The organism is Cupriavidus sp. GW823-FHT07A04, from assembly GCF_058794615.1.
Window position 1 is genome coordinate 1 of record NZ_JBXAHA010000033.1, and the last position, 51,532, is coordinate 51,532.

Here is a 51,532-nt window from a genome sequence, read left to right on the forward strand (position 1 = left end):
CAACAACATCTACTAAGCCGCGGGCCACGCCCCAAGCTGAATTCGCAATCCACTGAATACCCCGGAGAACTGCCATGACTACCACCCTCGCCATCAAGGACCTGTCCGTCACCGAAGAACTCGACGCTCACGCCATGCGCGCCGTGCGCGGCGGCTTCGTGCCCTTCATGCCCGTCTTCAGCGCGGTCAAGATCGACTCGACCTTCAATGCCCAGCAGCTGATTGGGCAGACGCAAAACGTCGTCAATATGAACGGCAATAACACGGCCTTTGCCGACGACATCAAGTCCCACGTGAGCTCAACGCAGAACGCAGAGAACAACATCTATCGTTGAAGCCACCGCCGCCCTCCCGGCGTGCCGGGCAGGGCGGCCCTTTTCTTGCCGCAGGGCCTCTATTTACAGGTTGGATCGCGCCGCTAGCGGATACACAATGCATGCATGGCGTGTTGATGGCGCGGCTCCTTTGCATCCGGGCCGTGACTGACCCGGCGCAGCTGGCGCTGGCGATGTGGCTGACGGGGGCCGGTGCCCGCCGTGGCCTCCTCACCCCGCCGACGCTCGCAGGAGGCGATCGTGCCAGACCATTCCACCCCGTTCATCGTGCATGGTGCGCGCGCCGCGTTGCGGCGATGCCTGATGGCAGGCGCCTGCCTGCTGGTGCTGGCCGCTTGCGCCGACTTTCGTCCGCCGGTGTACCAGCGGCCCGAAACGCCGGCCAAGCCGGACTGGGCGCGCCAGGGATCGATCACGGTTTCGCCGGCGGACACGATCGTGCCGAACTGGTGGCAGGCATTCCGGGATCCGTACCTCGACGGACTGGTCGACAAGGCGATTGCGGGGAACTACGACATCAAGGTGCTGGCCGCACGCATCAAGGTAGCGGGCGCGCAGATTGCCGAGGTCAAGGCCGGCGCGCTACCCGTCTTCGACGTGGGGGCAGGGGCAAGCTTCGAGAAGAGCACAGGCACGTCGCTCGTCAAGACCTACAACCTCGGCACCCAGGTCAACTGGGACATCGATATATGGGGCAAGGTGGAGAAGGGTGTGCAGGCCCAGACCGCCGAATTCAACGCAACCGAAGCGGATTGGCGTGCCGGCTACCTCACCCTGGTCTCGGATGTGTCCACCACCTACTTCCAGATACTGCAGTTCGACGAACAGATCGATCAGCAGAGCAAGACACTAGCGAGGAACAAGCAGATCCTCGCCACCTACCAGGCCATGTTCCAGAACGGCCTGATTCCGAAGATCCGCGTGATGCAGCAGCAGGCCGAGATCAACCGGCTCACCAAGGACCTGCTGGAACTGCGCCGCTCGCGCGACATTTCCGAGAACGCACTGGCCACGCTGGTGGGCGTGCCGGCTGGCGTGTTCAAGGTGCCGGCCGGGCGACTGCAGGAGCGCGTGCAGCTGCCGGCGGTGCCGGCGGGGCTGCCGTCGCAATTGCTCTCGCGGCGCCCTGACATCGTGGCGGCGGAGTATCGCGTGCTCGAGTCCGTCAACCTGGTCGGCCAGGCGCGCCTGGCGCAACTGCCCAGCGTCAGCCTGACGGGCCGCGGCGGCACGGCGAGCTTCGCGCTGAGCGACCTGCTGAAGTCCTTCACCTTCGGCTTCATGCCGAGCATCAATCTGCCCATGCTGGACCCGGGCGTGCGTGCCCGGGTGAAGACCAGCGAGGCGCAGACCAAGGTCGCCGAGAGCGAATACGGCCGCACCGTGATTACGGCATTCGAGGAAGTGGAGAACGCGCTGGTCAATGTCGACGCACACAAGAAGCAGCGCGTCGAACTGCAGCAGCAGGTTGCGCAACTGCGTGTGGTGTCGGCGCAGATCGAGGCCCAGTTGAAGGAAGGCGTGGTGTCCCAGCTCGATGTATTCGAGACCGAGCGATCGCTGCTGAGCGCGCAGCAGGAATTGTTGGCCAACCACCAACAGATCCTGGCCGACACTGTCACCCTCTACAAGGCACTAGGGGGCGGGTGGCCAAGCACCGAGGTGAGCAACGCGCCGAAGGAGGCGTCGCAGCAGGTCTCGAAGTAGGGGCCTGCAACCCGTTGCGCACGAGGAGCCGGGCACGCCCGGCAAGGCGCGAAGTACGCCACCGGCGGACGTTTGACTACGGGCAAGCGTGGCCTACTATGTCCTTAGTCAACACGTTCACGACGCAGCGGGCCACACCGGCTCGCACCGTCGCCATGAAACATGGCTTGCCGCTGGCGCACGCGTCGTGGCACGCGCTGTTGGTGGTATCGAAACATGGCTCCAGACGAAGCTCTGATTGTCGAGATGCGGGCAAAGGTGGGGCAGGCGTTCGATATCGTGCTCGAGCCCATCTCCAACCCTGAGCTCGGCGAGATCCGCATCGACGAGAGCCTGTTCGCCGTGGGGCGCGCGGAAGCGCCTTTCGCGGCATACCCGCCCGATGTAGCCGCGGTGCTCTCGCGCCGTCATGCGCGCATTTTTTCCGAGCATGGCGCGGCCTATATCGCTGACCTGGGCAGCAAGAACGGCACCACCGTCAATGGCGCGGCTGTGGCACAGCAGCCGGCCAGGCTACGCGACGGCGATGAACTGCGCTTCGGCGCTGCGCTGTCCTACCTGGTGCGGCTACGCGCGCGCGCGCCGGTCCAGGCGGCAAGCCAGGCGCCGATGGTGCTGACGCTCGTGCCCGAGCGCGACGATCTTGGGCTGCAGCCGATCGAGGTGGCTGGCTTTCCCTTCCTGATCAGCAAGGCGGATGCGTCGTTCTCCCGTTACAAGGAGAGGTATCCCCACCAGGTCAACTATGTCTCGCGCCGCCATGCGCACATCTTCCTGAAAGGGAACGATCCATTTGTCGAAGACCTCGGCAGTACCAACGGGACCTTCGTCAACGGCAAGCGGGTAGATGAGCACGCGGTCGCCCTGGGCGAGAGAGACCTCCTTGCGTTCGGTGGCAATCATTTTGTCTATCGGGTTGGCATATGCAACGGGGCCGCCGCCGACGCAACCCTCACCAGTTCGATCCTGCCGCCGCCCGATGCCGCTGAAGTGCCTGCCCAGGACCCGGCGGCTCCTGTCTCGGCCCCGTCGGCACCGGCACCCGCCGCAGCGCCAGCACCCGCCACGCCGGCGCATGATTCCGACAAGACCACGTTTGTCGCCGCGGCTGGCTCCTTCCTGGATATTTTCTGCGTCGACTATGCCGCCCAGCAGGAGGATGAGGTCAATCAGGAGGCATTGCCCCAGCCGGAAGGCGTTGGGGGTGCGACGGACACGCCGCGTGGGCAGGGCAAGTTCGCGCTGGTCATGGGCAGGCTCGGCAGCAGCTTCGGCGCTTCGGAGCGCGCTGGCCTGAAGCGCGCGGCGCGCTGGGGCGGTGCCGTCGCCGTGGCGGTCGTGGCGTTGCTGCTCTTCCTGTACTTGCGCGGCGCGTCCGAGCGCGAGATGAGGTCCTTGATGGCCGGCGGCGACTATGCCCGCGCCGCTGCCGTGGCCGACGCGTATCTGGAGCGCCACCCGGATCATGCGCAGTTCCGCGCGATGGGTACCGAGGCGCTGCTGCGCGACCAGGTGCCGGGATGGATTGGCAAGCTGCAGGCGCGCGACTTCAATGGCGCCGAAACGGCGCTGGCGCGTATGAAGACGCTCGGCGCGCACAATGCCGACGCGCGCGGCGTGCTGGATGAACTCGACTGGATCGGCCGGCTGAACCGCTTCGTGGCCGGCCGGGGCGGCGTGGACGCGCCGATCCGCATCTTCACCGATGAAGCCAGCATGCGTGCGCTGCTCAAGCACTGGAATGACGACACGCCAGCGCACCAGCGCGCGCTGGACCGCATTGCCGCCTATGTGCCGCAATTCAGGGAGCCATATGCCGACGCACTCAGCAATGTGCGCAAGCTGCAGAGCGACGACTCGGTCTATCTGGCCGCCATCGACCGCTTGAACGCTTCGCTGGCCAGCGGGTTGGCGAGTGACCATCCTGAAGCGCTGCAGGCCGTGCTGGCGGACTACGCGGAGAAGTATCCAAGGCTCGCGGGCATGGATCGCATCAAGGAAGACCTGCGGCAGTACATTGCGCTGGACGGCGCGGCGCGCGCAGCCACGCTTGGCCCGCTGATGGCCCAGATGGCCAAGGCCAGCTTTTCCACGCCGCCCTTCCAGGCGCGCTTTCGCGAATTGGCAGCCAGCCGCCTGCCGGCGCCGGAGCTGGTGCGGCAGTACGCCGAGGTGGACAAGGCTTGGCGTGCAGGGGACAGCGCCAAGGCGTTCGCCGGGCTGCAAGCGATAAAGACGGGGCCGTGGGCCGAGGCCGCGGCCAAGGACCTTGCGCGCAAGCAGGCCGTCGCCGCGCAGTTCGTCGAGCTGCAGAAGGCGCGCGGCGGCAAGGACAATGAGGACGCCTTGCTGTCGTTCTACGCCATGCTCGATCCCACCGAGGATGCCTACTTCCTGAAGGCGGTCGAGCCCGATGTGGCGGCGATACACGATGCGGCGATCCGGCGTGCGCAGGAACTGATGAACGCCGCGCTTGCGTCGTGGCGCCAGTATCGCCGCGATGGCGCCATCGGCGGCGAGCAGCGGCTGGAGTCCGACATCTCCGCCAAGTTCCGCGCGCAGGCACGCCTGCTGTCCAATGCCAGCGCGCAAGCGCGCCAGGGCATGCGCATCTACGCGCAGTTGAAGGTTGGCGATACGGCGCAATGGAGCCAGGTCCGGGAGGATATCGATTCGGAGACCGAGCTGCAGCGGCGTTCCCTGCAGGAATTGCGCATGGTGCTGAGCCCTGCGCTGCTCAAGTCCAAGCTGGCATTGATTGGAGGGGAGGGTGATGAAGGACGACAGCCGAGACAATCGCCTTAAGCCGCTGTCCGAGGCGCTTGAGGACCACAGCGCCGAGGGCATCGCCATTCTCAGCGCGGAGCCCTGGAAGCTGATGCAGATCTCCGTGCTGGTCATGGTGTCGCTGGTCGTGTGCGCGCTGGTCTGGTCGTTCGTGGGCCACGCGGATGTGATCGTGTCCGCGGACGGCACCCTCGCCCCGGAGTCCGAAGTGCGGCGGTTCTATGCGCCGGTGGACGGGGAGCTGGCGGATCTTTATGTGGCCGAGGGCCAGCCGGTGAACAAGGACGACGTGCTGGCGCGTCTGAATGCACGTGGCGCGATCGAGGCCGCCACCAATGCGCTGGAAGCGCAGCTCAAGCTGCAGGATTCCGAGCGCGAGTGGAAGCAGTTTCCCGACAAGAAGCTGTTGATGCAGCGCAAGGCGGCAGCGTTGAAGCAGCAGATCGATGTGGCGGAGCGCCTGCACGAGAATCGTACGGCGGAGGGCACGACCCGGCTCGCGGAACAACAGCGGGCACAATTGCAGCAGGCGCGCAGCAACCTGGACAGCGCGCGTCGGACGCGTGAATTCGCGCGCCAGGAGCAGGACCGCTATGCCCGCCTGTTTGCGCTGCCGGGTGGCGGCGGGGTCTCGCAGTCACAGGTGGAGAGCAAGCGGATTGCGGCTGTTGAGGCGGAGAACGCACTGCAGATTGCCCAGTCGCGGCTGGCCGAGCTGGATTCCAAGCTGAGCCAGGAATTCAACCAAGCCACCGTGCAGCTCGAAGGCAGCAGCCAGGAGCTGACCAACCTGCGCATCCAGTACGACGCCGCGCTGCGCGAGATAGCCAATACGGAAGACAAGCTGCGCCTGCAGGTGCAGACCGCGCGGCTGGTTGCCGAGGCCGCGGCGCGCATCCGTTTCGAGAATATCGACAAGGACAACTTCCTGCTGATCCTGGCGCCCGTGGCGGGCGTGATCACCGATGTCAGCTCCACGCAGCGCGGTGACAAGGTCCTGGCCAATGCGCCATTGGGCGGCATCGCGCCCAAGAACGCGCGCCCCGTGCTCAAGATCGAGATTGCCGAGCGCGATCGTGCCTTCCTGCGCGAGGGCTTGCCCGTCAAGCTGAAATTCAACGCCTTTCCCTACCAGCGCTATGGCTTGATTGCCGGCACGCTCGAGTACATCTCGCCAGCGACCAAGCTGGCGGGGCCGAACAAGCAGCCGGTGTACGAGGGGCGCGTGCGGCTGGCGCAAGACTACTACACGGTGGCAGACAGCAAGTACCCGCTGCGCTACGGCATGACCGCCACGGCGGAAATCGTGGTGCGCGAGCGGCGCCTGATCGACCTGGGGCTGGATCCGTTCCGGCAGGTGGCGGGCTGAAGCCAGCGGATAGCGGCAACGCCTGGAAAGTGGTTGGAGACGCATCGGCGGCCCGCACCTGCGTGCGGGCGGATTTTGGCAAATGGGAAACAATCAAGGAGCTGACGAGATGACAGCGATTGTGCGGGTCGACGATGAAGTCATCGGGGTCGAGGAATTCATCCGGGTCTTGAAGCTCACGGGCCAGTTCGAAGGGCTGATCGAGCAGATCGTCAGGGACAAGCTCACGGTGCACGCGGCGAAGAAGCAGGGCATTACCGTGGCGCCGGAGGAAATCCAGGAGCGCGCCGACCAGTTCCGGCGTGTGCAGGGCTTGCACCGCGCGACGCAGATGAACCATTATCTCGATGTGCTCGGTGTGAGCCTGGATGAGTTCGAGGCGTTCGTGACCGATAGCCTCTTCCAGGAAAAGATGCTTGCCGAGGTGGCCAGCGACAAGGCGGTCGAGGCCTACTTCAAGCTGCACTCGCCGAAGTTCGACAGCATCGAGGTGAGCCATATTGTGGTGGACGCCGAGGGCAAGGCAAAGGAGCTGATCTCCTATCTGCGGGACGATCCCGACAGCTTTGCCGAGATGGCGCGAGAGCACTCCATCGCGGACACGAAGGAGCAGGGCGGCGCGATCGGCAAGGTACTGCGCGGCTCGCTGAAGACGGATATTGAAGCCAAGGTGTTCAACGCCGCCACCGGCGACCTGCTCGGTCCGTTCCCGTCCCAGGACCGCTCCTTCTTCGAGATCTTCATGGTGAGCGCCAAGCATCCTGCCACGCTCGATGCCGATGTGGCGGCGGAGGTGCGCCGGCTCCTGCGTGAAGACTGGCTGATGGCCAGGGCGCAGGAACACGTCATCGAAGCGCGCTAGCCGCTGGCGCTCAGACGCATATGGAAGCCAGTCCCGAACTGCATCCGCTCGCCGACTTCCTGGCCGGCGTGGAAATACTCTCGCCGTTCTCGCGCGAGGAAATGGAGCGGCTGGCGGAGCATGCGCAAGCGCTTTCGTACGGCTTTGGCGAGACCATCTGCAACGCGGGCGAGGCGGCAGACGGGCTTTTCATCATCAAGTCGGGGTCCGTGCGCATCTTCAACGAAGACAATGGCAAGGAAGTCAGCCTCGGCGTGCGCAAGGCGCGCGAGGTGTTCGCCGACATTGCCATGCTGCGCGAGTACCGGCATGAATCCTCGGTGCGCTCGTCCGCCAAGACCGAGCTGCTCTTTATTCCGCGCAGCGTGACCGAGCCCATGATTGCGCAAAATCCGGCGGCGATGGCTTTTGTCGCCAGCTATGTGGCGATCAGTTCGGCCGGCGGCTTTGTCGCCCGCTTGTTCGACCTGCGCGGCAAGCTCGACAAGAGTGAGCTGGAGGAGGCCGTGCGCAGCGTGGGGGTGAAGCGCGTTTCCGCCGGCAAGGAGATCCTGAAGCAGGATGCACGGGAGGATCGCCGCCTGTACGTGGTGCGCCAGGGCGAAGTGCGCATTGTGCGGACCGAGGAGGGCGTCGAGTATCCATTGGCGACCTTGCGCCAGGGCGATATCTTTGGCGAGCGTGCCTGCGTGATGCGACAAGAACAGATTGCGTCGGCCATCGCCGGCACGGATGCGCGGCTGCTGGTGATTCCGGAAAAGACCGTGCAGCTGATCCTGGAGCGCAATCCCAAGCTGCGCGAGGTGCTGGAAGAGCGCATACGCTTTATCGACAGGGAACTGCACCGGCAAAAGAGGATGGCCGAGCGGCGCAAGCATCCGGTGATGCTCGACCTGCGCTCGAAGCCGGAGTTTGGCGAACGCGTTATCCGCCGTTTCGCCCTGGTCGAGCAGGCCGAGGAGATGGATTGCGGCGCTGCCTGCCTGGCGATGATCTGCCGCCATCACGGCATCCCCATGACGCTCGGCAAGCTGCGCGAGCTGGCCAACGTGACCACGCAGGGCGCCACGCTGGACAGCCTGGCCCGCGCCGGCGAGTCGCTCGGCTTTACCACCCGCGGCGTGCAGTGCACGCATGATTCCCTGCTGGGTTTCGAGCTGCCGTTCATCGTGCACTGGGAGGGCTACCACTACGTGGTGGTCTACGGCGTCTCGAAGCGCTGGGTGTGGGTGGCGGACCCGGCCCTCGGCTTTCGCAAGATGGGCGTGGAGGAGTTCGAGCGCGGGTGGAGCGGCACCTGCCTGCTTTTCACCTCCGGCGAAAGCATGGCGCAACTGGCGGTGGCACGCTCGCCCTGGCTGCGCTTCATCGGCTACCTGGCGCCGTACAAACGGATCCTTGCGCACCTGTTCATGGCGACCTTCGTGATCCAGGTGCTGGGCGTGGTGCCGCCCCTGATCATCCAGAACATCCTTGACGGGGTGGTCGTGCACCAGAACATGGGTCTGCTGAACCTGCTGATACTTGGGTTGATCGTTTCCAGCGTGTTTTCGCAACTGATGAGTTCGGTGCGGGCGTATCTCGCCAATTTCATGGTGCGCAATATGGACTTTGCCATGATGTCGCACTTCTTCAAGCACACCTTGTCGCTGCCGTTTTCCTTCTTTGCCAAGCGCAAGACGGGCGACATCTTCGCGCGCTTCCAGGAGAACCAGACTATCCGCGCCTTCCTGACCGAGTCGACGGTGACGACGGCGCTCAACCTGCTGATGGTGTTTATCTACTTCACCATCATGTTTCTCTACAACGTCAAGATGACACTGGTGCTGATCGCCTTCGTGGTCCCGATCGCGATCCTGACGATCGTGGCAACGCCAAAGGTCAAGGCTTTCGCGCGCGAGGTGTTCACCACCACGACCGATGCGCGGTCCTACCTGATGGAAGCGCTGGGCGGGGTGGAAACGGTCAAGGGCATGGGAATCGAGCGCCCGGTGCGCCTGAAGTGGGAGAAGAAGTACGCCAAGGCGCTGGAGGTCCAGTACAGGGCGCAGGCATTCCATATCCTGGTTGGGCTGGCCAGCCAGTTGCTCAATGCCGCGACCACCATCGCGGTGCTATGGGTGGGCGCCAACCTGGTGCTGCAGCGCGAGCTGACCGTTGGCCAGCTCATTGCCTTCAACGCCTTCATGGGCAGCGTGCTGGCGCCTTTGATGGGGCTGGTGGCATTGTGGGGCCAGCTCAACGATGCCGGCGTGGCGATGGAGCGCCTGGGCGACGTGCTGGACCTCGATCCGGAGCAAAAGCCGCAGGATCTGGCGTCGCGCGTGATGCTGCCGGACCTGCAAGGCGAGATCAACCTGGAAGGCGTCTATTTCCGCTACGGCGGCGCCGAAACGCCCTACGTGCTGGAGAACATCAGCTTCAGCATCAAGCCCGGCGAATTGCTGGCCATCGTGGGACGCAGCGGATCGGGCAAGACCACGCTGGCCAAGATGCTGGTGGGATTCTACGTGCCCACGGACGGCAAGATCACCGTGGACGGCTACGACCTCGGCGTGATCGACAAAGAGTATTACCGCGCGCAGATCGGCTACGTGATGCAGAGCAACCTGCTGTTCTCGGGCACCATCGCCGAGAACATCGCCTGCGGCGACGACAGCCCGGATCGTCGCCATATCGAGGAAGTCGCCAAGATGGCCGATGCCCACGCGTTCATCAGCAAGCTGCCGCTGGGTTACGAGCAGGTGGTGGGCGAGCGCGGCGTGGGTTTGTCTGGCGGTCAGATCCAGCGCCTGTGCATTGCCCGCGCGCTTTATCACGATCCGCGCCTGCTGGTCTTCGACGAGGCAACTTCTGCGCTGGACACGCAATCGGAGAGCAATATCCTTGGCAACATGCAGGAGATCCTGCAGGGCCGCACGGCCGTGATCATCGCGCACCGCCTGAGCACCATCATGCGCGCGGACAAGATCCTGGTGCTGTACGAAGGGGCCATCGTCGAGCAAGGACGGCATGAGGAGTTGCTGGAGCGCAAGGGCATGTACTACCAGCTGGTGCAGAAGCAACTGAGCTCGGAGTGAGCGCTATTGCATAGCCCGGGTGCCGCTGGGCAGCAACGGCGCATCTGGCATATCTGCCGTAGCGCGATGCATGGGGGAGCGCGACATGAAGCTGTTCAACCAGGGTGGCTCCGTCGGGTCGGCCATCTCCTATGCCGGTCTGATCGAGAGGATCGAGATCCTGCGCTCCACGTTGCGCTGGGCCTCCAAGCTCGAGCGCACGGAGATCGAGAAGCTGCTCAAGCAGGCCACCACGCTGCGCGACGAGGTGATGCAGCTATCGCACAAGGAGCGCTTCGTGCAGGCGGCCGTGGCGGAGCCTGCGCCGGCCGACCTGGCGCCGCGCGAGCGCCGCCAGGCGTTGCTGGAGCGCAGCTTTATTTTCGAGGGCACCTTCGGCGACAACCCGAAGCTGCTGGAGGCGCTGGAGATTGCCGAGAAGGCAGCGCCCACCGATCTGCCGGTGTTGATCGATGGCGAGAGCGGCACGGGCAAGGAGCTGATGGCCAAGGTGATCCATGCCAACGGCTCCAGGACGGACAAGCCCTATATCTCGGTGAACTGCGGGGCGATCCCTGAGAACCTGCTGGAGTCGGAGTTGTTCGGCCACAAGAAGGGCGCCTTCACGGGCGCCGCCAACGATCGCCGCGGCAAGTTCGAGAGCGCGCACACCGGCACCATCTTCCTCGATGAGATTGGCGAATTGCCTCTCACCGGGCAGGTCAAGCTGCTGCGCGTGCTGGAGTCGCACGAGATCCAGCGGGTCGGCTCCGACGAGACCATTTCGGTCGACACGCGCATCGTTGCAGCTACCAACCGGGACTTGCGGCGCCTGAGCGAGGAGGGCAAGTTTCGCGAAGACTTGTTCTACCGCCTCAGCGTGATCCACGTCACCCTGCCGCCGCTGCGCGAGCGGCGCGACGAAATCGCCTTGCTGGTGGCTTATTTCGGCGACGAGGCCGCCGGCGTGCTAAAGCGCCGGCCCATCAAGCTCACCCCGCGCCTGCGCGACTTCCTGATGAATTACGCCTACCCGGGCAATATCCGCGAGTTGCGCAATCTGATGTACCGGACCTCCTGCCTCGCCGGCGACACGGCCGATCTAGAGCATCTTCCGCAGGACCTGCGGCCCAAGCCATCGGCGCCGGCAGCCAGCGGCGCCGTGGCACCGCTCGTGGTGGATGCATCCACGGCCACGTCACTCAGCGAAGCCAAGCGCGCCGCCAGCGATGAAGCCGAACGCGCTTTTCTCGAGCGGGGATTGCAGGAGGTCGGCGGCACGGTGGCGGAGCTGGCCAGGCGCTTCGACATGAATCGCTCGCACCTGCAGATGCTGCTCAAGAAACACGGCATCCATTCCAAGGATTTTCGCAACCAGGGCGCGGCGCAGGGCGGCAAGGCGCGGTAGGAGGGAGGGCGGTGAACCGCGCGCCAGGCTACAGCGCGGGATTTACCATGGTCTTGTCCGAGGCGTAGAGATCCTCCGCGCGCGCCACCACCGCCGAGATGTTGTCGTGGCCGCCGCGGCCCAGCGCCGCAGTCACCAGTGCCTGCGCCGCCAGCTCGCAATCGCCGCAGGCCAGCACGCTGGCGATCTCCGGGTCCCGCAGTTCATTGCTCAGGCCGTCGCTGCAGAGCAGGAACATATCGGCGTCCGCGACTTCCACCCAGGTCTGGTCCAGTTCCAGTGCCGTATTCGCGCCGACCGCGCGGGTGATGGTGTTGTGCGCAGGGTGATGCACGGCTTCTTCCGCGGTGATCAGGCCGCGCGCCTTGAGTTCTTCCACGCGGCTGTGGTCCCGGGTCAACTGGGTCAGGTGCGCGTCCCGGTACAGGTAGATGCGGCTGTCGCCTGCCCACAGGCAGCCACAGAAGCGTTCGCACGCCATCAGCACCACCACCGTGCTGCCAATGCGCCGGACCTGCCGGCGCGCCGCTTCCTCCAGCAGTTCGCGATTGACGTCCTGCAAGGCGATGCGGGCCCCGTCGAGCAAGCTTTCGAGGCTGTGCGGCAGGGCCAGCCGGGACAGCGTCTCCACGACCAGATTGCTGGCATAGTCGCCAACCGCGTGGCCGCCCATGCCATCCGCCACCACCCAGAGCCCCCGCTCCGGCTGGGCGAGGCAGGCATCCTCATTGCGCTCCCGCACCAGGCCGACATCGGTGCGAGCGGCTGAAGTCCAGCGGAATTGCGATGCACAGGTCACGATCATCTCCGGTGTTCGGGCGAGCTAGGACGCCACAACGCCACGCCAGTGCCCGGGCGGCATTGGCGTGGCGGGCGGCGCATGGCCGGACCGTGCGGGCTGAGCGCGAACCGGGTTACATCCGGCCGTCGTTTCTTGCCCCTTGTCCCGCTTGCACATTGATGTTCGCGCCGGGCGCCGTATTGCGAACGTCGATGTTCTGGAACTGGTTAACCATCTGATCAGCATAGAAGCTGTTGTTGATCTCGTAAAAGTTGACGACGGGACCAACGCTTTGCCGGGGCGGGGAATAGGGCTGGATCCAGCCGAATACCCAGGGTGCGCCGCCGCCCCGGATGGCCGCCATGGCCTGGCCGTCCAGTGTGCGGTTGGTGTAGAGGTCTTTGATGGTGAGCGCCGCCATGATGGTCTCCGGTGCGTGGGATGGGTAGGGGCTGTGTTGCGGTCCGTGGCTACTTGCCATGCTTCTACAGAGCAAAGCGCATGCCAGTGATGTGGCTGGCCCGATGCGGCGCCGTAAGTGCTTGAATTTTCTGTGTTTCCCCTCTTCGTTGGCGACGCCGGGCCGATCTCGGACTTCGCGGCGGGGCCGTAAGCGTTGGCGCAACGCCAACACCCTCCACCGGTATGGTGGGGGGGAACCCACCGATTTGACTCGGGCTCGCCGCCCGGCAGCCGTCTTGCGCGAAGTCGCGCCGTAGTGCACTGCCGCGGCCTTCGCATCCACTTCGTCATGGCTTACACGGCATCGGGGGCTCCTCTGATGCCATGCCACCAACACTATTGGCATCAGGCTGTTGGCTGGCCGCAGACGCTTTTCCCCTGCCTGGCCGGTTGAAATCCCCGCAATCTCTTGATTTGCCTGGGACGGCGGCGGGTGGCACGGTTGATGCGGACGGTATGGCAACCAGCAGGCAATGCCTGCGGCAAGCAAACAGATCAGAGGCAGCCATGAACCACCAACACCAACAACTAGACAAGGCCATCGATGCCGACCTTCCCCTAGGCGCGCACCTGGTCACGGAACGCCGCGGCTATGCCCACCACGGCATTTACATCGGCGAAGGCAAGGTGGTCCACTATGCCGGCTTTGCTGGCTCGCTCCATCGCGGCCCAGTGGAGGAAACCACGGTGAAAGTTTTTGCGGCCGGCCACACGGTTACCGTGAAGGCCAATCCTTGCGCCAGGTATGTCGGCCTGGAAGCCGTGGCGCGCGCCCGCTCCCGCCTCGGTGAAGACAACTACCGGCTCCTGACCAACAATTGCGAGCATTTCTGCACCTGGTGCCTGTTTGGCGAAGGCCGCAGTGAGCAAGTGGAAGCCTGCCTGCACCACCCCTCCATGGCCATGCAGACCGTGGCCAACTTGCTCAGGGCATTTCTCGAGACCGAGTTCAAGGGCACGCACTCCGGTGCCCGTGCCGCCTAGCGCCTGGCGCGTGACGTGGGTCGCTTCAACAAGGCAAGTCAAGGAGACTGACATGCAAACCGCCAAGATATCCCTGCGTGGGCTGATCGACAAATGGCTCGGCTCCAACCTGGCGGCGCCCGCGCGGATCACCCGCGTGCGCAGTTCGCGGGCTTGCCGCAGCGGCTGTATCCGAGTGGATGTGGCCCGCCCGTCGGGGCAGTTGTCGATGTTCTTCTTCCGCCATGCCGACGGGTGCTGGTGCGTATTCCCGCCAGCGCTCAGGGTGGGCTGAGGTGCTTGACCCGCGCCACGCCGCATGCGGGCTCAATGCCTTCTCCTGGCCACGCAGCGACGTGTCCATCTATCATGGCTTCATCCCCAGCGACGAGGAGCTGCGCGATGGAACGACGATTCGAGTACGGCGGCTATGCCGTGGTGGTACGCGCGGCAGCGCTGGCTGGTGGCGGCTATACGGCGACGGTTATCATTTCCGACGCCTTTGGCGACGCGCCGCAGCCTTCATTCGAGGAAGAGGCTGGCGTGGCCGGCACGGCGGAAGCCGCGATCGCCCTGGCGGAAGCCTCGGCCATGCGGACCATCGACGCCGGGCAGGTGAACTAGCCAGGCAGGCCCCGGCCTTCAATATCGTGCAGGGCTGTCATTAGCCGGACTTTGCACAGGTGCGCTTGCCGCGACTTAAAATGGCGGCTGCCGGTCAGCCTGACGCCCGTCCGGGCGCGCCGACCCGCTCCTCCGGAACCCCATGTACGCCATCCTGCCAGCCTTCGTGTCCGCCATTTTTCTGGGATTCGGCTTGTACGTGCTGGTCACCAAGGGCGTCACGCGCATTTCCACGTCCTTCTTTCTGCTGTGCGTGACCACCTTTGCCTGGCAGGGAACCTGGGCCTTCCTGTTCCAGGCTGAGCAGCCGGATGTGGCGCTGCTGCTCGCCAAGGTGGGCTATCTGTTCATCATCTTCCTGCCAACCTGTTTCTATCACTTCGTGACCGAGGTCACCGAGTGCCGCACCGAGCGGCCGCTGCTGCTGGTTTCCTACGGACTGTCCCTGGTGTTGGCGGTGATGGTGCTGACTGGCGGTGAGGTGGTGTCCGGCGTCTATACCTATTTCTTCGGTGAGTACCCCAAGGCCGGGCGGTTGCATCCGCTGCATGTGGCGCAGACGGTGCTGCTGGCCTGCCGCAGCGGCTGGCTGCTGCTGGCCGCGCGCCGCAACGCCACGGGCGAGAAGTGCAAGCGTCTGGATCTGTGCCTGGTGAGCCTGTGCCTTTACTCGCTGGCCGCGGTCGACTACGCGGCCAACTACGGTTATGCCTTTTATCCGCCAGGGGTAATCTTCATCGGCGTCAGCCTGGGCATTCTTGCGGTGACCATTGTGCGCTACGACTTGATGCACCCCTTCTCGCTGGCGGCTACCGTGGCGCACGAGGTGCGCACTCCCTTGACCACGATCCGCCTGCAGGCCGACGAAATCGGCCGAGCCTGGCCCGATCTGCTGGCCGGCTATCAACTGGCGGTGGCGCACGGCTTGTGCGAGGGCCGCATGCGGCCCGGGCAACTGGACCGGGCCGCCGGTCTGGTCGCCTCCATCCAACGGGAGATCGATGGCACCCACACCGTGATCGACATGGCGCTTGCCTCCGTCACGCTGGAACGGCTGGACCGCCGTAGCTTCACCGCGCAATCCCTGCAGCACTGCGTGGTGTCCGCTCTCGATCGCTATCCTTTCCAGGCGGGGGAGCGGGAACGGGTGACGGTAGGCCAGATTGACCCAGCCTGGTGCTTCCGGGGCTCCGATACGCTGCTGGTCTACGTGCTGTTCAACCTGCTCAAGAACGCTCTGCAGGCCATGCGCGCGAGCGGCAACGGCCGCATCGAGATCGGTGCGGTGCAAGAACGCGGCTGCTGGCTGCTTCGCTTCAGCGATACCGGCCCCGGCATCGCGCCGGAAGTCCTCCCACGGATCTTCGATCCCTTTTTCTCCACCAAGGCCCACGGCAGTGGCGCCGGCATGGGGCTGGCCTTCTGCCGCCGCGTGGTCGAGGCTTTCGATGGCCGCATCCAATGCGAATCCGTGCGCGGCGTCCACACCACCTTCACACTGCGCCTGCCGGACGCGCATACGGGCAAAGGCCGTGCCCTGCGTGCCCGCCCCGCCAGCCACGTGCCGGCCAGCGGGGCGGGGCCCGTTTAGCTAGCGAAGGTAGGCAGCTTCAATTCATACTCCTTGACGCGCTCCACGATCTCCTTCGGGAAGCGCATGATGCGCTTGTCCCTGCCGGCGAACACGATCTGCTGGTAGCCGAGCGACACCGGGCGCCCCCCGACGCAAAAGCGGAACAGCAGGTAAGCCGAGCACTGCTTCACCTGGAAGGTATTCAGGTAGCAGTCCACCTTCTGGAACGGGAAGGTCTCTTCCACGTACTCCTGATGCGCGCGCTTGGTCACGAACACGCCTCCGGCAGCCAGCAGGTTGTCGTGAATGCACTCGTGGAACCAGCGTTCCCGGCAGACGCCCTGCCACTCGAAGTAGCGCGCAAAGTAAGTATTCATGAAGGCGTTGGAATCCTTGAGATAGATATCGATTGCATGATGGAACGTCTTTTGCGGGGGCGTCTCCTGTATGTCTCGCGTGAACATGTCGCTACCGCGGCTAAGCACATGGGGGATTGCGTCTCGCATCAACATTGAAAGCTCCTGGCTAGGAATGGCTGCTGGCGGCAGCCACGCACGCCCCCCCGAAAGGGTGGGGCACACCGCATTCTGTCTGCTTTGCCACGCCGGGTGAGGTGAACGAGGGGGGCTGTTGCGCGGGCAGGTGGGCGCGCGTCGGGGGAATGCACTGGTATGGGCGTAATGGCAGGGATCGAGACTGCCGCCGGACGCCCGAGAAACCTAGCTTTGAAGCTGAATTCCAAGCGCCTGCTCATCGCCATTGCGTGATTGCGTCTCGCTGGTTCTTTGAAACGGCGCAGTCCCTTTCATCGAAGGGGGCACTTACACGCGCGAAGCCCCCGCATAGGAACTCGTCATCGAGTCCAACCGACAAATGGAGGGCGCAGTGAGTAGATCCATCAACGCTTGCTTCTCCGGTCCATTCGGTGTCCTGCCGTTGGCTATGGTGATTTCCAGTGGCGCAAGGTCCGGCAGTCCCTCCTGAAGCCCAATGATCCGGAGTTTTCCGCCCACTGATTGCTTGGGTACTGCGGCGATGGCGTTGCCAGCCTGCGCACAGGCGAGGATTCCCATCGTATCTGGACTGGAGTACACGCAACGATAGGGGATCGATGCCGACTCCAACGCATGTACAACATGCGCCCGAGGGGCCGAGGCCACTTCGAACATGGCCAATGGGAGGGGCCGCTGGGCGGCCAGGTTAGTTGCAGACAAAGCCACAACCCAGACAAGTTCCTCGGAATAAATAGGCGGCCCTGGAAATTGAGGGCAACACGTGCCTACGGCGAGGTCCAGCGAGCCGCTCTCCAACCTGCGCCCAAGCTCGAGCGTAGACAAGCAGACTACCTCCACCTGGACAGCCGGGAACTGGAACGTGAAGGCACGCAGTGCCGCAGGCAGTACCAGGCTGGCATAGGCGTCTGGCGTGCCAATACGCAGCGATCGTTCGTAGGTCACGCACGACAATGCCTGCCACGCTTGCTCGTGAAGCTCCTGGATTCGCTCCGCATAGACTTGCAGCGTTTCCCCTGCTGGCGTCAAGGTAAGCAGGCGTGGACTTCGCACGAATAGCGGCGCTTCGATATCCAACTCCAATTGCCGGATCTGCATGCTGACGGCGGCCTGCGTCAAATGCAGCATGTGTGCGGCTCGAGTGAAATTGCGTTGCTGTGCGACAGCAAGGAAGGTTCGAAGCTGGTCCGATTTAAGTTGCTTTTTCATTCGCCGCCTGTTCATTGACCGCAGTACCACAGGTGTCATACGGCGCCGAATTTCACCACACTTCACGTGCGCGCGTCATGTGCCAACACGCACCATTAGAAAGACTTGTGAAGCCATCAATTTATGTTGCTTTATTCTCTGTATCTGCCGGGCAATACTTCCAGCCGCACTGGGGCCAGAGGCAAGGGTCTGAGCGTCTGGCGGTGTCGTATCCCGCCCCGCTAGACACAGTCGCAAACGCGTTGCATCCAAAAGCAGCGCTTGCGCAGGTAAACGCGTTGCCACACGCGGGGTCAATGTGGCTCGTTTGTCACTTTTAGTTTTCCGGTCTCAGTGCTCCTTCCATGTACGCAAGCTTTGCGTGCAGGGGCTTCTGGCGTATGGCCCCTTTGTTCTCTTGAATCGTAGGCCTTTCTACTCGCATGCCATTGAGCTAAATCATGTCTTCATTCCGGCTGCACTCGGTGGAACTCCGGGTTCCGATAGGTGCGCTCAGTCTCCAGGGCGGAAGTCGGTCGCATTCGCCAGAGCGCCAGGCTCCCATTGCCCAACGCAAGCTGTTTCGAAGTCACAGCTTCCGCCCCGAGATGAACACAGTAAGGCACCGGCCCATGCCGCGAGCCGGCAGAACCTGCGTTAGATTGCGCCTTGCGCAAATGAGATTCGCGCGGCCACTCCGAAATCAGTCAAGAAACCTTCCTTAGTCACACATCTGGGTGCATTCTTTCTGAGCTGCGGCCCGCCGTTCGTAGATGTATTTTGCCAAGTCGCCTACGTGGATCCCCTTGCGCTCTTGTTTGAGCCTTCGATGTGGATCCTGACCTAGGGCAGGGCAATGCCCGAAATGAAGCCGATCGTGGGTCCTTGGGCCGTGCTACGATCCTCTTGAACAACTGGAGAAAGCTATGGATCTCCAAGGCTTCACGTACTACAAAGATCACTGGTATGAGGCTTCCGCAGCATCCCCAACTGGTGGGCCCTGGCATGGCGAGGTGACGATCTGTGCAAAGGCGGGGGACGGCAGCTCGATCAAGATCTTCGAGCATGAACCCGTGCCTGGGCAGTACTTTTCCGAAGGCGAGGCGTGGCAGCATGCGCGCGACTATGCCGAGAAGCTCATAGACGAAGGCCGGGCGAATCCGGGCGCTCACTGAGCACCGTATCACCATCCGGCTCAACCACACTGCGTGCTACGGTCTTCCGAGATCCGGGGAGGCACATATGGACTTCAAGTACAGAGGTCGGGATATCTCCATCCAGGCGAGAGAGGTCGCGAGCAATCGGTGGGACTGGTCGTATGTCATCCGTGGGCACGGACACAGGCAAAACACTCGGGAGCCTGCGGCCTCGGAAGAGATCGCGATCGATGATGCATATCGAGTTGCGAAACGCGAGATTGATCAGATCAGCGTTGACTGCGACGACTAGCATCTCGCAGTTCGGGCACTTGAGCGGATAAACGGTGCCGATGCCAATTCGGAATCTGCCGCAGCCGCGCTGGGTGTGACCGAAAATCGCCTGTCCATCGCTTGCATGATTGCCGAGGTCCAGCAGGTAGACATCGCGCTTCTTGTCAATGCACTGATGATGGATCTCCCGCCGGGCCTTCGCGCTGCCGACGCATACGATCACGAACGCGCCGCTTATGACGCTCAAGAGTTCGGCCAACCCGCAGCGCTTGGACTGGGCGACCCAGTCGAGGCCGAAGTGCATGTTCACGCGATGCGTCAGCTCCGCCGCCTTGTTCTGCCCCACATCAGCCGCACTGAACAGCTGGCGGCCCATGTTTGCCTCGCTCAGCGTATCCGGGTCGAACGCCACGACGCGCAAGCCTGGATGTCCGAGTGCGCTGATGGCGTGTTGAGCCTGGCCAGCCTCGCCATCATCTGCGCGCCTTGGGCCATTCCGTTCACCACTAAGATGAACTTCACCGCCGGGGGAAGCACGCTTTCAGCGGCGGTTTGACGGCGGGCCGGGCCACTCCGAAGCGGTAGTGCTGGCAGTCGGCGTCGAACGATAGGTACTCCGCCAACCAGACCATGGCCTGAAGATGGCGGGTCTCGACGTCCTGCACGGTGATCGCGTCGGGCGATACTAATATGGTGTCGCAAGGCCGGCGCAGTTCGGCCGTGTGGCCGGAAAGGAAGTGGGATTGTGGGAGGAGGGGGCAGCGCCCCTTTTTGTCACTCGCCGAGAGCGGGGACGCTCCCTTCCTGCACCAGGATTCGGGGCGAACCCATCTCGCCGGTTTCCTCGTCCACCAGCACCTCATAGGCCGCGACGCCAACGAAACTTGAGGCCATGCCGTTCGCGATGCGGATAGCGCCGACTTCGCTGGATGCCTGGCGGATCTCGCCAGGCAGGAGCGCTTCGCCCTTGCCTTTACGGTAGGGCACGACGATGTACTTGATGGCGCGAGTATCAGGCATGGCGGCAACTCCGAGCGTTGGTGGGTGCTGCGGAATGCAGCACGTTTACTGTATGAATATACAGTATAGGGAGTACACGACGGGATTTTGTAAAGGCTGAGTTAACTGTATGGATATACAGTGTTACTTAGGCTGAACCTACAGCGACCACTGCCTGGCTGGCTGGTGCCACGACGTCAAGCCACTTCCAGCCGGCGAAACGGTCCCCATCGTGCCGTAAGTGGGTATAGCGCTTCAGGCTCTGCCAGCTCCTGTGCCCAGTCACAGCTGCGACGCGCGGGATGCTCAGGCCCATCTCAAACAGCCGGCTGGCTCCCTCGTGCCGCATGTCATGCAGGTGCAGGTCGTCAATCTCCAGAAGCTTGGCGGCCCGGGTGAAAGCGGCGCTCACCGAGTCGCTGTTGGCCGGGAAGATCCTGGCCTCGCGTTTCGGCTGGGCCTTGATGATGCGCATAGCCTCGGCCGGCAGGTCGCACCAGACATCGTTGCCAAGCTTTTCGCCGGGGTGTTTCAGATCGCGCACCATGATGCGCTCACTCGGCTCGTCCAAATCGTCCCACGTGATTCGGCACATTTCCTCCAGTCGGCGCGTGGAGAAGATCGCGAACGCGGTGAGCGCCTGCATCGGCGTGCTATCCACCCGTTTCGCGCGGATGTTGCCGAAGTGCGCCATGAGCAGGTCGAGTTCAGCCATCGTCGGCCGGCGGTTGCGGGCTACAGAGCGGCTTGTCACGCCGAGTTTCTTCGCCACCTTGCGTGCATCATCCATCGCCGTTTGATCGAGCGGGTAGCCCCAAGCCGGGCGAGCTATCGCAAAGATGAGGTAGTTGCCGACCGTTTGCGGCAGTACGCCGAGGCTCTGCGCAAACTGTGTGATCTCCTGGCTGCGGATCTTCGAGCAGTGCATCGAGCCGATCGGTGCTGCCTTGATGGCGCGGAGCACCTGTGTTTTCGTCCGGCCGATGTCCTTGCGAGACATCTCTGATGTAGTGGTCGATCACGGCGCTCAGCAGTGGGTCATCCCGCTGCGCGGTTTCCAGCGCGCCGGGCTGTGCCAGTTCGCGCTCGCGTTTTTCCATCCAGGTCGCGGCGGCCTGGCGGCGATCAACCGTCTTGGTTTCGGAGAGCACCACCTTGCCGCCTGGCTTCGGGCGGATCGCGGCGGCGTCGCCTATACTCCTGTCCTTGCGTTCGCGCTGATGAATGGTGCCCATGGTTTCCGGTGCAGCATGGTTTTTTCAGTGCAACATTGAAACACCCGAGCTCAAAAATGAGCCTAAAGAGGCAGTAACCGTAGGAAATGGCACACGTTCAGAATCCCCCGCAAACCGAGGCTGGAGGCGGAATCCCAGCAAAATCAACGGGCCGCAGAATATCGGTTGCACCGATGATGGATTGGGGGAACTGGGAGCGGTGCAATCAAGCTGGGTAAGGGCTGTAGCCGGTGCTGCAAAAGCGTGTAGCACCAATGTTGCACTTGTCGAGCAGTCCTCCATAGCTGCTGTTGGATGATCCTTCGTCTTGGGGGTGGGTAGGGTCGGGTGTATATGGCATGATCCCGGGTTGGTCTGGGACGGGTCATGAGAAAAAGCACGGTTGAGTATTCTGTATATCAGGGGGAGAAGCTGGCGCGCCAGCGGGCGCGCTACGCTGCCCGACGGGAAAAACGCCGGCGTCGAAGCGCGCGCCGAGCAGCGCTGCAGCAATCTCGCTTTCGGAGACGGTCGGAGGTCATTGGCATGCTCGCTGCGTGCGCCCGTCGGGCATTGCCGGTCCGCAAAAACAACGAATTGCGAGTAGTCGTTCCCAAGCATTTCTCCATCATTGATGACCCGGATCTTGTCCTCGATACGCTGACCGCCTTTGCAGCGGGCCTAGACGGGCAGAACATCCAAAAGGTTGTCTTCGACCATCGGTATTTGGAGAAGTACGATCTCGCCGCGAACGCGCTGCTTGACATCGTTGCAGTCGAGCGCAATGTCGAGATTAAATGGCGCCAGCGGAAGCGGCAGTTGCGGGTGGCGGGCGTATATCCGTTGGATGAATCGGTCAAGCGATTCATAAAAGCCATGGGCATCATAAAGCACATGGAAATCGCCCATGAGGCGCTCAGCAAGGATGAAGCGAAGACTCTGCGGATCTTCGACGCTCGCAACCGGAACTATTACAGTCCGGCCGACGGATCCAAAGCGGACTACAAGGATCTTCAGCAGCGGAAGTTTGTCGATCACATCGATGCATGTCTAAGGGATCACAAATGGGAGCTTACGGATCTAGGTAAGCACCAATTGTTGACGTACCTCGGCGAGATCTTGGCAAACGCCGAGGATCATGCGGGCTACCTAGACTGGTCGGTGCAGGGGTATCTTGACAATTCGCTCGATGTCCCAATGTGCGAGATAGCCATCTTCAACTTTGGCCGAAGCATCGCGGAATCTATGAGGACTGCTGAGGGCGAGTACACCTGGCGCCAGGTTAAGCCGTACCTCGATATGCATGCACGGAAGCGTCTCTTCGGCACCTCATGGAACGAGGACGATTTGTTGACGGTGGTGGCACTGCAAGGAAACGTCAGTCGTTTGAACCGTGACGAGCGGGATACCCGTGGACAAGGTACAGTTGAACTCATAGACTTCTTTCAGACGATCCACGATGTGTGCAATGTGTCGGGGTCGGATGCGCGCATGGCGATCATTTCCGGCAGCACCTATGTGCTCTTTGATGGCACGCACCGGATGGCGACGCGGCCTGGCGCCGGCAAGATTATTGCTTTCAATGATACAAACGACCTGAATGAGCGGCCTGACACCAAGTACGTTAAAAGTCTTGGTCCTCTCCGCTTCCCCGGGACGATTATCAGTATAAAATTTCCTCTTTCCTTAGCCGATAGCACCTTGGTCGAGGAGGTTTCACAACATGGGAACGGCAATGACAATTAATTTTCGCGACATAGAGGGTCCTGTTTACTCTGGACGCCCGCGGGGAGAGTCACTGCGTCAGAAGTATTCCCTTGACAGCGTTGACGCAACGTCGGACACGGTTTCGGTAGACATCCCAGATGAGACGTATTCGGTGACAAGTTCGTTTTTTCTCGGCTTGTTTGGGCCGAGCGTCCTGAAAGCGGGGAGTCAGGAAGCGTTCTTCCGAAAATTTCGCTTCCATGCCAAGCCTGTGCTGATGGATGCGTTCGCTGACTATGCAGGTCGGGCCTTGCAGTCAAAAAGCCTTTTTTCTGGCTCTTGACTCCGAAGGTTACTTCGCAGCCGGTGGCAGCCGCTCATCCTGCCCCGGCGAGCGCTAGCAGTCCCGCTTCCGCCCCCGCCTCCGTGCTTCCTACCGCCCAAATTGGTGCGGGGAATACTGTTGCGCACGTCATTATCGAGGCGAAAGATCCCATACCAATGAAGGCGATTGGGCAGCCTTGGTACCTGCAGCCGTCGCTGTGGCTCTCGTTGGTCGCAGTTCTCGTTTCTGCCGGAACGTTCTATTTCAACCACCGTAAGGACGTGCGGAAGAGCGAGCGCGACCGCGAGCAGTCGATTCAAGACGACTTTTGGATGCGATCGGTGGCGTTTCCCAACGCAATCGAGCCGGTAATCACGTTCTGCTCACAGGTGATGACCGACCTCCCTGAGGAGGATACAGGTCCTAAATCGACTTACTTCCCCACCTTCCACAAGCAACAACGCGACCTCGCAAACAAGGCCACGCTAATCAGTGCGCTGTGGCCCCAGTTGTCACAAGAGATCGGCGTGGCCCTTGAGACGCTTGAAGACGCTGTTGCGGAGTATTGTGGGCATGACCCTGGCGATGCCACGAAGTCTGCGGAAGACCACGCTTTGTATTCGCGGGCTGCAACAGTCACTAGAGTATCGCAAGCATTGACCGCGGTAGTTGCCGCAGTGCAAGGGCACCAAAAGCGAACATAGGCGTATCAGCCGCATAGCTGTACACATTCTTTTTGCGCTGCTGCCCTGCGCGCGTCAATGTAGTCGGCTAAGTCGTTTACATGAACGCCCTTGGCGCTCTTGTTCGATCCCTCGATGCGGACCACGGGCAAGCGAATTTCCCCCAGACTGATCTTGCGGAGCAGCTTCTCCGGACTCAGGTGGGGGAAGTAGTCCCGCGCCACGATGTCGAGTGGCACAACGGCGATGGCGCCGTACTGTGCAAGCAACAGGAAAATGGTCGTCATTCGTTGCCTCCAATTTGACAAGTCTGGCGCGTCAATTCGATGAATCGCTCAGCTGCTTTCGGCCTGCGGCGGTCCCACTCGCGCCAGAGACGGTAGCGATAATGCTCCCAGTCGGAGAGGATGCAGCCCGCCTCACTGTCGAGCCCCTGAGTGATGAGATGTTTCATGCTCTTGCTCCGGCATGCCGAGTGCCCATCTGGTGACTACTTAAGGTCAATGTGGATCCTGGCCGAGGCCAGGGCAACGCCCGAAACGAAGCCGATCGTGCGTCCTTGGGCCGTGCTACGATTCTCTTGAACAACTGGAGAAAGCAATGGATCTCCAAGGCTTCACGTACTACAAAGATCACTGGTACGAGGCTTCCGCGGCGTCCCCAACCGGTGGGCCCTGGCATGGCGAGGTGACGATCTGTGCAAAGGCGGCGGATGGCAGTTCGATCAAGATCTTCGAGCACGAACCCGTGCCTGGGCAGTACTTTTCCGAAGGCGAGGCGTGGCAGCATGCGCGCGACTATGCCGAGAAGCTGATAGACGAAGGCCAGGCGAACCCAGGCGCTCACTGATTCGCGCACCGAATCACCATTCGGGTCAACCACACTGCGTGCTACGGTCTTCCGAAATCCGGGGAGGAACATATGGACTTCAAGTACAGAGGTCGGGATATCTCCATCCAGACGCGAGAGGTCGCTAGCAATCGGTGGGACTGGTCGTATGTCATCCGCGGGCACGGACACAGGCAAAACACTCGGGAGCCAGCGGCCTCGGAGGAGGTCGCGATCGATGATGCATATCGAGTTGCGAAACGCGAAATTGATCAGATCAGCGTTGACTGCGACGACTAGCATATTGCAATTCGGGCGCTCAAGCAGACAAACGGTGCCGATGCCAATTTGGAATCCGACGGCAGGCATCAAGCTAGGAAACGTGAGCAGGAAGAGAGGGGGGTCCTCGGCGAAGCAGTCGAGTACTTCCGTGGAGTGAGGAAGGCGTAGCTCTTGCCTCATACTGCCTCTCGAATCGCATTGGTGACGTCGCGCACCAGCGGCGGGCACACGGCATACTTTTTTCATGCGAAGTGCCTCCCATGTAGTTCGTCCAGCGTGTCGACCTGGTCGCCGGTGAGTTTTGTCACCTCGCCGGACTGCGCGATCACGGACAACTCACGTACGAATTCTTGTTCCCCTACCGTTAGCCTCCCTGTATCCAGCAGTCCTTCCAAGCGGCGAATCATTGCAGTGGTGCTGACTATCACGCGGCCTCCTTGCTTGTCAGTGAATGCGTCCGCGTGGGCAAGGGAACTGGTAGAGATCGCATGCTGCCGCTCTTCAAGTTGACAAAGGCACCATGCCAAGACAGCCGCCCATGGCGGAAAAACTCCCACAGGATGGCCAGCGCCGGCGTGACGATGGACTGGTTGACGAATAACTCCTGTCGTTCAAGTGCCTCGGCCAGGCCGCAACTGGGCGTGTCGTCTTCCGGTTGGTCCTGGTCGATCAACTCGGGCAGCACGTCATAGGGGTAGGGCAAGAGCGCGCTGCCGACCGGATGGATGGTGACACGCGGAACCTCACGCGATTCGGCAATCTGCTGTGACCGCAGATGGGTGTGACCGAAGATGGCCTGTCCATCGCTGGCGCGATTGCCGAGGTCGAGCAGGTAGACATCGCGCTTCGCGCCAATGCACTGATGGATCTCCCGCCGGGCCTTCGCACTGTCGACGCAGACGATCACGATCGCGCCGCTCATGACGCTCGTGAGCTCGGCTAATCCGCAGCGCTTGGGCCTGGCGATCCAGTCGAGGCCGAAGTGCATGTTCACGCGATGCGTCAGCACCGCCGCCTTGTTCTGCCCCACATCAGCCGCACTGAACAGCTGGCGGCCCATGTTTGCCTCGCTCACCGTATCCGGGTCGAATGTCACAACTCGCAAGCCTGGATGTCCGAGTGCGCGGATGGCGTGATTGAGCCTGGCCAGCCCCGTCAGCATCTGCGAGCCGTTGCCGCCGCAGCCGATCAGCACCACCTCGACGACCCGATCGAGGCAGGCGGACGGGGTGATATGGATACCGGTCACGTCGACTCCCCGAAGACCGCGGCCGCGGGCACATTGACCGGAATCACCATGCCGAGCACGCAGATGCGGAACTGCACGGTCGGGGTTTTGCCGTCGCCGAGATCTCCGATCACGCACGCGATCTTCACTTCGCCGGCATCGTCCTTGTTGTCGGTCTCGCTGAAGAAGGCCGGCGCGGCGCCGTGGCTGTGGATGTCGATGGCAAGGCTTTCGTGCTCGGCCAGTTGGGGGCGCTCGAACCGGATGGCGCCCGGGTCGGTTTGCTTGATGTCCACGTCACGGTAGGCCAGCGCCTTGGCCTTGGCGTCCCAGACGATCCAGGCAGCGTGCTCGTTCGGGAGCGCCTGGCGCGCGGCATCGGCGAACTGGCGGATGAAGGGGAAGGTATTGCCTAGACGCTCAAAAGCGAGCTCGACCTTTTTGGCGACGGTGCCGTAGGGCGGGCGCGGTGCATTTTCCTGCAGGGGCGCGATCGGCTGGATGAAATGCAGCCAGTCCCGGCGCACCTCGATGAACAGGCCCTCGGCGGTGGCCAGGAAGCGATGGCCGACTTCCTGCAGCGCCTGGAACTGTGCGAACTTGGGAACAGCGACGGTCGGTGCGCTTTCCCACAGTGCCATATCCAGAGCGTATTGCTCGTCGTCCGGCGCGGCGGCCACGGGATTGCGCATGGCCGTTTCGAGCTTCTGCGCGGCTTCGGTGACGAAGGTGCTCAGCGCGCCGGCAATCGTCGCCACGCCGGCCTTGGTTGTGGTGTTGAAGGCTTCGATCAGGTTCTGCATGGTCAATCTCCTTTGGTGATGCGGGCAATTGCCTCGGCAAGCGTTTCCTTGCGGGCAATGAGGCAGTTGGGCGGGAAGGCGGCACCGTCGAGCAGATCGCGCCAGAGTTGCGCGAGGCCGCCGCGCCGCTTGATGGCAGGCGTGCTGTGATAGTTCGAGTGCGTGAAATGGCTGCGAAAGAACGCGGCCTCGTAAGCGGCGATGGCGGTGGGGCCCGGCTGGTCCGGTAGATCCACGTTGCCGGTGCAAATGCCCCCGTTGGCCCAGACGTTTAAGTAGGGGGCGCGGTATAGCGGCGTGGCCGGGGCGGGGCGGTCCGCGACACGAGTGGCAAAGACGTACCATTGGTCGGCGTGCACGACGAAGACCAGGTTCGGGTGATCCGTCTCACCGGATGCGGTACCGAGCGGAGCTGCCGATCGGAACCAGACACGGCGATGACACGCCGGCACCCACCAGGCCAGCGTGTTCGGGCCGATATACAGGACGCGCTCGCTGATGAACCCGTGATACGCCGTACGTCCTGCCGCCGCACTGGCAAACGTCGCCAGTTCGGGCAGTGTCATCGGCCGGCCAGCCAGCAGTTGCGGCGCGCCGCGCCCCTCGCAATTTACGTCGTGCAGCGTGGCATAGACGGCGCTGCTGGCCTCGGAGCGGTACAGCAGCACGGCGTTGCGCAGCGCCAGCTCGGTGTCACCAGTGGTGGCAATATGGACGCTGCTCATGCCACCACCTGTACCCGGACCCGCGCGGTGGCCTCGGTCGGTGCGCCGAGGAGGTCGACGAGCGGCTCCATGGCGCGAGCCAGGCGGGCTGTGCTGCGCATGCGTTGGAGCCACTGCGCGGCATCGTTGTGTCCAGGGGCGCAACACACGGCAGTGGCTGCCTCGATGAACTCGCCTTGCATGGCCTCGTTCGCCCAGTCATCCAGGATGCGGCCGGCCGCGTCGTCTTTCGACCATCGGAACCACGCGATCCATGCGACCGAGTCGGATTCGGAATCCCGGCAGGAGCAATCGGCAAACGGTCCGGCCTGGCAAACCGCGCGCCACACTACGTCGACAGCGGCCACTACCTCGCGCGCATAGGCATCCCGTCGCGCTGCACGTCGGACCTGCGCATCAGTGAGCACGCGCTGCGGGCTAACGACCCATTCGGGCATGTGGGCAAAGAAGTCCGCACGCCGGAAGATCGCTAGCTCCTCAACGATCTGCTCCACCGTCTTGCCGTCCTCCGCCATCATTTCCTCGACCATCTCGGTCTCGCTGTTGAGCCCGTGCCAGTAGACGAATTCGGCCTGCCAGAGTGCGTCCTGAGGCGTCAAGGTATTCGGCAGGTAACGCAGCGCCTCATAGAACGTGGCGAGCACAGTCTGGCCGAGTCCTTCCGCAACAGCCTCCAGGTGCCCGATGGCCGCGCCGATGAAGACGGTCGGGCAGGGCCAGGGGTCATCCTCGCCATCCGGCGGGGCGATCGTGAGCCAGGTCACGCCCGGATCGGCGTGGTCCCATGATCGCTGCTCATGCGACGCGCCAAGGTTCCAGCGGAAGATGCGTTCACCGCGGGTGATCTCCAGCCAATGTCGCCGCAGCACGTTCTTGAGCAAGGCCCCCATCGTCTGCGGCCGGCCGGCGAAGTCTTCGGGTGCGACGGCGGCTGCATCCAGTAGCGAAAGCAGAAGCGTGCGAACCCAGGTCGCTTCCGCCGGGATGACATAGCGGTGGGGGATGTCGCCGAGGCGAGGGAGGGCCAGTGCGGTCATGGCAGCAGCGGCAGGACGGCGGAGGTGGGCATCAGCGCCGGCGCGCTGCCGATACTGCGACGCAGGCACATTGCGGCCAGCTCGCGGGCAACCGGCGTGTTCACCCGGTCGACGCTGAGCAGGTTGGGGTGCGAGGCGCAGAAGCTGCCGGTTTCGATCAGCTGGCGCATGTCGGCCGGCGTCAGGCCGGCGCCCTTGGTGCCTACTGCACGGCGGAACGAAAACACCTGTGCCTGGCCCTGCAGGTCCGGCCCCTCGATCTCTGCATTGACGATCTCGGGGTAGGTGTTCGCATAGAAATCGCGCACCTGCTGCAGGGTGAACTTGGGCGACGGGTCGGCCAGCTTGGCGCCGTTATATCGGAATTCGCGCGTGAGGGTTTGCACTTGCATGACGGCTCCTTAGATCGCGATGTCGAGCGCATCGGTCTGCGCGGGGACTTCCTGTTTTGCGTCTTCGGTTGAGGCGGGCGGCGCCGGGGGCGGTGCGGGCTCTTCGCCGGCCAGCGGCAAGGGCAGGGTCTTGAGGTCCTTGTCTTCGTCCGTGGCAGTGTCCTGCGGCGAAGTCGGCGCTGGCGCTGGCGGTGATTCGAGCGCCTTGCCCGCACGCCGCCCGCGGCCTGGGCCGGCCGGCTTGGCGTCCTTGTCGGCGGGCTTGCCGGACTTGTTCGCGTTGGCATCCGCCGCGGCCTGCGCTTGCTCGAGCACCGACAGCACGCCGGGGGCAAAGATGCCAATGGCGGAGGCGAAGTCGGCGTTGAGCTCGTCGGGCGTGGCGACGATGGATAGCGGGTGCGGCGCCGCCTTGACGGTGCTGCTGGCGTCGAGCTGCGGCATCAGGGTGACGCGCAGTTGCTCGTCTTCGGCCACGATCGTGAGGATCAGCGGCGAGGCCTGGGCGAGCTGGTGCAATGCCTTGAACATGAAGGGACTCCTTGCGGGTGGTAAGGCGAGGTTAGGGGTGTGGCAGGCCAGCGACGGCGGCGTCGACGTAGGGCTGGCAGGCGTGGAACGCGGATTCCATGCGGTGGGCCGTCTGCATTTCTTCTTGCGAGCCAACCCGGGCGCGCGAGTGTTGGTAGGCATGCCGGGCGGCGGCGCATTCACGCCATGCAGCGAGCTCGGTGCGCAGCGTGGTGATCTCTGCCTGGGCGTGTGCGAGGGGATCCATTTGCATCACCATTCCCCCATCAAGCCGCCGAGGGCGCTGAGTCGGAACGGCAGGTGCTCGTTCAGCTTGCGCTCCGCCCACCAGGCCACGTCCCACGTCACGTCGCTGACGTTCTTGCGCTTGCGCATATTGATTGCGTGCATCCTGGCGGCGATGTCTTCGCCAAGTCGGCGCCGGTCTTCCTTTACGCTGGTGGTTCGCATCACAAACCTCCGGGTAGAAGCAACTCGACAGCGGGCGCAACGGCGCCTGCAATACCGAACACGATCACCATCAGGGCAATGCCTTGGGCAGGGTGGCGGGTGAAATACCCGTTCGCAAGTCGGTGGACATTCACGATTGCCTCCACAGGATGGCGGACGGCGCTTCGGGGTTGAGCCAGGCATACAGGCCGCCAAGGGCGATGGCACCGAGCGCAACAGCGAGCCAGAACGCGGCGGCGCGTGCGGCGGCGAGGAGGCGGCGGCCGGTCACGCCACGCTCCCGATTGCCAGAGCGATGACGGCGGCGCGCTCATTCGCGCGGGTAGTGCCTTCACCGTCGATGCCTTGCTGCGAATTACGCTCCGCCCACTCCGCCTTCTGTTCCGGCGTCATGATGTTCAAGGCGGTGCTGATTATCTCGTGGGCGAGCCCGAGTTCACGGAGCAGGTCCTGTCGGATGTTCTGCTGCGCGGCTTGGCGCGCGGCTGCTTGAGTTGGCGTCATGCTTTTCTCCATGCCCGCCAGCGCGGGCGGGGAAACGGGCGGGCAATTCCTTGTGACGGATAATGCATGTGCCGGACTCAGAAACGGCATTCATTTCCCAACAACAACGCCAAGGAATCACCCAATGACTTCAAATTACGAATCTGACGATCGCCCGGTTCTCGGCGACCCGAAGTGCCCAACACCAAACTGCAAAGCTGGGATGGACCGCATCGTGGCGACGCCGAGCCGAACGATGAAGGACGCGGCCGGCAACCCGCTTTTTGCCGTCGTGAACTGCGCGAAGTGCGGGCACGTCTTCGGCGTTATCGGCAATCAGCACGCGCAATCTGATGATCTGAATTTGAGAAATTTCCTGTAGCCGATACGCGCAGAGCCCTAGCGCTGTGCTTGCCCAGGCTGTCTAGCAACCGCTCGGCAGCCTGCTTCGGGGGAACATCGAAGCCGCCGTAGTCGCGGACGGGGGCTAGGACGGCGTGGCCATAGATGAGGGTTAGAACTTGTCCGTTGCAAGCTGACTCGGCGATCCGCTCGCTAGCGCGCCGGTTCAGCGACAGGCCGGCGCTTTTAGCTTGGGGATCCGTGAATGCTGCAGTGAGCAGATCACCGGAAAGAACGACGGAAAGCTCCGCCGCGCCAAGCAGGTCTCGAATATCGTCGATGACCCCGTTGGAGGAATGCACCCCCCCTAACTCGGCGTGGACGAGGAACGCGCGGCGCAGTGGTGGGAGGGAGCCGACGTTCTCTGAGCAAAGCCAGGACGCGAGTTTTGCGCACTGCTGGTGCCAATCTGCAGCGCCGCCGGCAGCGGCGGTGTTCAACCAGCGAGCGGCCTGCAACCAGTCTCTGCCGGACAAGGAGCTCCAGGCGTGCTGAACGAGCAGCCTTTCTTCGTTGGCGCTAGCGCAATAGAGATCGTGGATCGAAGCGAGCTCGCCATTGATTGGCGTGAAGATTTTTGGGGTGGTGGGCTTGGTCATGGCGCATCCATCGGTGAGTTGATGGGCAAAGTATCACTTATGTGTTTATACGAGTCAACACATAAGTGATTTTTTTGCGCGAGAGAGCAATCACGCATTCCCGCGCGGCCGGTCATGACACCGGCCGCCTTCCGCCGTGATCCTAGTGGAACCCTTTGGTGTTGATGCTCACTGCGGAATCAGTGCGTAGCCGCAGCATTTGCATTCGCGAGCATTCTGCAATGGGACTTCACGACAGTTTGGGCATTCACGTGGCTTTTTGGGCTCGGCCGGTCGGCGCCAAGTGCCATGTACCGAAAGCCGCAAGCCAATTATTAGGACTTGTCCTATTTCTCAGTGCGGCGTAGTAGTTAAAAACTATCACTAGCTCAAAAAAATAGCCGCCTAAGCGGTGTTATCTGGCGGGCCCCTGGCTCTGCGAACCCGCCATGCTTCTAAATCAACCACCTGTGCCGGTGGGCCGAGACGGGCTTTTGATGGCTAGTGCCTGGCGTAGTGTATCGAGATCATTTTCCAGGTACTGCTCCAGGGCGCGCATTGCCGCATGCTTAACCAGCACACGTCCCTCGTCGTCGGTCTCCTCCATAAGTCGAATGACCTCTTGGATGTGGCGATTCGGATGGGTGGTGCGTTGAGGGGAGGCTTGCTCTTGCCTCGTAGCCTGACTGGCAGCATCGCTTGAAGGATAAGGTTCACCTCTCCCTTCAGCTAGCCAGCGCCCATTGACGCCTAAGGCTGCCGCGATGGCAGTAATCCGTGTGCTGCCCTGGCGCGCGTTCGATTCGAGATTCCCAATCGTGCCTTGGGACACACCGGCGCGATTCGCAAGGGCTTGCTGGGAGAGGTTCGCCTGGGTTCGCGCCCAAACAAGGCGTTCTGCTAAGGATTTCATATCACAAATGTAATACCTTCGATAATTTCAAAGGTGTTGACTATGTCTAGTGCAATCGTGATAATTGGTCATGGACATCAAGACAGCAGTCTCCGACCTTCTCCAGACAGGATTGACGCAGCCGCAACTTGCTCAGCTAGTTGAGTGCTCGCAATCCACAATCTCATCGCTCCTTACAGGCGCTCGCGGGAAACGTCCATCTCTGAACATCGGGATGCGGTTGCTCGCACTTCACCGTGAGCGCTGTGGTGCTGGGCTATTGGAGTGCACAAAGGAGGCAACCTGATGATGAAAAACGCGTATGCACTCGGCCGTGCACGCCGAGAGTCAAAAGGAAAATGGCACGGTCTCCCCCGTGTAGTAATCGTTCTGGCAGGTAGGGCACTTCAGATAGACCGAGCCATAACTCGAGCTTCTCTGGAGTACGTTTTTTTGAGATTTATTGTCCATGCAGGGTTGGCAAAGGTAGTGCATGGGATCGGTCATATCTTCCGATTCAAGGCGAGCCAGAACAAAGACGCCTACGGGAAATTCGTGCAGACGGTATTGGGCGCGTTCGTTCCTTCTTTGCTCAAGATCAGCAACGTGTGCACGCAACTGGCGTGCGTCGTCTTTGAGCGCCTCGATTTCATCTCTAGCCGCCGATTGTTTTTCTTGGAGTTGAAGCGCGGCGTTCTGAATATCGATGATCCGATCGTTGATCGACTGTGTCGCCTCGGCGAGCTTCGCATCATCTCTTATTGCGACTGCCGTACGCACGAGGTCTACAGAGGTCTTCAGGGAGGCGAGCGTTGCGCTAATTGTTGCTACGACCATGGGTGCTCCGGTTGCGTTGGCAATGGTGCTGTCGAGTGTACGGCATCCATAAATCTTACTGACGAAGGGGCGAGCACTCGGCAATCGGTGTCGCCATGCGAGGCCGGCAAAGGTGTTCTGAGGCCAAAGGAGGGCGTCCAACCATGACGACAACAAAATTCCCGCAGCCGATCGGCGCGAACTTACTCGCGTCGTTAGCCTCGTCGCTCAGTCTCTTCATTGATATGCCTGTGCAGGAGTCGCGCGTCTGGTTTGAGTTTGAGTGCGATGGCCGGGCCATTGGCTTTGTGCTGTTCAAGAGAGTAGCTGTCCTACGACCTGGCCTAACCACGTACGCAGCGTCGGAATTTCGAGGGCCAGGCGATCCGCCTCCGTCTCAAGACGTTTGTCGGTCAGCTTCGCAATGGCTTTGCCGAGGTTAGGGGACATGAAACGCTTGCTCCTATTTCTTCGCCGCAGGCTTTTGTTGAAGGTGCGCGTCGCTGGCGGCGTGGTTGTTCGCCCTGGGGGCACCGTCCTCGTTTCTGTTCCCGGGGGGCTGGCAAAGGAGGACGTCGCCGTGCTGCGGTCGGCATTCGAGAAGAATCGCCCCGGAGTGAGGATCGCTTTTCTCATCGGCCTGGATCGTCTTGTTGTGCTCAATGGAGTGACCGCCGTGACTAGTCAACGTACCTCTCAGTTTTCAGGCTCGACTTCGAGACCTGTAGCCGGCCTCAGCCCGGCCTCTGTCGAATCGCTTGCCAGCGGGGACACCGACGCGCTACTGCGGTGTCTGTGGTTCCTTGCGAGAAAGTGGTTTTCGAGTGGCGGCTCCATGTTGCCAGCGCGTGACGCCATATCTATGACCAAGTTGGTCGAGCGCTCACCCGAGCAACGCGCTTTCCTTGCGGCAGGCTGCGATCTATATGACGTACTGATTTCAAGTCCGCAGGGAAGGGAAGCCTTGCTGAATCTCGGACTTCAACCAGTCCTTGATGACCCCAAAGGTGAATGACGAGGTGGGTTTGATGATGGATTCCTTTGCCTTGCTCCATAGCGTGTCGCTCCTGACAGCATCGGCAAACTCGCATCCTTCCCATGTCAGTCGGAAGATGAAGGCTGATGGTGGACTGTTGTCCTGGTACTCCGAGATCGCTGCTTTGATCAACCCGGCTTCCTCCATCCGGATCGCGTGCAACCCGAAATCTTCCTTGCTCACGCCATCGAGGCCGACAAGGTGTGTCCCATATGGCAAGTCTGACGTCTCAAGTGCTATGCGACGAATGATGTCCATATCTCGTTTCATGACTAACTGCCTCCTTCCGAGCAAATATGAAAAACCTATACGCCTGCGTCGTGCTGTGGCTGATCCGGCCGGCGCTGGAAAGGCGCGCAGCGGAGTCGCCTCGCGCCAGCGACCACTTCGGAGCGAGTTCCAGCGAGCTAGCCAGGACTCGTTACCGGATTCCGCCTTTCGGCGATGTTGCCACCGACTGCAAAGCCGGCATCGAGCTTCCAAATCGGGAGATTGTCGCTGACATCCGGTTGGGGCCAGACGGGGCGGTCAGTGTCGCTGAGGCGGGTCTTCCCGAAGCAGTTTCAGCGCCTCCTGAAGGCTCTCGATGATTTGCTCGACTGCCTCGGGTGGTACCGCGTAAGCGCGACCGGAGTGCTCCTTGTTGAAAGCGAGAAAGCGAGGCTCCAGCGTGACCGAATTTGTCTCACGATTCACGCCGATTTGGATTCCCGTCAGTGGATAGAACGTCGGTTCCATTTTGTTTTCCATGCGTGCTCCTTACGTGGTTGCCACTCTACGCGGCAGGTTGAAAAGGTTGCGGAACCTCCATGTATGCATGCACGCGCCCTTACTCGTCAATCAGACGGTTCCTAAATTCGTCTGATTGCCCCTCATGGTTTGCCCGGCCGCCGGGTGGAGTAACTGTTGCCATGTCTCGCCGCGTTGAAAACTGCAATGAACTGAAGCTGCGCGTATCTGATGCGCTGATCGATGCCATCCGCATCCAGCAGCGGCTGCACGGGTATCCCAGTGCGGCTGCCGCGGCGGTGCGCCTGATGGAGCAGGGTGCGTTTGGTGCGATTGGAAGTTTGCCTGCACGCCTGGCGGATGTCAGTGACGAAATGTCCCGAGTTGCCCAGCAGGTCCAATGATGCGCAAACCTAAGACAGAGGCCGTTGTGCGGCTCCCGAGCGAGGAGGCACTGCAGCTCGCCCTGCTGGCGGCACAGGAGGGTGTGCCGACGCCCGATTACCTCGGAATCCAAGTCCTGCGCGGGGCTTACGGTGCCTCGCACCCGGATGTGATTGCCCACGATACGCGGGACAAAGTGGGACGAAATGGGACCGCTGTAGGGGAAGACACATGAGAGACAACGAACGAATGGCCCAGACCCGCGCCGTGCAGGGATCCGGCGGCGCATGTGCGGCGCGTACGGCGGGGGAACTGATACGTGCGGAGGTCGAGCCCGCATTCATGCTCGTCGCCCCGGTACAGATCGCGCGCATCGTTGGGCGCGGCTCACCTCATTACCAGTTGGGGCGGTGGGTGCTACCTGAGCATGCGTTGCTGGCGGCCTGCATCGTGCAGTGGTTCTCGGACCTGCGCCAGATCGCGCGCGAGCAACTGAAGGAGGAGGGCATGCTGTGGCGGAGCCCGCCCGTTGCGACCTTGCTTCGCCGCGATCGCAAGGGTGTCGAGGCGATGGCGGCCTGGCTGGGTCTGGAGCCGGCGTGGATCGACAGCATGCTGCAGGACTTGGGGCTGGAATTTTCGGCGCAGCTTGCCGCGGTCAAAGGCAATCCGTCGCCTGCGATAGCCGCCTCGCCGGCAATAGCGAAGGCGGCATGACCTACGCGAAAGAAATCACCAGTTTCTTGCCGCATGCGGCAGCGTACTTGCGCAAGGTCGCAAATGACGGCGAATGCCTTTCGCTCGAGAGCGATGCTTCGAGTCGCGAGACGGCTGATGCTGTTGTGCCCATGCGCTCAGCAATCTGCGCCTGCGTCAGTCCCGCTTCGCGGCGGGCCGACAGGATCGCGCGCAGCGCTGTGTATTCATCCTCAAGCGCATCATATGCCGCCTTGACGGATGGGGACGCGAGCATGTGCGCCGTGTCGTCCGCAGTATGCGGAACGGGGTTGAATCCCTCTTGGGGTGCTTGGGCCGGTCGTGCCTTAGCCATTACGTACCTCCTTGAGACGCGCCTGGGCGGTGCGCAATTCGTTTCGCGGCGTTTCCTGTGTCTTCTTCACAAAGGAGTGCAGCACGACGATGCGCTGGCCCACGTGCGTGCAGTAGAACACGCGCCCGATGCCTTCCCTGCCCTTGGGGCGCAATTCAAACAATCCGTCACCCATCGCACGGGAGTGCGGCATGCGAAGGTCCGCACCGAACTCCTGCATCAGATCGAGCAGCCGCAGGTAGTCCGCGAGGATACCGCTTGGAAGGGCGAAAACATCACGTTTGATCCGCTCGTTGTAGTAGGTGACGGTCCAATTCATGCGGGAATGTTAGCAAATTTGCTATGTTTTGGCAAGCCGGGCGCGGAACCGCAAGCATTCGCGAGAGGGTTGTACGAATGACAAGTTTGCCCAACCCGCTGGCGCCTTCGGACTGCGATCTGCGCGACTTCCCGTACATGCCGCTCGACGTTGCGCGCTTACGCGATAGCGATCTCGCAACGCTAGAGACCCCTGAAGCATGCTGGGCCGCCGTTCTCCTGTGGTGCGCATCCTGGCATCGCGTACCCGCTGGCTCCCTTCCTGATGATGATCGTGTGCTCGCCAAGATCACCGGCTACCAGCACGCACCAGAAAAATGGCAATCCATCCGCGACGGCGCGCTGCGCGGATGGATCAAATGCGCGGATGACCGCCTCTATCACCCCGTCGTTGCGGAGAAGGCAAGCGAGGCTTGGCTGGCGAAGCACCGGCATTCCCACGGAAAGCTGGTGGACCGCGTCCGGAAGGTCAACAAGGCTCGGATGGAAAAGCACCTCGCCGAGTTTGAGGTTCCGTCATTGGAGGATTGGATTTCCGCCGGACGTCCACTGGAAAAGGATCTCTTTCCACCGGAAAGCAAACCGCGATCCGCAGGCGGGGCGGCACCTTCCGCCGGAAAAGCAAAATCTTCCGGCGGAATTCCACCGGAAGAGCGACGGAACGAGGCAGGAATTCCACCGGAAAACGCGCTTAAGGGAGAAGGAAAGGGAGAGGGAGAAGTAAACAAAGGTTGTAGCGGCGGCGTAGGTGGTTCGAATGGAGTGGGCCCTGTGGATAACTCCGCTGCGCCGCCGCTTTCTGCCGATGAGATCGGCGAACACCTCGCGCAATGGGAAGCCGATCGCGACAAGGTGCTGCGCCTGAACCAGCACGCCCGCGACGAGTTGCGCCGCCTTGCCGAGCGCAGCGTCGGCGAGGCGCAGCTGCTTGGGGCATACCGGCTCGCCTGTGAGCGCAGGGCGCAGCAGCAGGACGCTTCACCGATCAATCCGGCCTTTGTGGCGTCTTTCCTCGACGAGGCACGGGCTACTGGCCAGGCCACCGGCGCGCCGTCGGGCTGGGACGAAACTGCGGAGGGAGTGCGAGCCAAGGCAAGCGGGCTCGGGATCCCGTCACAGCAAGGCGGCGAGGACTGGATTTGGTTCCGCCGGCGAGTCATCAAGGCAGATGGCGACCCGCGCCTGGTTGAGCGGGAGGTGGCCGCCGCCGAGCGCATGAACCTCAACGAGTTTGAGCGCGTGTACCACTACTTTTACGGCTGCCAGCCCCCGGGTTTGGTGGTGTAACCAGCGAAGGAAATCCATGAGCAAAGAACCCGACATCATCCCGGCTGGCTACCGAAAAGACGCCCGCGGCCGCCTCATTCCGGAGTCGATGGTGAAGCCGATCGATCTGGCGCGAGACGAACTCGTCAGCGCCTTGGTGGCCGGCGCCAAGCAGCAGCGCGAAAGCCTCGCCGACTTCAAGCGGAGCGCGTTCGGCGATGCCCGCGCCTTCCTCGAGTTATCGGCCGAGCAGTACAAGGTCAAGCACGGCGGTGCCAAGGGCAACGTGACCCTGCACAGCTTCGACGGCCAGTACAAAGTCATCATCGCCAACGCCGACACCATCGTCTTCGACGAGCGGCTGCAGGCGGCCAAAGCGCTGATCGACGAGTGCATTGCGGAATGGTCGAAGGGCAGCCGGCCGGAGATTCAGATGCTGGTGCAGCAGGCCTTTGAGACGGACCGGGAGGGGAAGCTCAAGACCGGGCGCGTGCTGGGCTTGTCGCGGCTGGAGATCCCGGACGCGAAATGGCGCCGCGCGATGAAGGCCATCGGTGAGTCCGTGCAGGTGATCGGCACGAAGGAGTACATCCGCTTCTACGAGCGGAGCGAGGCCACCGGGGAATACCTGCCCGTCACGCTCGATATCGCCGGGGTTTGACGTGAAAGGGGCGAGCAATGCGAAACGATCCGGCCTGGCTGCGCGAGTGCCTGGTGCGGTGGCTGGCGAAGAAGCCGGACCCGGCCATTGCGGCATTTCTGCGGTTGTACGAGAAGCACCACGAGAAGCCGGCGGCGGACGCCCTGTTGGCGGAGGTGCGGGCGATCCGCCAGCAGGCGCCGTATCCGCAGGACAGCCGACCATCCTCGCGATCGACCCAGGCGCGGCGAAGTCCGACGACAGCATCCATGACAGCGCGAGGGTGACCGCAGCGCAGCAATTCAACGGAGAACAGAATTGACCAAGGAAACCAACGAGAGCCGCAGCTTGGATGACGCAACGCCGGCGCAATGGGATGCGGCCAGCATGGCGGCAAGGACTGATGCGGACCCGGCAGGCCTTGCCCCGCCGGTTACCCTCCGGTTCCCGACGATGCTGCGCAAGATGTGGTCTGGGACCGAGGTGCAGAACTGGCTTGATGAGCAGGGACCGCTCTATGCCCGGCCCGCTTCCGCCTATCCGTCCGAAATGACGCCCGCGCTTCAGGAGGTGCTGAGCCTCATGCTCTGGAATACAGGCCCGATCGCTCACGTTCTGCGCGACGGTGGCGCTGACATAAAGCCGAAGGCCGAAGACGAGCAGGCGCATGTGCTGCACTGGCTTATTCAGCTCGCACTGCGGCACGACGAGGCATGGCGTTCGCGCGCGGTAGCGAGGTTGAATGAGATTAAGGCTGGCACGGCCACCCCGCAGTGACGAGAGCCGAGGAACGCTATCTCGGGCGAGTGGCTGCGCTGGGTTGCATCCTCTGCCGTCGGCTGGGCTACGGCGAATCGCCGGCGGAGATCCACCACGCCCGCGAGGGGGAGGGCGGTGCCCAGCGGGCGCCGAACTGGCTGGCGATCCCACTTTGCCCGCAGCACCACCGCGGCAAGCACGGGATCCACGGGGACCGGAATGCGCTGCTGCCGCTCAAGGCTGATGAAATGGATTTGCTCGCCTGGACAATCGAAGAGCTCAACGGAGGAAGGGCATGAGCGAGCAGACGAATCGTTACGAGTGCTTTTGGCGGGGAATCTGAACTATGGTTTACACAGCGAATCCAGCGACAAAGGTCCCGAGGCAATCAGGTCTAGCCAACTACCAGTACGATTCCTTGGACGACCTCTTGTACGACTGGTACTGCCGGGAGAATGGCTACGCCCCGGTGATTGGTTACGGCCGGGCCGATGCTTCGTGCGCCAGCTCCGCAAGCTCCGATCAGTGGTCGACGATTGACGAGGTAATCGATAGCCGGATTGAGGCATATGTCATGCCTTTGGTCTCTGCCTGTGTGGATGAGCTATCCGGCGATCATCGAATAGCGGTCCTGATCGAGCAGCGAAATCGCCTGGGGCCTGCGGTGTACCGGAACCCCAGAGCGGGGGATCGCCAGCCGGAAGCGTATCAGGAGGCGAAGCTGAAAATTGCCCCGTTACTGCGCAGGAAAGGGGTGGAATGGTGAGTTGTAAGCCGTAGGGATTTGTTTTATCATTCACGGCAGAGGGCAGAGTTGCGCCCATAAAAACCCCGCTCGGATTGTGTCGTGCGGGGTTTTGCCGTCTCCGCTAATAGTTGGTATCGATGGTTCGAGAACGTGCGCTTAGGAGAATTTCGTCATGACCATCCCCTGTTGATTAAAAAAAGCCTTCAAAGCTGTGGTGTATTTTTCATGCGGCTCTATCTCTACGATAGGCAAGAGCTCCTTGCCTGCTTGTGAGAGGCGAACACCATGCAGATGGAGTGCCTGCCTGGCTTGAGGGGCAGTATTGGGGATAAGTGCCCATTTACTACCTTGGTAGTCAAACGGCAGTATGACTTTTCCTTCATGCGTCGTAACCAATTGATAGTCCATGTAGGAGTTGTAGTCAGCGATGATGAGTCCGTACTCCTGCAGCACGTTAAGCTCGTCGAACGATAGTCCATAGGGTTGCAAGGAATTGGCCCCGGCTTGGCCCATTGCTACAACTCGGGCATCGACAATTGAATCCGGAAGGCGTAGTGATATAGCTAGCGAGCAAAGTAGCCTAAACAATGATGCAGCACGATTATCCAGCTGCGATACGAGTTTGATGGTCCTGATCGAGAAAGATGTTGGCTTTCGGACTTCGCCGGCCAGTATTCTTCCAAAAAGATGTTGCATCTGTTCAGAGCTCATTTGAGCAGCTTCGCTCTCGAATACATTCAACCAGTCTTCGCCAATCGGTGGAACTTTTGACTCCTCACCGACTTGGAGTCCGATTGGTTGTTTTTTCAATTCTGTAGCCGCGATTGCGGTTACTTGATCGATATTGACTCTTTCGCGCACAATTTTGTGCGCGAATTTCGTTGCGGCTGCACGGACGTACTCAGGATCGGTGTGAATTTGCTTCGCAAGCTGATTGGCGGAAGCGTCAATCAATTTTACCCTTGCTCGAGATTCCGCACGCTTTTCCGCTATCGCGCCCTCGATCAACGTTACGGGGTACTCGACTGCTACGGTGCAAAGGCGGGTAAAAGCTCGTACGGCGTTTTTCCGAATTGGGGCAGGAATTCCGGTGACCAAGTCACCAATTGCGTCACCTGCCACCGATAGTGCACTGCCGACGTTTCCATCACCATCGGTCGCTTCAAGTTCATTGTTCATAGGACGGGCTCAATTTGTAGTTATTGGGTCGATATCTGATATGACGTTGCGGTTTCTGCCGCATCGTTCTCAAGCATGTTTCTAATGCGGAATTCCTCATTCATACATCAGGAAGCAAGCGTAGATGGGTGGTAACCCTTGCTTCCTATGAGACTAAATGAATTGCCGGGACGATTGCCGAGCAATGAATCCCTACGATCCTTGGGGGGCAACTGACTTGTGGTGCAACGGAAGTAGGAAAAGACGCGGCGACGTGACAGGTGCTGGAACACCTGCCCCGCCCCGCACCCGCAGCACATACCTGCAAGCTTGGCTAGGGCCGCGCCACCTGTCGACAGGCGGGGAAATCCTAGCACAACGCAGGAAAATCACCTCAATGCAGGAAATCCGATGCGGTAGTTGCAACCGGAAACTCGGTGTGGGCGAATACACGCGCCTTACCATCAAATGCCCGCGGTGCGGGTGCATGAACGTCATGAAGGCCGAGCGCCTCCAATCTGCGGGCCTTGGAGCACCGGATACAGAGGGTGCAAATGTATGGCCTGCAAGACCAACCAACGATCGGTAGCCTGTTCGCGGGCATCGGCGGGTTTGACATCGGGTTTGAGCGAGCCGGCTTCCGTTCGGCCTGGCAAGTCGAGATCAATCCGATCTGCCGGGCGGTGCTCGAGGATCGATTCCCGCACGCCAGCCGGCACGAGGACGTGCGAGCCTGTGGCAGCCACAACCTCGAGTGCGTCGACGTTATCGTCGGCGGCTTCCCCTGCCAGGACCTCAGCACGATGGGACGGCAGCGAGGGCTTGAAGGGGCGCGCAGCGGCTTGTTCTACGAAGTCGCCCGCATCCTCAAGGAGCTTCGGCCCCAGTGGGTGGTGCTTGAGAACGTCACGGGGCTCCTCTCTTGCCGCGATGGCGAGGACTTCCAGGCCGTCATCACTACCCTTGCCGAATGCGGGTATGTGGGATGCTGGAGGGTGCTTAATGCTGAATATTTCGGAGTCCCCACGAAGCGCCGCCGCGTTTTCCTGGTCGCAGGTTTGGGACGACATCCCCCCTTCGAGCTGCTGGCTGACGCCGGACCAGTGGACGATGTTCCTGGCGCGGCGGCTGCGGAACAAGCCGGGCCTGGCCTCGGGCGATGGGCTTACCCTACCTTTTGTGCTGGCAAGTCATCCAGCCAGATCCCAATCCACGGCGCAGGTCTCGTGCTTGCCGAGCTCGGCTGGAGCGAGATGGTTGAGCGGGCCGGAGCGATTGAGCGTGATGGGCTTTGCAAGGGACTGGATGCGTCCAACTTTGCAGAGGCTCAAGCTGCCGGCAACGCAGTCGTGCCGCAAGTCGCGGAGTGGGTCGCTCGGCATCTTATGACCGCAATGTGAAGGCATGTTGCGGGGGCGGCGACGACGACCAGGCAGTGATATAGTCCGGGCGACAAAAACGGAGGTGAAGTCAATGCGCGAGGACCGGTGCCTGCTGCTTGAATGGGCCGAGAAACAGGGACTTGAGAACCTACGGTTCCACATTCAATCCGCAGAATTACTCGCGAAGGATGCGACCGCGACGTTGACACTTCTGCTGGCGGGTATAGGCGGCTTGTCTGCCTATGTCATAAAGCTCTTTGAAACAAAGGCCGGATTCGTCTGGATTGCAGCCGCATGCGCGTTTACCTGGACGCTTGCAGTGCTGGCAGCAAGTCTGATCATGTTCTGTCTCAAGACGAATCCGATTGCCGCGCCCACGAACGAGCCGCGGAATATTTACCGACCCTACTTCTCTCAGGTGGATCTGCGGGAGGCGGAGTTGGAGAATGTTCAAATCAGAATCGACCAGGTGGCGGCGCGCAATCGGCGTGTTGCCACCTGGTTGGACTACGTTCGGCTGATTGCCGTCTGCAGTCCTATTTCACCGGCTGCGGTGGCCGCTCTGTGTATGGCACTTGGTCGCGCCTAGACGGCTGTGGTTGTGGAACAACAGGCTTCGGTTCGTTCATAGCATTCAATTGTTGTTGGAAAGCGTGTGATTGCGGGGTGCGAGCCCGCATCGCAATGGTATCCCATGGCCTTCATTGGTCTTAGTTACAGTGCCCGCGGCTGCATAAGCTCAGCGGGTTTTTCTCATTCTGGGCCTTGCGATGGCATCAATGGTAACGACGCACCGTAGTCCGTTCGTGGCGGGCTTGGTGAAAGTGCTACGCCTGCCGGGGTGGACCATGGCATTCAAGTTGCGCTGCTCGGTCAGCGAAGTGGTGACGGTCAAATGCGGGTACTATCCGGACGCAGATACTGACGCCGGGTTTGACCCGCATCCGCTTCGGGCTGAGTACCACCTGATGCTAGGCGGCGAGAGTGCAGAGATTTCGGCGCCGCCAGAGGAGGGCACGGTGTTCGCCGGCGTTGTCGTGTTCACGGTACCGGTACTGGTTCTGCTGTGCGCCTGGCTGGGGAGCCGGTAATGTCCCGAAAGCTACCTATGCTGGGAAGCCGCGTTACAAGCGCGCCTGTCCGGCTGCCGGTGCTGCAGCCCGGTTCCTGGCGCACCAGCGGGCAGACGTCGACGCAGCGCGGCTATGGGTACCGCTGGCAGAAAGAGCGCGCGGCCTACCTACAGGTGCATCCTTTCTGCGTGTACTGCCTGCGCGCCGCTGGCATTATTGCCACCAGCATCGAGGACGTCATTCTGGAGTGCGCCGACAAGCGCGTGCTGTTGCCATACGCGACAGTGGTCGACCACCGCGTGCCGCACCGCGGGGACCAAACGCTGTTCTGGGACAAGCAGAACTGGCAGCCGCTTTGCGTGACCCACCATAGCGGCGCCAAACAGCGCGACGATGCAAGGGAACTGTCGGGTCGCTAAGCTTGAAAGAATCGCTCTCGAAGCTGCTCGCAAGCCCCGTCGAGCCCGGGGAACAGGGCGCCGGCCGTAATGCCCATAAGCTCAAGCTCCTTCATCACTTTTGGGCGCTCTGTGATTGGTATGTCTATCACGTCAAGATATTGCTTCCCAGACTCTGACTCCCGCGTTTGTATATAGCTCTCTATGTCGTCGATGTTGGTAACGGCTGAAAGGGCCTGCTGCGGAATCATGCGCTCATTGTCGATTCCCATGAACTCCATGATGGAGAAATGAGGCTTTGGCATGTCTAGGCGGACTACCTGATTCCAATCCCTTCGCCACAAGTCAGCATTGAACTTGAAAATTCGGATGCAATCTCCCTCCTTTGCATTGCTGACGTCCCAGCCTGTGACCCGGCGGAATGCGAAGAACGCTGCTACGTATGGGGAAGAGCTCCAGTCGAGCAACGGAGTGGGGTACCCGTGATGCTGCACGAGATTGTAGAAGGCGCCGTTCTGATCTGGCACTTCCAAGTTGTAGACATGCCGGGTTCGCGTACTGAGGTGCCGGTAGAGGGTAGGGATGTCCTCTGCGATAAAGCGGGCAAGGTTGGCCCGGCCGGTTCGGTGGAAATTCGTCCGCAGTCTCCATGGCTTCCTTTGGCCACGGAATACGAAAGAGTGATTAGTCAGGTTGTTGACGTGCTCCTTGAAATCGTCCCAAGACATGTTCTTGGCAGGATAGGCAGATTTCGATGCCGATTTGGACGGGAGTAGCCTTGCTTTCCCATGGGTGTTCAGTTGGCTATGCCAAGCAAGCGAGAGTCCACTCTTTGTCTGCTTTCCTTTGACCACTACCTGAGGCGAGAAGAAGGCGCCAGGATATTGAGCGGAGATGTCGTCCCACTCGCATGGCATGCTTGTTTTGGGGTGGATGGGTTTGCACATCGCCGTCACTTGGAAATTCAAGGACTTGTCGGGGGTTGAGAAGTACGCAACCGCACTTGGCAGATTCTCGCCCTGCACATGAAGGAAGGCGCGTCCTTCGTAGTGGTTCTTGACTTCATCTATCTCCACGATGATCTCCCCTTTGGTAGATCCTTGAAATGTCCCAATCCACTGACCGTTCATATACCCCTCCTTAGAATCGAGAAATTCTAAACGAAGGCAAAACTACCTTGTGCTTGGGGGGCGTTGCGCACCCTTGGCGCACGTCGCGGGGGCGTGAGTGGGACCACGCGGCTGTCTCGTGTCTCTAGGGGGGGGGAGGTAAATTCTGGAGGCACGCTCAATCCCAGACCACCCGTTCCCTCACGCGCAGAATTTTTTCCCCTTTCGGAGATTTGTTAATGGCATTAACAGGCAAGAGGAAGCTGTTTGCCGATGCCGTTCTCGCCGGGAAATCCAACAGGGACGCGGCAATCGCGGCGGGCTACAGCGCGAAAACAGCGTCGGCGGCTGGATCCCGACTTGTTAAAGATCCCAAGGTGGTCGAGTACCTGAAGGAGCGGAAGGAGGGCGAGAAGACCGCGGCCCCTGCGGCCGCCGAGCCGCCATCTTCCAAGCCATTCAACCTTGCCTTGGCGCTGCAACACGATGACCCGAAGGCGTTCCTGAAGGCGGCCATGAATGATCTCGAGCTGGATCCCCGGCAGCGGATTGACGCCGCCAAGGCGCTGATGCCGTTCGTGCACCACAAACTGGGCGAGGGCGGCAAGAAGGAAGAGAAGGAGAAGGCGGCGCGGGCAGCCGGCAGCGGCAAGTTCGGCGCGCCGCCGCCGCCGCGGCTCGTATCGAGCAGGGGTTAAAGCATGGAGTGGACGACTGCTTGCCCCGATTGGGAAGCGCGCATTGTCGATGGCCAGTCGCTGGTTCCGTTTCCGCCGCTCTTCCCGGGAGAGGCGGCGTCAGCGCTCGACGTTTTCCGCGCGCTGCGGATGGTCGACGCGCCCAGCAGCCCGACCATGGGCGAGGTATCGCGGTCCTGGGTAACGGACTTCGTCTCGTCGATCTTCGGTGCGTACGATCCGGAGGCTGGCCGCCGGCTGATCACAGAGTTCTTCTTGCTGATCAGCAAGAAGAACGGCAAATCGACCGATGCGGCAGGGATCATGCTGACCGCGCTGCTGCGCAACTGGCGCAACTCGGCGGAGTTCCTGATCCTGGCACCAACTATCGAGATCGCCAACAACTCGTTTTTCCCGGCGCGCGACATGGTGCGCGCCGACGATGAACTGTCTGACCTGCTGCAGGTCCAGGATCACTACCGCACGATCACGCACCGCGGCACCGGCGCCACCCTGAAGGTGGTGGCGGCAGACAACGAGACGGTGGGCGGCAAGAAGGCAACCGGGGTTCTCGTTGACGAACTGTGGTTGTTCGGCAAGCGGCCGAACGCCGAGAACATGCTCCGGGAGGCCACAGGTGGCCTGGCCTCTCGCCCGGAAGGCTTCACCATCTTCCTGTCGACGCAATCGGATGAGCCGCCGGCGGGCGTCTTCCGCCAGAAGCTGCAGTACGCCCGCGGCGTGCGCGACGGTCGGATCAACGACAGGCGTTTCCTGCCGGTGCTCTATGAGTTCCCCGAGAGCATGCTCAAGGCGCAGCAACACCGAGAGAAGGCGTATTTCTACATCACCAACCCGAATCTCGGGGCTTCCGTCGACAACGAGTTCCTCGAGCGGGAGCTCACCAAGGCGGAAGAGGCCGGAGAGGACTCGGTGCGTGGCTTCCTGGCCAAGCACCTGAACGTGGAGATTGGCCTGGGATTGCGATCGGACCGCTGGGCCGGCGCAGACCATTGGGAAGCGCAGGGCAGGCCCGGCCTGACGCTGCAGGAGCTGCTGACGCGCTGCGAGGTGATCGCCGTTGGCATCGATGGTGGCGGCCTGGACGACTTGCTAGGGTTGGCTGCGGTCGGTCGCGAGATCGAGACCGGCAACTGGCTGGCGTGGTGCATGGCCTGGGCACATCCATCGGTGTTGGAGCGCCGGAAATCCGAGGCGCCGCGTTTTCTCGACTTCGAGAAGGATGGCGACCTGGTGCTGGTGCAGCGCATTGGCGAAGACGTCGAGCAGCTTGCTGCCATCGTGGCGGAGGTCTACGAATCCGGTTTGCTCGACAAGATCGGCGTCGACCCGAGCGGCATTGGCGCGGTCCTCGATGCACTCGTCGCCGCGGGAGTGCCGCAGGAATTGGTAGTCGGCATCTCGCAGGGCTGGAAACTGGGCGGCACGATCAAAACGACCGAGCGGAAGCTTGCCGAAGGCAGTCTGATACACGGTGGCCGGCCGATGATGGCCTGGTGCGTGGGCAATGCCAAGGTGGTGCCGAGCGGTAATGCGGTGCTGATCACGAAGCAGGCGTCAGGCTTCGCCAAAATAGATCCGCTGATGGCACTGTTCGACGCGGTATCTCTGATGGCCCACAATCCGTCCGCAGTCAGCCAGAAAAGCATCTATGAAATGGGAGTCAGAATATGACCAAGCTTGCGTGGGCATCAGCTTGTGCAGGGGTAACAGGATTTGCCGCGCTGGTGGCTGGCGTCGCGCTGATCAGCGTACCGGCTGGCTTCATTGTGGCGGGTGTGTCGCTGCTGGGATGGGCTTATCTGGCGGATCGGGCTGTGGCCGTACGGGCGACCACGGCAGGCGACAGGGGGTAGGGCGTGTTCTTCCAGAAAGAGCTGGGCGGCGCTCGAACGCCAGGGACAAGCGTGGGCTGGACGTCGAGCCTGCTGGGCGGGCGCCGATCGGCCTCTGGCCAGATGGTGACGGACATGACGGCGCTGGCGCTGCCGATGGTGCAGATCTGCGTGTCGAGTCTGGCTGAGACCGTGGCCCAGTTGCCGGTAGACATCTACCGGCGTCTCCCGGACGGCGGACGGGAGGTGGCACGCGACCATCCGCTCTATACGATTCTCCGACACGCGCCGAACCCGTGGCAGACCCCGTTTGAGTATCGCGAGCAAGGCCAGATGGCTTTGGGATTGCGTGGCAATGCCTACAGCGTCATGGAGCGAGAGCCGGGCGGCGAACTGAAGGCGCTCTATCCCGTCAGCCCCGACAAAGTGACCGTCCTGAAAGGGCCGGACCTGATGCCGTACTACCGCATTGGCGGTGCGGATCCCGTCGGGCGCTCACAGATTCACCATGTGCGGTGGTTCTCGCTCGGTGACGGCTACGTGGGGGCTTCGCCGATCATGCTGCACGCCAACGCCATTGGCTACACGCAGGCAATTCACGAGTATGCCAGCAAGTCCTTTGTACATGGCGCGGCGCTATCTGGCGTGCTTGAGCGTCCCCGGGAGGCGGTAGCGATCAAGGAGCAGGCGGATATCGACAGATTGACTGACGATTGGGTCGATAAGTATGGCGGCGCCAGCAACGCGGGGAAGGTGGCGCTGCTGCAAGAAGGTATGACGTTCAGGCCGCTGACGGTCTCGAACGTCGACGCGGACCTGATCGCCGCGCTCAAAATGACCGACCTGACGGTTGCGCGCATCTACAAGATGCCATTGCCGATGACGGGCAGCATGGAAGGGGCCACGTACAACAACGTGGAAAACCTTCAGATCCAGTTCGTGATTTACACCTGCATGCCATGGCTGCGTCGGCATGAGCAGGCCATGCAGCGGGATTTTTTGGGGGAAAAGGAGCGCGATGCGTATTTCATCGAGTTCAACATCGGGGGGCTGCTGCGCGGCAACATCACCGCGCGCTACGCGGCCTATGCGGTGGGCCGGCAGTGGGGGTGGTTGTCGATCAACGACATCCGGCGGATGGAGAACATGCCGCCCGTGTCTGGCGGGGATGTCTACCTGCAGCCGTTGAACATGATCGACGCCACGAAGCCGCTGGCGATGCCGCCGCCGGAAACGCAACCGAAGCAGGCCCACCTTGACGAAATAGCAAAGGCACTTGCATGAAAAATCAAACTCGTCTGGCCAGCATGATCTTCAACCAGCCGCAGGCCGTGACCGAACAGATGCTTGACCTGGCGGTATCGTGGGCCAATCGGTCATTGAGCCTGAACATCATCAATGTAGCGGGATCGAACACGGTGTCGGAGCCAGGCGCATATCGGGGCGATGAGCCCGCTCCCGCAGCGTCGGCAGACGACCGCCGCCGTGCCTCAGCAGCGGAGAGTGGTGTTTATGTGCTGCCCGTGCATGGCGTGCTGGTGTCGCGCAGCGCGCACCTGAACGCGTGCGAGACCATGACGAGCTACGAACAGATCCGCGGCATGCTGCGCGCGGCGCTGAACGACCCCATGGTCGAGCACATTGTCATGGACATCGATAGCCCGGGCGGCGCCGCGCTGGGCTGCGCGGAGATGGCCGACGAGATTGCTGCGGCGCGCGGCGTGAAGCCGATTACGGCGATTGCGAATTTCAGCGCCTATTCGGCCGCATATTGGCTCGCCAGCGCGGCCTCCACCCTGATTGTGAGTCAGACATCCGGCGTCGGTTCTATCGGCGTGATCGCGCGCCATGTGGACCTGAGCCGCAAGCTGGACACTGAGGGAATCAAGATGACTTCCGTCTATGCCGGTGCTCGCAAGAACGATCTCAGTTCGGCGGAGCCCTTGTCCGATACGGCTCTGAGCTTTCTGCAGGACATGGTGATGGACATGTATGGCCAGTTTACCGATGGGGTGGCGCGCAACCGCGGGATGAGCGTGCAGAAAATCCAGGCGACTGAGGCCGGTGTGTACTTCGGCGCCAAAGCTGTGGCGCAGGGCTTGGCGGACAGCGTGGAGTCGCCGCAAGCGGCCGTGGACCGGATCGCGGCAGAGGTGGCCACCGGGCGCGCGAGCCGCACACCGGCACGCCGCAGCGTTGCGGCTCGCGCCGCCGCGATGGATACGCAGAATCGACTTTGACCGCGTTCGCGGAAGGAGCCACTTAGCCGCCTTCGGGCGGTTTTTTTATGGAGTTACATCAGCATGCCCAAAGTACACGAGCTACGCAGCGAACGCGCAAAGATCAATGATCAAGTGCAGGCGCTGGCTACCAAGGAAGCGGCAAGCGGCCAACTGACGGCTGAAGAAGAAACCACGTTTTCCGCGCTCACCACCCAGTTTAATGACCTCACGGCGCAGATCGACCGTGCCGAGGCCGCGGAGCGCATGAACGCTGCCGCTGCGGTACCCGTGGTCGATGCGCCTGCACTGGCCTCCGGTGGCAGCAACAGGACTGTGCCGGCAAGGCCGCAGGCGCCGGAGGTGCCGGGTGCGAAGGTTGCGCGCATGGTGCGCGCACTGGCAGCAGCGCGCGGTGACAACCGCGTGGCGGCGCAGATTGCTCTCGATCGGGGCTTCGGGGAGGACGTGGCGGCTTCGCTCAATATCCTGGATCCTTCCGCGGGCGGCGTCCTGGTGCCGGCCAACTTGTCGTCCGAGGTGATCGAGCTGCTCCGTCCACGTTCGGTGGTGCGTAGCCTCGGCGCGCGCAGCCTGCCGCTGCAGAACGGCAACTTGACGATTCCACGCCTGAAGGGCGGCGCTACCGTCGGCTACATCGGCAGCGATTCCGATGCTCCGGTGACGGGTCAGCAGTTCGATGATCTGAAACTGTCGTCCAAGAAGATGGCAGCGCTGGTGCCGATCAGCAACGACCTGCTGTCTTACTCGGGTGTGAACCCGAACGTCGATCGGATGGTGGTGGACGACCTGACGGCAGCGGTGGCGGCGCGCGAGGACAAAGCGTTCATTCGCGACAATGGCACAGGCAACCTGCCCAAGGGCCTGCGCTTCTGGGCGCGGCCTGGCAACGTGCGGGCGGCGCCGGATCTGAGTGCCATCGCCGATCCGATTGCGCGCCTGCAGGCGATCGAGCACGCGTTGAACGCGCTGATCCTGTTGCTGGAAATGGCCGATGCCAATCTGGTGACGCCGGGCTGGATCATGTCGCCGCGTACCTTCCGCTTCCTGGAGGGCCTGAAGGACGGCAAGGGCAATAAGGCGTACTCGGAGATGGCCGAAGGCCAGATCAAGGGATACCCCATTGGCCGGACGACGCAGGTGCCGGCCAATCTGGGAACAGGCGGCAACGAGTCGGAGATCTACTTCGCCGACTTTGCGGACTGCTTCATAGGTGAGGATGAGACCTTGATGATCGACTACAGCAAGGAAGCGACCTACAAGGACAGCAACG

At 61.8% G+C, this 51,532-nt stretch carries 66 protein-coding genes (1 of these 66 cut by a window edge); 38 read left to right on the forward strand and 28 right to left on the reverse strand.

The window, feature by feature from the left end; all coding sequences use genetic code 11:
- Positions 1 to 74 precede the first annotated feature (74 nt).
- From AC1Q7Q_RS37795 to AC1Q7Q_RS37825, 7 genes are all read left to right on the forward strand, one after another.
- Positions 75 to 335: a hypothetical protein gene (locus AC1Q7Q_RS37795; protein WP_492373539.1), complete on the forward strand. Its 261-nt coding sequence runs from the start codon at positions 75 to 77 to the stop codon at positions 333 to 335.
- Between the two features lie 303 nt (positions 336 to 638).
- Positions 639 to 2,042 carry an efflux transporter outer membrane subunit gene (locus tag AC1Q7Q_RS37800; protein ID WP_492373632.1) on the forward strand — a complete coding sequence of 468 codons (1,404 nt, stop codon included), beginning with the start codon at positions 639 to 641 and terminating at the stop codon, positions 2,040 to 2,042.
- Positions 2,043 to 2,258: 216 nt separating this feature from the next.
- Positions 2,259 to 4,847, forward strand: coding sequence for an FHA domain-containing protein (locus tag AC1Q7Q_RS37805; protein ID WP_492373540.1), 2,589 nt, complete (start codon positions 2,259 to 2,261; stop codon positions 4,845 to 4,847).
- Positions 4,816 to 6,198 (forward strand): beta-barrel domain-containing protein, encoded by a 1,383-nt coding sequence (locus AC1Q7Q_RS37810; protein ID WP_492373541.1) that lies wholly within the window; start codon positions 4,816 to 4,818, stop codon positions 6,196 to 6,198. The genes AC1Q7Q_RS37805 and AC1Q7Q_RS37810 overlap by 32 nt, the downstream gene beginning before the upstream one ends.
- Positions 6,199 to 6,307: 109 nt before the next feature.
- Positions 6,308 to 7,060, forward strand: a complete 753-nt coding sequence (locus tag AC1Q7Q_RS37815; RefSeq protein ID WP_492373542.1) for a peptidylprolyl isomerase — start codon at positions 6,308 to 6,310, stop codon at positions 7,058 to 7,060.
- 20 nt (positions 7,061 to 7,080) lie between these two features.
- Positions 7,081 to 10,140: an ABC transporter transmembrane domain-containing protein gene (locus AC1Q7Q_RS37820; protein ID WP_492373543.1), complete on the forward strand. Its 3,060-nt coding sequence runs from the start codon at positions 7,081 to 7,083 to the stop codon at positions 10,138 to 10,140.
- An 85-nt stretch (positions 10,141 to 10,225) separates the two neighbouring features.
- Positions 10,226 to 11,527, forward strand: a complete 1,302-nt coding sequence (locus tag AC1Q7Q_RS37825) for a sigma-54 interaction domain-containing protein (RefSeq protein ID WP_492373544.1) — start codon at positions 10,226 to 10,228, stop codon at positions 11,525 to 11,527.
- A gap of 28 nt (positions 11,528 to 11,555) precedes the next feature.
- Here the strand turns inward: AC1Q7Q_RS37825 and AC1Q7Q_RS37830 are convergent, their stop codons facing one another.
- Positions 11,556 to 12,326, reverse strand: coding sequence for a PP2C family protein-serine/threonine phosphatase (locus tag AC1Q7Q_RS37830; RefSeq protein WP_492373545.1), 771 nt, complete (start codon positions 12,324 to 12,326; stop codon positions 11,556 to 11,558).
- A gap of 115 nt (positions 12,327 to 12,441) precedes the next feature.
- Positions 12,442 to 12,729, reverse strand: a complete 288-nt coding sequence (locus tag AC1Q7Q_RS37835) for a hypothetical protein (protein ID WP_043347272.1) — start codon at positions 12,727 to 12,729, stop codon at positions 12,442 to 12,444.
- A 548-nt stretch (positions 12,730 to 13,277) separates the two neighbouring features.
- Between AC1Q7Q_RS37835 and AC1Q7Q_RS37840 the strand changes: the two genes are divergently transcribed.
- The 4 genes from AC1Q7Q_RS37840 to AC1Q7Q_RS37855 all read left to right on the forward strand — a co-directional run bounded on the left by AC1Q7Q_RS37840 (position 13,278) and on the right by AC1Q7Q_RS37855 (position 15,948).
- Positions 13,278 to 13,754, forward strand: coding sequence for a lecithin retinol acyltransferase family protein (locus AC1Q7Q_RS37840; RefSeq protein ID WP_492373546.1), 477 nt, complete (start codon positions 13,278 to 13,280; stop codon positions 13,752 to 13,754).
- Between the two features lie 52 nt (positions 13,755 to 13,806).
- Entirely contained in the window at positions 13,807 to 14,028 is a 222-nt protein-coding gene (locus AC1Q7Q_RS37845) for a hypothetical protein (RefSeq protein WP_183036168.1), read from the forward strand.
- Between the two features lie 107 nt (positions 14,029 to 14,135).
- Positions 14,136 to 14,357 (forward strand): hypothetical protein, encoded by a 222-nt coding sequence (locus tag AC1Q7Q_RS37850; RefSeq protein WP_150992891.1) that lies wholly within the window; start codon positions 14,136 to 14,138, stop codon positions 14,355 to 14,357.
- Between the two features lie 142 nt (positions 14,358 to 14,499).
- Positions 14,500 to 15,948: a sensor histidine kinase gene (locus AC1Q7Q_RS37855; protein WP_492373547.1), complete on the forward strand. Its 1,449-nt coding sequence runs from the start codon at positions 14,500 to 14,502 to the stop codon at positions 15,946 to 15,948.
- On the opposite strand, the gene AC1Q7Q_RS37860 is transcribed toward AC1Q7Q_RS37855, so the two are convergent.
- Entirely contained in the window at positions 15,945 to 16,442 is a 498-nt protein-coding gene (locus AC1Q7Q_RS37860; RefSeq protein WP_043347261.1) for an acyl-CoA thioesterase, read from the reverse strand. The genes AC1Q7Q_RS37855 and AC1Q7Q_RS37860 overlap by 4 nt on opposite strands.
- 309 nt (positions 16,443 to 16,751) lie before the next feature.
- Entirely contained in the window at positions 16,752 to 17,651 is a 900-nt protein-coding gene (locus tag AC1Q7Q_RS37865) for a LysR family transcriptional regulator (RefSeq protein ID WP_492373548.1), read from the reverse strand.
- Between the two features lie 905 nt (positions 17,652 to 18,556).
- On the opposite strand from AC1Q7Q_RS37865, the gene AC1Q7Q_RS37870 reads away from it, so the two are divergent.
- Entirely contained in the window at positions 18,557 to 18,805 is a 249-nt protein-coding gene (locus AC1Q7Q_RS37870; RefSeq protein WP_492373549.1) for a hypothetical protein, read from the forward strand.
- Between the two features lie 349 nt (positions 18,806 to 19,154).
- Positions 19,155 to 19,616, forward strand: coding sequence for a hypothetical protein (locus AC1Q7Q_RS37875; RefSeq protein ID WP_492373550.1), 462 nt, complete (start codon positions 19,155 to 19,157; stop codon positions 19,614 to 19,616).
- A 218-nt stretch (positions 19,617 to 19,834) separates the two neighbouring features.
- Here AC1Q7Q_RS37875 and AC1Q7Q_RS37880 read toward each other — a convergent pair whose 3' ends face one another.
- Both AC1Q7Q_RS37880 and AC1Q7Q_RS37885 read right to left on the reverse strand, forming a co-directional pair.
- Positions 19,835 to 20,080: a hypothetical protein gene (locus tag AC1Q7Q_RS37880; RefSeq protein ID WP_492373551.1), complete on the reverse strand. Its 246-nt coding sequence runs from the start codon at positions 20,078 to 20,080 to the stop codon at positions 19,835 to 19,837.
- A 127-nt stretch (positions 20,081 to 20,207) separates the two neighbouring features.
- Entirely contained in the window at positions 20,208 to 21,059 is an 852-nt protein-coding gene (locus AC1Q7Q_RS37885) for a tyrosine-type recombinase/integrase (RefSeq protein ID WP_492373552.1), read from the reverse strand.
- Between AC1Q7Q_RS37885 and AC1Q7Q_RS37890 the strand changes: the two genes are divergently transcribed.
- The 4 genes from AC1Q7Q_RS37890 (at position 21,043) to AC1Q7Q_RS37905 (ending at position 24,009) form a co-directional block, all read left to right on the forward strand.
- Positions 21,043 to 21,333, forward strand: coding sequence for a hypothetical protein (locus AC1Q7Q_RS37890; RefSeq protein WP_492387286.1), 291 nt, complete (start codon positions 21,043 to 21,045; stop codon positions 21,331 to 21,333). The two genes, AC1Q7Q_RS37885 and AC1Q7Q_RS37890, sit on opposite strands and share 17 nt — an antisense overlap.
- A gap of 327 nt (positions 21,334 to 21,660) precedes the next feature.
- Complete coding sequence (locus AC1Q7Q_RS37895; RefSeq protein WP_492373633.1) at positions 21,661 to 23,019, forward strand: hypothetical protein; 1,359 nt, start codon at positions 21,661 to 21,663, stop codon at positions 23,017 to 23,019.
- Positions 23,009 to 23,323 (forward strand): hypothetical protein, encoded by a 315-nt coding sequence (locus AC1Q7Q_RS37900; protein WP_492387287.1) that lies wholly within the window; start codon positions 23,009 to 23,011, stop codon positions 23,321 to 23,323. The genes AC1Q7Q_RS37895 and AC1Q7Q_RS37900 overlap by 11 nt, the downstream gene beginning before the upstream one ends.
- 83 nt (positions 23,324 to 23,406) lie before the next feature.
- Positions 23,407 to 24,009, forward strand: a complete 603-nt coding sequence (locus AC1Q7Q_RS37905; RefSeq protein WP_492373555.1) for a hypothetical protein — start codon at positions 23,407 to 23,409, stop codon at positions 24,007 to 24,009.
- 5 nt (positions 24,010 to 24,014) lie between these two features.
- Here AC1Q7Q_RS37905 and AC1Q7Q_RS37910 read toward each other — a convergent pair whose 3' ends face one another.
- Both AC1Q7Q_RS37910 and AC1Q7Q_RS37915 read right to left on the reverse strand, forming a co-directional pair.
- Complete coding sequence (locus AC1Q7Q_RS37910; RefSeq protein WP_492373556.1) at positions 24,015 to 24,275, reverse strand: pyocin activator PrtN family protein; 261 nt, start codon at positions 24,273 to 24,275, stop codon at positions 24,015 to 24,017.
- Positions 24,272 to 24,442 (reverse strand): hypothetical protein, encoded by a 171-nt coding sequence (locus AC1Q7Q_RS37915; RefSeq protein ID WP_492373557.1) that lies wholly within the window; start codon positions 24,440 to 24,442, stop codon positions 24,272 to 24,274. Before AC1Q7Q_RS37915 ends, AC1Q7Q_RS37910 begins: the two co-directional genes overlap by 4 nt.
- Before the next feature lie 146 nt (positions 24,443 to 24,588).
- On the opposite strand from AC1Q7Q_RS37915, the gene AC1Q7Q_RS37920 reads away from it, so the two are divergent.
- Positions 24,589 to 24,837, forward strand: coding sequence for a hypothetical protein (locus AC1Q7Q_RS37920; protein ID WP_492373558.1), 249 nt, complete (start codon positions 24,589 to 24,591; stop codon positions 24,835 to 24,837).
- A gap of 503 nt (positions 24,838 to 25,340) precedes the next feature.
- Here the strand turns inward: AC1Q7Q_RS37920 and AC1Q7Q_RS37925 are convergent.
- From AC1Q7Q_RS37925 to AC1Q7Q_RS37975, 11 genes are all read right to left on the reverse strand, one after another.
- Positions 25,341 to 25,526 (reverse strand): hypothetical protein, encoded by a 186-nt coding sequence (locus tag AC1Q7Q_RS37925; protein ID WP_492373559.1) that lies wholly within the window; start codon positions 25,524 to 25,526, stop codon positions 25,341 to 25,343.
- A complete protein-coding gene (locus AC1Q7Q_RS37930; RefSeq protein ID WP_492373560.1) occupies positions 25,523 to 26,347 on the reverse strand; it encodes a PRTRC system ThiF family protein in 825 nt (274 codons plus the stop codon). The genes AC1Q7Q_RS37925 and AC1Q7Q_RS37930 overlap by 4 nt, the downstream gene beginning before the upstream one ends.
- Entirely contained in the window at positions 26,344 to 27,129 is a 786-nt protein-coding gene (locus AC1Q7Q_RS37935) for a PRTRC system protein A (protein WP_492373561.1), read from the reverse strand. Before AC1Q7Q_RS37935 ends, AC1Q7Q_RS37930 begins: the two co-directional genes overlap by 4 nt.
- Before the next feature lie 2 nt (positions 27,130 to 27,131).
- Positions 27,132 to 27,854, reverse strand: a complete 723-nt coding sequence (locus AC1Q7Q_RS37940; protein WP_492373562.1) for a PRTRC system protein B — start codon at positions 27,852 to 27,854, stop codon at positions 27,132 to 27,134.
- The gene (locus tag AC1Q7Q_RS37945) at positions 27,851 to 28,891 is read right to left on the reverse strand and encodes a PRTRC system protein F (RefSeq protein ID WP_492373563.1); all 1,041 of its coding nucleotides are present in this window, start codon (positions 28,889 to 28,891) and stop codon (positions 27,851 to 27,853) included. Before AC1Q7Q_RS37945 ends, AC1Q7Q_RS37940 begins: the two co-directional genes overlap by 4 nt.
- A complete protein-coding gene (locus tag AC1Q7Q_RS37950; RefSeq protein ID WP_492373564.1) occupies positions 28,888 to 29,283 on the reverse strand; it encodes a PRTRC system protein C in 396 nt (131 codons plus the stop codon). Before AC1Q7Q_RS37950 ends, AC1Q7Q_RS37945 begins: the two co-directional genes overlap by 4 nt.
- Positions 29,284 to 29,292: 9 nt before the next feature.
- The gene (locus AC1Q7Q_RS37955; RefSeq protein WP_492373565.1) at positions 29,293 to 29,814 is read right to left on the reverse strand and encodes a PRTRC system protein E; all 522 of its coding nucleotides are present in this window, start codon (positions 29,812 to 29,814) and stop codon (positions 29,293 to 29,295) included.
- 31 nt (positions 29,815 to 29,845) lie between these two features.
- Positions 29,846 to 30,061, reverse strand: a complete 216-nt coding sequence (locus AC1Q7Q_RS37960) for a hypothetical protein (RefSeq protein ID WP_492373566.1) — start codon at positions 30,059 to 30,061, stop codon at positions 29,846 to 29,848.
- Positions 30,062 to 30,066: 5 nt separating this feature from the next.
- A complete protein-coding gene (locus tag AC1Q7Q_RS37965) occupies positions 30,067 to 30,264 on the reverse strand; it encodes a hypothetical protein (protein ID WP_492373567.1) in 198 nt (65 codons plus the stop codon).
- Between the two features lie 130 nt (positions 30,265 to 30,394).
- Positions 30,395 to 30,535 carry a hypothetical protein gene (locus AC1Q7Q_RS37970; RefSeq protein ID WP_492373568.1) on the reverse strand — a complete coding sequence of 47 codons (141 nt, stop codon included), beginning with the start codon at positions 30,533 to 30,535 and terminating at the stop codon, positions 30,395 to 30,397.
- The gene (locus AC1Q7Q_RS37975; RefSeq protein ID WP_492373569.1) at positions 30,532 to 30,768 is read right to left on the reverse strand and encodes a hypothetical protein; all 237 of its coding nucleotides are present in this window, start codon (positions 30,766 to 30,768) and stop codon (positions 30,532 to 30,534) included. Before AC1Q7Q_RS37975 ends, AC1Q7Q_RS37970 begins: the two co-directional genes overlap by 4 nt.
- On the opposite strand from AC1Q7Q_RS37975, the gene AC1Q7Q_RS37980 reads away from it, so the two are divergent.
- Positions 30,767 to 31,129: a hypothetical protein gene (locus AC1Q7Q_RS37980; protein WP_492373570.1), complete on the forward strand. Its 363-nt coding sequence runs from the start codon at positions 30,767 to 30,769 to the stop codon at positions 31,127 to 31,129. The genes AC1Q7Q_RS37975 and AC1Q7Q_RS37980 overlap by 2 nt on opposite strands.
- Here the strand turns inward: AC1Q7Q_RS37980 and AC1Q7Q_RS37985 are convergent.
- The gene (locus AC1Q7Q_RS37985) at positions 31,074 to 31,748 is read right to left on the reverse strand and encodes a hypothetical protein (RefSeq protein ID WP_492373571.1); all 675 of its coding nucleotides are present in this window, start codon (positions 31,746 to 31,748) and stop codon (positions 31,074 to 31,076) included. The genes AC1Q7Q_RS37980 and AC1Q7Q_RS37985 overlap by 56 nt on opposite strands.
- 439 nt (positions 31,749 to 32,187) lie before the next feature.
- Positions 32,188 to 32,640, reverse strand: coding sequence for a helix-turn-helix domain-containing protein (locus AC1Q7Q_RS37990; protein ID WP_492373572.1), 453 nt, complete (start codon positions 32,638 to 32,640; stop codon positions 32,188 to 32,190).
- A gap of 70 nt (positions 32,641 to 32,710) precedes the next feature.
- Between AC1Q7Q_RS37990 and AC1Q7Q_RS37995 the strand changes: the two genes are divergently transcribed.
- The gene (locus AC1Q7Q_RS37995; RefSeq protein WP_492373573.1) at positions 32,711 to 32,926 is read left to right on the forward strand and encodes a helix-turn-helix domain-containing protein; all 216 of its coding nucleotides are present in this window, start codon (positions 32,711 to 32,713) and stop codon (positions 32,924 to 32,926) included.
- 41 nt (positions 32,927 to 32,967) lie between these two features.
- Here AC1Q7Q_RS37995 and AC1Q7Q_RS38000 read toward each other — a convergent pair whose 3' ends face one another.
- The 3 genes from AC1Q7Q_RS38000 to AC1Q7Q_RS38010 form a co-directional block, all read right to left on the reverse strand.
- The gene (locus tag AC1Q7Q_RS38000; protein ID WP_492373574.1) at positions 32,968 to 33,456 is read right to left on the reverse strand and encodes a hypothetical protein; all 489 of its coding nucleotides are present in this window, start codon (positions 33,454 to 33,456) and stop codon (positions 32,968 to 32,970) included.
- A gap of 919 nt (positions 33,457 to 34,375) precedes the next feature.
- The gene (locus tag AC1Q7Q_RS38005; protein ID WP_492373575.1) at positions 34,376 to 34,741 is read right to left on the reverse strand and encodes a DUF2513 domain-containing protein; all 366 of its coding nucleotides are present in this window, start codon (positions 34,739 to 34,741) and stop codon (positions 34,376 to 34,378) included.
- Between the two features lie 258 nt (positions 34,742 to 34,999).
- A complete protein-coding gene (locus AC1Q7Q_RS38010; protein WP_492373576.1) occupies positions 35,000 to 35,221 on the reverse strand; it encodes a hypothetical protein in 222 nt (73 codons plus the stop codon).
- 161 nt (positions 35,222 to 35,382) lie between these two features.
- Here AC1Q7Q_RS38010 and AC1Q7Q_RS38015 point away from each other — a divergent pair, with 161 nt between their 5' ends.
- Both AC1Q7Q_RS38015 and AC1Q7Q_RS38020 read left to right on the forward strand, forming a co-directional pair.
- Complete coding sequence (locus AC1Q7Q_RS38015; RefSeq protein ID WP_492373577.1) at positions 35,383 to 35,604, forward strand: hypothetical protein; 222 nt, start codon at positions 35,383 to 35,385, stop codon at positions 35,602 to 35,604.
- A 211-nt stretch (positions 35,605 to 35,815) separates the two neighbouring features.
- Complete coding sequence (locus tag AC1Q7Q_RS38020) at positions 35,816 to 36,301, forward strand: hypothetical protein (protein WP_492373578.1); 486 nt, start codon at positions 35,816 to 35,818, stop codon at positions 36,299 to 36,301.
- 1 nt (position 36,302) lies between these two features.
- Here AC1Q7Q_RS38020 and AC1Q7Q_RS38025 read toward each other — a convergent pair whose 3' ends face one another.
- Positions 36,303 to 36,635 carry a helix-turn-helix domain-containing protein gene (locus tag AC1Q7Q_RS38025; RefSeq protein ID WP_492373579.1) on the reverse strand — a complete coding sequence of 111 codons (333 nt, stop codon included), beginning with the start codon at positions 36,633 to 36,635 and terminating at the stop codon, positions 36,303 to 36,305.
- Positions 36,628 to 36,954, reverse strand: a complete 327-nt coding sequence (locus AC1Q7Q_RS38030) for a type II toxin-antitoxin system RelE/ParE family toxin (RefSeq protein ID WP_492373580.1) — start codon at positions 36,952 to 36,954, stop codon at positions 36,628 to 36,630. Before AC1Q7Q_RS38030 ends, AC1Q7Q_RS38025 begins: the two co-directional genes overlap by 8 nt.
- A gap of 77 nt (positions 36,955 to 37,031) precedes the next feature.
- Here AC1Q7Q_RS38030 and AC1Q7Q_RS38035 point away from each other — a divergent pair, with 77 nt between their 5' ends.
- The 6 genes from AC1Q7Q_RS38035 (at position 37,032) to AC1Q7Q_RS38060 (ending at position 40,384) form a co-directional block, all read left to right on the forward strand.
- The gene (locus tag AC1Q7Q_RS38035) at positions 37,032 to 38,240 is read left to right on the forward strand and encodes a DUF1376 domain-containing protein (RefSeq protein ID WP_492373581.1); all 1,209 of its coding nucleotides are present in this window, start codon (positions 37,032 to 37,034) and stop codon (positions 38,238 to 38,240) included.
- Positions 38,241 to 38,256: 16 nt separating this feature from the next.
- Entirely contained in the window at positions 38,257 to 38,880 is a 624-nt protein-coding gene (locus tag AC1Q7Q_RS38040; RefSeq protein WP_492373582.1) for a DUF3164 family protein, read from the forward strand.
- Positions 38,881 to 38,897: 17 nt separating this feature from the next.
- Positions 38,898 to 39,146, forward strand: a complete 249-nt coding sequence (locus tag AC1Q7Q_RS38045) for a hypothetical protein (RefSeq protein ID WP_492373583.1) — start codon at positions 38,898 to 38,900, stop codon at positions 39,144 to 39,146.
- 31 nt (positions 39,147 to 39,177) lie between these two features.
- Positions 39,178 to 39,636 (forward strand): hypothetical protein, encoded by a 459-nt coding sequence (locus AC1Q7Q_RS38050; RefSeq protein ID WP_492373584.1) that lies wholly within the window; start codon positions 39,178 to 39,180, stop codon positions 39,634 to 39,636.
- Complete coding sequence (locus AC1Q7Q_RS38055; protein WP_492373585.1) at positions 39,633 to 39,917, forward strand: Ref family recombination enhancement nuclease; 285 nt, start codon at positions 39,633 to 39,635, stop codon at positions 39,915 to 39,917. The genes AC1Q7Q_RS38050 and AC1Q7Q_RS38055 overlap by 4 nt, the downstream gene beginning before the upstream one ends.
- Before the next feature lie 119 nt (positions 39,918 to 40,036).
- Complete coding sequence (locus tag AC1Q7Q_RS38060; RefSeq protein ID WP_492373586.1) at positions 40,037 to 40,384, forward strand: hypothetical protein; 348 nt, start codon at positions 40,037 to 40,039, stop codon at positions 40,382 to 40,384.
- A 138-nt stretch (positions 40,385 to 40,522) separates the two neighbouring features.
- Here AC1Q7Q_RS38060 and AC1Q7Q_RS38065 read toward each other — a convergent pair whose 3' ends face one another.
- Positions 40,523 to 41,545 carry a DUF2806 domain-containing protein gene (locus AC1Q7Q_RS38065; protein ID WP_492373587.1) on the reverse strand — a complete coding sequence of 341 codons (1,023 nt, stop codon included), beginning with the start codon at positions 41,543 to 41,545 and terminating at the stop codon, positions 40,523 to 40,525.
- Between the two features lie 376 nt (positions 41,546 to 41,921).
- Between AC1Q7Q_RS38065 and AC1Q7Q_RS38070 the strand changes: the two genes are divergently transcribed.
- The 5 genes from AC1Q7Q_RS38070 to AC1Q7Q_RS38090 all read left to right on the forward strand — a co-directional run bounded on the left by AC1Q7Q_RS38070 (position 41,922) and on the right by AC1Q7Q_RS38090 (position 44,398).
- Complete coding sequence (locus tag AC1Q7Q_RS38070) at positions 41,922 to 42,113, forward strand: Com family DNA-binding transcriptional regulator (protein ID WP_492373588.1); 192 nt, start codon at positions 41,922 to 41,924, stop codon at positions 42,111 to 42,113.
- Positions 42,079 to 42,924 carry a DNA cytosine methyltransferase gene (locus AC1Q7Q_RS38075; protein ID WP_492373589.1) on the forward strand — a complete coding sequence of 282 codons (846 nt, stop codon included), beginning with the start codon at positions 42,079 to 42,081 and terminating at the stop codon, positions 42,922 to 42,924. Before AC1Q7Q_RS38070 ends, AC1Q7Q_RS38075 begins: the two co-directional genes overlap by 35 nt.
- Before the next feature lie 73 nt (positions 42,925 to 42,997).
- Complete coding sequence (locus AC1Q7Q_RS38080) at positions 42,998 to 43,495, forward strand: hypothetical protein (protein WP_492373590.1); 498 nt, start codon at positions 42,998 to 43,000, stop codon at positions 43,493 to 43,495.
- 259 nt (positions 43,496 to 43,754) lie between these two features.
- Positions 43,755 to 43,997, forward strand: coding sequence for a hypothetical protein (locus tag AC1Q7Q_RS38085; RefSeq protein ID WP_492373591.1), 243 nt, complete (start codon positions 43,755 to 43,757; stop codon positions 43,995 to 43,997).
- 17 nt (positions 43,998 to 44,014) lie between these two features.
- Entirely contained in the window at positions 44,015 to 44,398 is a 384-nt protein-coding gene (locus AC1Q7Q_RS38090; protein ID WP_492387288.1) for an HNH endonuclease signature motif containing protein, read from the forward strand.
- On the opposite strand, the gene AC1Q7Q_RS38095 is transcribed toward AC1Q7Q_RS38090, so the two are convergent.
- Positions 44,395 to 45,507 (reverse strand): FRG domain-containing protein, encoded by a 1,113-nt coding sequence (locus tag AC1Q7Q_RS38095; protein WP_492373593.1) that lies wholly within the window; start codon positions 45,505 to 45,507, stop codon positions 44,395 to 44,397. The two genes, AC1Q7Q_RS38090 and AC1Q7Q_RS38095, sit on opposite strands and share 4 nt — an antisense overlap.
- Positions 45,508 to 45,725: 218 nt before the next feature.
- Here AC1Q7Q_RS38095 and AC1Q7Q_RS38100 point away from each other — a divergent pair, with 218 nt between their 5' ends.
- The 5 genes from AC1Q7Q_RS38100 to AC1Q7Q_RS38120 all read left to right on the forward strand — a co-directional run.
- The gene (locus AC1Q7Q_RS38100) at positions 45,726 to 46,184 is read left to right on the forward strand and encodes a terminase small subunit (protein ID WP_492373594.1); all 459 of its coding nucleotides are present in this window, start codon (positions 45,726 to 45,728) and stop codon (positions 46,182 to 46,184) included.
- A gap of 3 nt (positions 46,185 to 46,187) precedes the next feature.
- On the forward strand, positions 46,188 to 47,858 hold the full coding sequence (locus tag AC1Q7Q_RS38105) for a terminase large subunit (protein WP_492373595.1): 1,671 nt from the start codon (positions 46,188 to 46,190) through the stop codon (positions 47,856 to 47,858).
- Positions 47,859 to 48,043: 185 nt separating this feature from the next.
- Positions 48,044 to 49,303, forward strand: a complete 1,260-nt coding sequence (locus tag AC1Q7Q_RS38110; RefSeq protein ID WP_492373596.1) for a phage portal protein — start codon at positions 48,044 to 48,046, stop codon at positions 49,301 to 49,303.
- 23 nt (positions 49,304 to 49,326) lie between these two features.
- Complete coding sequence (locus AC1Q7Q_RS38115) at positions 49,327 to 50,259, forward strand: S49 family peptidase (RefSeq protein ID WP_492373597.1); 933 nt, start codon at positions 49,327 to 49,329, stop codon at positions 50,257 to 50,259.
- A gap of 63 nt (positions 50,260 to 50,322) precedes the next feature.
- Positions 50,323 to 51,532: the 5' portion of a phage major capsid protein gene (locus tag AC1Q7Q_RS38120; protein WP_492373598.1), read on the forward strand. The gene runs 122 nt beyond the window's last position; the window shows 1,210 of its 1,332 coding nt (coding positions 1–1,210); it begins with the start codon at positions 50,323 to 50,325; the stop codon falls past the right edge of the window.

Excerpts from the sequence above, each read along its gene's own strand:
- AC1Q7Q_RS37795 (WP_492373539.1), top strand. The coding sequence starts at position 75 with ATGACTACCACCCTCGCCATCAAGGACCTGTCCGTCACCGAAGAACTC.
- AC1Q7Q_RS37800 (WP_492373632.1), top strand. The coding sequence starts at position 639 with ATGGCAGGCGCCTGCCTGCTGGTGCTGGCCGCTTGCGCCGACTTTCGT.
- AC1Q7Q_RS37805 (WP_492373540.1), top strand. The coding sequence starts at position 2,259 with ATGGCTCCAGACGAAGCTCTGATTGTCGAGATGCGGGCAAAGGTGGGG.
- AC1Q7Q_RS37810 (WP_492373541.1), top strand. The coding sequence starts at position 4,816 with ATGAAGGACGACAGCCGAGACAATCGCCTTAAGCCGCTGTCCGAGGCG.
- AC1Q7Q_RS37815 (WP_492373542.1), top strand. The coding sequence starts at position 6,308 with ATGACAGCGATTGTGCGGGTCGACGATGAAGTCATCGGGGTCGAGGAA.
- AC1Q7Q_RS37820 (WP_492373543.1), top strand. The coding sequence starts at position 7,081 with ATGGAAGCCAGTCCCGAACTGCATCCGCTCGCCGACTTCCTGGCCGGC.
- AC1Q7Q_RS37825 (WP_492373544.1), top strand. The coding sequence starts at position 10,226 with ATGAAGCTGTTCAACCAGGGTGGCTCCGTCGGGTCGGCCATCTCCTAT.
- AC1Q7Q_RS37835 (WP_043347272.1), bottom strand. The coding sequence starts at position 12,729 with ATGGCGGCGCTCACCATCAAAGACCTCTACACCAACCGCACACTGGAC.
- AC1Q7Q_RS37840 (WP_492373546.1), top strand. The coding sequence starts at position 13,278 with ATGAACCACCAACACCAACAACTAGACAAGGCCATCGATGCCGACCTT.
- AC1Q7Q_RS37845 (WP_183036168.1), top strand. The coding sequence starts at position 13,807 with ATGCAAACCGCCAAGATATCCCTGCGTGGGCTGATCGACAAATGGCTC.
- AC1Q7Q_RS37850 (WP_150992891.1), top strand. The coding sequence starts at position 14,136 with ATGGAACGACGATTCGAGTACGGCGGCTATGCCGTGGTGGTACGCGCG.
- AC1Q7Q_RS37855 (WP_492373547.1), top strand. The coding sequence starts at position 14,500 with ATGTACGCCATCCTGCCAGCCTTCGTGTCCGCCATTTTTCTGGGATTC.
- AC1Q7Q_RS37860 (WP_043347261.1), bottom strand. The coding sequence starts at position 16,442 with ATGTTGATGCGAGACGCAATCCCCCATGTGCTTAGCCGCGGTAGCGAC.
- AC1Q7Q_RS37865 (WP_492373548.1), bottom strand. The coding sequence starts at position 17,651 with ATGAAAAAGCAACTTAAATCGGACCAGCTTCGAACCTTCCTTGCTGTC.
- AC1Q7Q_RS37870 (WP_492373549.1), top strand. The coding sequence starts at position 18,557 with ATGGATCTCCAAGGCTTCACGTACTACAAAGATCACTGGTATGAGGCT.
- AC1Q7Q_RS37880 (WP_492373551.1), bottom strand. The coding sequence starts at position 20,080 with ATGCCTGATACTCGCGCCATCAAGTACATCGTCGTGCCCTACCGTAAA.
- AC1Q7Q_RS37890 (WP_492387286.1), top strand. The coding sequence starts at position 21,043 with ATGTCCTTGCGAGACATCTCTGATGTAGTGGTCGATCACGGCGCTCAG.
- AC1Q7Q_RS37885 (WP_492373552.1), bottom strand. The coding sequence starts at position 21,059 with ATGTCTCGCAAGGACATCGGCCGGACGAAAACACAGGTGCTCCGCGCC.
- AC1Q7Q_RS37895 (WP_492373633.1), top strand. The coding sequence starts at position 21,661 with ATGAGAAAAAGCACGGTTGAGTATTCTGTATATCAGGGGGAGAAGCTG.
- AC1Q7Q_RS37900 (WP_492387287.1), top strand. The coding sequence starts at position 23,009 with ATGACAATTAATTTTCGCGACATAGAGGGTCCTGTTTACTCTGGACGC.
- AC1Q7Q_RS37910 (WP_492373556.1), bottom strand. The coding sequence starts at position 24,275 with ATGACGACCATTTTCCTGTTGCTTGCACAGTACGGCGCCATCGCCGTT.
- AC1Q7Q_RS37915 (WP_492373557.1), bottom strand. The coding sequence starts at position 24,442 with ATGAAACATCTCATCACTCAGGGGCTCGACAGTGAGGCGGGCTGCATC.
- AC1Q7Q_RS37920 (WP_492373558.1), top strand. The coding sequence starts at position 24,589 with ATGGATCTCCAAGGCTTCACGTACTACAAAGATCACTGGTACGAGGCT.
- AC1Q7Q_RS37935 (WP_492373561.1), bottom strand. The coding sequence starts at position 27,129 with ATGCAGAACCTGATCGAAGCCTTCAACACCACAACCAAGGCCGGCGTG.
- AC1Q7Q_RS37940 (WP_492373562.1), bottom strand. The coding sequence starts at position 27,854 with ATGAGCAGCGTCCATATTGCCACCACTGGTGACACCGAGCTGGCGCTG.
- AC1Q7Q_RS37945 (WP_492373563.1), bottom strand. The coding sequence starts at position 28,891 with ATGACCGCACTGGCCCTCCCTCGCCTCGGCGACATCCCCCACCGCTAT.
- AC1Q7Q_RS37950 (WP_492373564.1), bottom strand. The coding sequence starts at position 29,283 with ATGCAAGTGCAAACCCTCACGCGCGAATTCCGATATAACGGCGCCAAG.
- AC1Q7Q_RS37955 (WP_492373565.1), bottom strand. The coding sequence starts at position 29,814 with ATGTTCAAGGCATTGCACCAGCTCGCCCAGGCCTCGCCGCTGATCCTC.
- AC1Q7Q_RS37960 (WP_492373566.1), bottom strand. The coding sequence starts at position 30,061 with ATGGATCCCCTCGCACACGCCCAGGCAGAGATCACCACGCTGCGCACC.
- AC1Q7Q_RS37965 (WP_492373567.1), bottom strand. The coding sequence starts at position 30,264 with ATGCGAACCACCAGCGTAAAGGAAGACCGGCGCCGACTTGGCGAAGAC.
- AC1Q7Q_RS37980 (WP_492373570.1), top strand. The coding sequence starts at position 30,767 with ATGCTTTTCTCCATGCCCGCCAGCGCGGGCGGGGAAACGGGCGGGCAA.
- AC1Q7Q_RS37975 (WP_492373569.1), bottom strand. The coding sequence starts at position 30,768 with ATGACGCCAACTCAAGCAGCCGCGCGCCAAGCCGCGCAGCAGAACATC.
- AC1Q7Q_RS37985 (WP_492373571.1), bottom strand. The coding sequence starts at position 31,748 with ATGACCAAGCCCACCACCCCAAAAATCTTCACGCCAATCAATGGCGAG.
- AC1Q7Q_RS37990 (WP_492373572.1), bottom strand. The coding sequence starts at position 32,640 with ATGAAATCCTTAGCAGAACGCCTTGTTTGGGCGCGAACCCAGGCGAAC.
- AC1Q7Q_RS37995 (WP_492373573.1), top strand. The coding sequence starts at position 32,711 with ATGGACATCAAGACAGCAGTCTCCGACCTTCTCCAGACAGGATTGACG.
- AC1Q7Q_RS38000 (WP_492373574.1), bottom strand. The coding sequence starts at position 33,456 with ATGGTCGTAGCAACAATTAGCGCAACGCTCGCCTCCCTGAAGACCTCT.
- AC1Q7Q_RS38005 (WP_492373575.1), bottom strand. The coding sequence starts at position 34,741 with ATGAAACGAGATATGGACATCATTCGTCGCATAGCACTTGAGACGTCA.
- AC1Q7Q_RS38010 (WP_492373576.1), bottom strand. The coding sequence starts at position 35,221 with ATGGAAAACAAAATGGAACCGACGTTCTATCCACTGACGGGAATCCAA.
- AC1Q7Q_RS38015 (WP_492373577.1), top strand. The coding sequence starts at position 35,383 with ATGTCTCGCCGCGTTGAAAACTGCAATGAACTGAAGCTGCGCGTATCT.
- AC1Q7Q_RS38020 (WP_492373578.1), top strand. The coding sequence starts at position 35,816 with ATGAGAGACAACGAACGAATGGCCCAGACCCGCGCCGTGCAGGGATCC.
- AC1Q7Q_RS38025 (WP_492373579.1), bottom strand. The coding sequence starts at position 36,635 with ATGGCTAAGGCACGACCGGCCCAAGCACCCCAAGAGGGATTCAACCCC.
- AC1Q7Q_RS38030 (WP_492373580.1), bottom strand. The coding sequence starts at position 36,954 with ATGAATTGGACCGTCACCTACTACAACGAGCGGATCAAACGTGATGTT.
- AC1Q7Q_RS38035 (WP_492373581.1), top strand. The coding sequence starts at position 37,032 with ATGACAAGTTTGCCCAACCCGCTGGCGCCTTCGGACTGCGATCTGCGC.
- AC1Q7Q_RS38040 (WP_492373582.1), top strand. The coding sequence starts at position 38,257 with ATGAGCAAAGAACCCGACATCATCCCGGCTGGCTACCGAAAAGACGCC.
- AC1Q7Q_RS38045 (WP_492373583.1), top strand. The coding sequence starts at position 38,898 with ATGCGAAACGATCCGGCCTGGCTGCGCGAGTGCCTGGTGCGGTGGCTG.
- AC1Q7Q_RS38065 (WP_492373587.1), bottom strand. The coding sequence starts at position 41,545 with ATGAACAATGAACTTGAAGCGACCGATGGTGATGGAAACGTCGGCAGT.
- AC1Q7Q_RS38070 (WP_492373588.1), top strand. The coding sequence starts at position 41,922 with ATGCAGGAAATCCGATGCGGTAGTTGCAACCGGAAACTCGGTGTGGGC.
- AC1Q7Q_RS38075 (WP_492373589.1), top strand. The coding sequence starts at position 42,079 with ATGTATGGCCTGCAAGACCAACCAACGATCGGTAGCCTGTTCGCGGGC.
- AC1Q7Q_RS38080 (WP_492373590.1), top strand. The coding sequence starts at position 42,998 with ATGCGCGAGGACCGGTGCCTGCTGCTTGAATGGGCCGAGAAACAGGGA.
- AC1Q7Q_RS38085 (WP_492373591.1), top strand. The coding sequence starts at position 43,755 with ATGGCATTCAAGTTGCGCTGCTCGGTCAGCGAAGTGGTGACGGTCAAA.
- AC1Q7Q_RS38090 (WP_492387288.1), top strand. The coding sequence starts at position 44,015 with ATGCTGGGAAGCCGCGTTACAAGCGCGCCTGTCCGGCTGCCGGTGCTG.
- AC1Q7Q_RS38095 (WP_492373593.1), bottom strand. The coding sequence starts at position 45,507 with ATGAACGGTCAGTGGATTGGGACATTTCAAGGATCTACCAAAGGGGAG.
- AC1Q7Q_RS38100 (WP_492373594.1), top strand. The coding sequence starts at position 45,726 with ATGGCATTAACAGGCAAGAGGAAGCTGTTTGCCGATGCCGTTCTCGCC.
- AC1Q7Q_RS38105 (WP_492373595.1), top strand. The coding sequence starts at position 46,188 with ATGGAGTGGACGACTGCTTGCCCCGATTGGGAAGCGCGCATTGTCGAT.
- AC1Q7Q_RS38115 (WP_492373597.1), top strand. The coding sequence starts at position 49,327 with ATGATCTTCAACCAGCCGCAGGCCGTGACCGAACAGATGCTTGACCTG.